This is a genomic window from Marcopretia estuarina LEGE 06307 (genome assembly GCF_056633115.1).
On sequence record NZ_JBSJOY010000002.1, the window covers coordinates 1 to 57,671 of the forward strand.

Consider the following 57,671-nt stretch of genomic DNA (forward strand, 5'->3'; position numbering starts at 1 on the left):
GCTCAGCAACGGCACGCGGCCGATGTCCCGCAGATACGAGCGCACCAGGTCGCCGTCCACGGGGGGCAGGGAACGGGGCAGAACCACGGGCCGGGGGTCGGCATCGGCCAGCGACTCGACGGGCCGGGACGGGGAGAGAGCGACAATCACGGCGTGGTGTTTTGACAGTGTGTAAAGCCTAACCTGAAGAAGTGTGAAGTCCCTCTCATCTCGGACTCTTCGGGGCGACATTCCCCTGAGCGCCACCCAGAGCAGCCAGGGTCTGAGCAGTGCCGGCCGCCAGCTTCTTACTGCCCTGGCGCTCGCTGGCCAGAGCCGCTCATCCACCCACAACGCAGACCCTGCCTGGGGAGTAGGCGCAGCCATCCAGCCAGCAGGCCCGCCAACCGGCCCCAAGGCGCTGCCTCTGGCAGCCGCCTACCGCCCAGCTAGAGCGGCATCCCGAGCGAGTCGAGCAGCCAGGTGGCGGTCCTGAGGTAGATGAACACCCCTGCCACATCGGTGGCGGTGGCGATGAAGGGCGCCGACATCAGGGCTGGATCGAGCCCCAGCCGATCGAACAGCAGCGGCAGCGCCGCGCCGGCCGTGGCCGCCAGGGTGGTGATGGCCACCAGGCTCAGGCCCGCCGCCACCGCCACCAGCCAGCTGCCTGACACATAGCGGGCCCAGGGCACCACCACCAGCACCATCAGCACCCCCAGCAAGGCGCCGGCCACGGCCTCGCGCCAGATCGCCGGCCAGGTACCGAGCGCCTGGATGCGCTGGGTGCTGAGGCCACGGATCACCACGGTGGAGCTCTGCGAACCCACGTTGCCGCCCGTGCCGATCAGCAGCGGGATGAAGGCCGTCAGCATCACCACCCGCTTCAGCACCGACTCCTGAGAGGCGATCACCGCCGCGGTGCCGGCATTGGCGATCAGCAGCACGAGCAGCCACACCACCCGGCGGCGGGCCACGGTGAACAGGTTGCTGCGGAAGTAGTCGTCCTCATCGCCCGCCTGAACGGCGCCGGCCGCGTAGAGGTCACGGGTGGCCTCCTGCTGGATCACATCGATCACGTCGTCGACCGTGACGATCCCCACCAGTCGCTCCTCACGGTCCACCACCGGCACCGCCAGGAAGTCGTAGCGCTGGATCACGCGGGCCACCTCCTCCTGATCCGTGGCGGTGGTGACGTTCACCACCTCCCGGGTCATCACATCGCCGATGCGGTCTTCCGGGTCGGCCATCACCAGATCCCGCAGCGAGAGGATGCCAGTGAGATGGCGCGAAGCGTCGGTCACATAGAGGCTGTACACGGTTTCAGTGTCCCGGGCCCGCCGCCGCACGATGTCGAGCGCCTGAGCGGCGCTGTGGAACTCCTTGAGGTCGATGAATTCGGTGGTCATCAACCGGCCGGCCGTTTCCGCCTCGTAGCCCAGCAGCTGGGCCGTGACCCGGCGCTCCGCCGGGCTCAGCTCCATCAGCAGGCGCCGCACCACCTTGGCGGGCAGTTCATCGAACAGCCGCACCCGGTCGTCCGGCGACATCTCCTCCACCAGCTCCAGCACCTCGCCGGAACGGAGCCGCTCCACCAGGCTTTGCTGCACATCGCCATCGAGGTATTCGTACACCTCGATCGCCTTGTCCTTGGGCAGCAGGCGGAAGGCCAGGGCCTGCAGCGTGCGCGGCAGGGTGCCGATCGCCTCGGCGCAATCCACCGGCTGAACCGGCTCCAGCAGCAGTTTCACGCCGCCGTAGTTGCTGGCCTTGAGCAGGGCTTCCAGCTGGCGGGACACCACCTCGGCCACCTGCAGGCCGCCGCCGAGCACGATCGTGGAGCCGCTGATGCTGCCCACTGCGCCACCGCCGTGCTCAGCGCCGCCGGACTGGCCTCGGCCGGCAGGATCCTGGCGGCCATGGCGGGCGCCGCCGCTGTCGAGCTCGCTCATCGGCCCCGAAGTGGCGGCACATCGAGTGTATGGGGAGGGTTCCTGCCACGGCCTCCCCGCAGCGGCGCTCAGCTTCTAGGGTCAGCCGGCAGCGACAACAACAACCATGAGCGTGAGCGTTTCCAATGTGGTGGTGCGCAGCGCCACAGGCGCGGAGACACCGCTGGCCGGCTATGCCGGCTCGGTGCTGCTGATCGTGAACGTGGCCAGCCGCTGCGGCTTCACCCGCCAGTACGCCGGCCTGCAGACGCTGCAGGACACCTACGGAGCACGCGGCTTCAAGGTGTTGGGCTTCCCCTGCAACGACTTCGGCGCCCAGGAACCGGGCACCCTGCCGGAGATCCAGCAGTTCTGCTCCACCACCTATGGCGCCAGCTTCGAGCTGTTCGACAAGGTGCAGGCCAAGGGCGCGAAGAGCGCTCCCTATGACGTGCTCACCCAGGCCGAACCGGCCGGGGATGTGGAGTGGAACTTCGAGAAGTTCCTGGTGGGCAAGGACGGAACGGTGCTGGCGCGCTTCAAGAGCGCCGTGGATCCCACCAGCGCGGAACTGACGGCAGCGATCGAAGCGGCCCTCGCCGCCTGAGCCGGCCGCGGGGGCCGAGCGGCCCCCCGGCCACTCACAGCCGGCGACGGCGCAGGGCGGCCATCAGCCGATGGCTGGCGGCGGCCCCTGCGGCCGCTGCCAGCAGACCCAGCACCAGGCTGGCCAGCAGCAGCCAGAGGCCCTCGCCGGCGCGATCGAGCTCGACCAGCCGCACCAGGTTCAGCATCCAGCTGCTGAAGGTGGTGAGGGCCCCGCAGAAGCCGATGCCGAGGCAGAGCACCAGCGGCGTGCGCCAGGGGATCGGACCCGCCAGCAGGCCGAGCACCAGGCAGCCGGTCAGGTTCACCAATAGCTGCGCCCAGGGGGCACCGCCCAGCACAGGGCCGAGACGCGTTTCCGCCTGCCAGCGCAGCAGGGCGCCAGGCACCGCCCCCGCAGCCACCAGCAGCAGCTCCACGAGCTCGAAACGCAACCGCCGCGCCTGAAGATCGCCCGGGTCAGGCACGGGCTACCGCCTGCCCCAGCAGCACGGCCAGCACGCCCAGCAGCACGGAGGCCGCCAGCAGCGCCAGTGTTTCGCGTCGCCTGCCGGCCTGCCAGGCCAGCAAGGCTTCCAGCATGAAGGTGGAGAACGTGCTGAAGCTGCCGAGAAAACCGGTGCCGATCAGCAGCAGCAGGGGGCTGCCAGTGCCGCTGGAGTGATCGAGCGCCACCACCAGCCCGAGCGCGAAGCTGGCGGACACGTTGACCGCGAGGGTGGCCCAGTGGCGATGAGGCAACAGCGGCTCAAAGTGGTTGACCAGCCGCAGCCGCAGCCAACTGCCGGGTACCGCACCGACGGCCACCAGCAGGGCCTCATTCACCCGACCAGCCAGCCGCGCCGGGCCGTTCCGGCGGCAGCCGCTGCCTCGACGTGCAACCAGCGTTCCCCCTCGGGCTCCTGCCATACGCGCAGCAGCCGCAGCGGCGCGCCCGCAGACACGGGCAGCAGGCAGGGCGCGCGGTGATGGGGAGAAGCGCGCAGCACGCCATCGCGCGAGCCCTCAGCAAGCAGCGGATCGCCGTTCTGGCGGCGGCGCAGCTCCGGCGTGCGCCAATCGGCGCCGCCGGCGGGGAGGGAGGCCGGAGCGATCAGGGCGAAGCCCAGCACCCAGATCCAACGCCAGGCCATCAGATGTCGAGCTGAGCGAAATCGAGCTCGGCGCTGTGGGTTTCGATGAATTCGCGGCGGGGCGCCACTTTGTCTCCCATCAGGATGGTGAAGATGCGATCCGCTTCAGCGGCATCTTCGATCTCCACCCGCTTCATCTTGCGGGTGGAGGGATCCATGGTGGTTTCCCACAGCTGCTTGGGCATCATTTCCCCCAGACCCTTGAAACGCTGGAGGGTGTAATTGGCCTTCTCACCAAAGCCATCAAGGGTTTTCCTGAGGTCTTTTTCGTCGTAGCAGTAGGTGTGGTTCTTGCCGCGCTCCACCTTGTAGAGAGGCGGGCAGGCGATGTAGATGTAGCCGCCTTCCAGCAACATCTTCTGGTAGCGATAGAAGAAGGTAAGCAGCAGCGTGCGGATGTGAGCGCCGTCAACATCCGCGTCGGTCATGATCACGATCCGGTGATAACGCAGCGAGGATTCATTGAATTCTTCTCCCTTGATGCCCAGCCCCAGGCCGGTGATCAGCGCCTGGATCTCGGTGTTCTTGTAGATCTTGGCGTCGTCGGTTTTCTCGATGTTGAGGATCTTGCCACGCAGGGGCAGGATCGCCTGGAAGCGGCGGTCGCGGCCCTGCTTGGCGGAGCCACCGGCGGAGTCGCCTTCCACGATATAGATCTCGGATTCGGAAGGATCGCGGGAGCTGCAATCGGCCAGCTTGCCGGGCAGCGTGGAACTCTCGAGCACCGATTTACGGCGCACCAGTTCACGGGCGCGGCGAGCCGCCTCAGCGGCGTTGAAGGCCTGGATCGCCTTCTCCAGGATCAGGTCGATCACCTGGGGGTGGAACTCAAGGAATTCGCTCAGCGATTCGCCCACCACGGTGTCCACGATGCCGCGCACCTCGGTGTTGCCGAGCTTGGTCTTGGTCTGACCTTCGAATTCCGGATCGGGCACCTTCACCGACAGCACGGCGGTGAGCCCCTCGCGGATGTTTTCGCCCGCCAGGTTGGAATCACCGTCCTTGCGCTTGCCACGCTTCCTGGCGAAGGTGTTGAGCGTGCGGGTGAGAACTGTTTTCAGACCCTCGATGTGCGTGCCGCCGTCGACGGTGCGGATGTTATTGGCGAAGCCGAGAATGCTGTCGGAGTAGGCGTCCACACACCACTGCAGCGCAGCCTCCACCTGCACGCCGTCCTTCTCAGCATTCACATAGATGATGTCGGGGTGAAGGGGATCCTTGCCGTCGTTCATGTAGGCGACGTACTCGCGGATACCGCCTTCGTAGTGATAGATCTCCTCGTGGGCGCTGCCGTCGGCGCCGAGGGCCTCGCTGCGTTCATCGCGGAAAACAATCCGCACACCGCCGTTGAGATAGGCCAGCTCCCGCAGCCTGCCGGACAACGTGGTGTAGTCGAAGTGGATGCCGCCGGAGAAGATCTCGATATCAGGCTTGAAGCGCACCGCCGTGCCAGTGCGGCCGCTGGTATCGGCTTCCGAGCGCAGGGTTCCGATCGGGGCGCCGCGCTCGAAGCGCTGGCGGTGCACCTGATCCTGCCGGTGCACGGTCACTTCCACCCACTCGCTGAGCGCGTTCACCACCGAAACGCCCACGCCGTGCAGACCGCCGGACACCTTGTAGCCGCCACTGCCGAACTTGCCGCCGGCGTGCAGAACGGTGAGCACGGTCTCCAGGGCCGACTTGCCGGTGCGCGGGTGCACGTCGGTGGGGATGCCGCGTCCGTTGTCGGTGACCTCTGCGGAGCCGTCCTCGCAAAGGCGCACCAGGATCTCGGTGCAGTGGCCGGCAAGGGCCTCGTCCACCGAGTTATCCACCACCTCATACACAAGGTGATGCAGACCCCGCGGCCCGGTGGTGCCGATGTACATGCCGGGGCGCTTACGCACCGGTTCCAGGCCTTCGAGCACCTGAATCTGTTCGGCGCCGTAGGCGTGCTGAACTTTGGAGGAGTCGCTCATTCCGAAAGGCTCAGGTGGCAAGTTGCGGCGTGCGCCGGTAGCCGGGTGAAGCGGTGCAGCAGCGGCACAGGGCGCTCAAAAGGCCAATCGAGGTGTTGATCTTACCACTGCTGCTTCAGAGGGGCGCCCAGGGGGCGCTCAGCGCCCGTTTGCGACAGGGATGCACCCCCCAGTCGCATCTCTGCTCCGTCCGTCCCGCGCCGGGACCGCCCGCAGGCCTTCGGCGCATCCCCTCGGGCCGTTCCTCAGCGAGGCTCAGGTCACCCCGCGCGCGCCCTGCGCAGACGCCCCCCGGATGGCCGCTTCGCTTCCCCTCGTGCTCGTGCTGCTCGGGCCCACCGCCAGCGGTAAGTCGGCCCTGGCCCTGGAGCTGGCCGGCCACTTCGACCTCACGGTGCTCTCGGTGGATTCCCGACAGCTTTATGCGGGCATGGACATCGGCACCGCCAAACCCACCGCCGCCGAACGGGCGCGCGTGCCCCACGGCCTGCTCGACCTGCGCCCGCCCGACCAGCCGCTGAACCTGCAGGAGTTCCGCCAGGCGGCCGAGGCCGCCATCGCCGCCGAACACCAGCGCCGCGGCGTGGCCTTTCTCGTGGGGGGCAGCGGGCTGTACCTGCAGGCCCTCACCCAGGGGCTGCAGCCACCGGCGGTTCCGCCACAGCCGGCCCTGCGCGCCCAACTGGCGGCGCTGGGGCCTGCCACCTGCCACCAGTTGCTGCGTCAGGCCGATCCGGAGGCGGCAGGGCGCATCGACCATGCCGACACCGTGCGCACCCAGCGGGCCCTGGAGGTGCTGTACGCCACCGGGCGGCCCCTGTCCAGCCAGCAAAGCCAACGACCACCCGCCTGGCGGGTGCTTGAACTGGGCCTTGACCCCAGCGACCTCAGGCAGCGGATCGCCCGCCGTACCCGTTCGCTCTATGCCGATGGCCTGGTGGAGGAAACGCAGCAGCTGGCCCGGCGCTTCGGCCCCAACCTGCCGCTGCTGCAGACGATCGGCTACGGCGAAGCCCTGCAGCTGCTGGCGGGCGAGCTGAGCGAGGCGGAGGCGATCAGCCGAACCGACCAGCGCACGCGGCAGTACGCCAAGAGACAGCGCACCTGGTTCCGGCGCCGGCATGACCCGCTGTGGCTGGATCCGGCCGCTGGCGCCACCGATCTGCTGAGGGCCGCCGTGGTGGCGGTCGAAGGGGTTCTAGGGTAAGTGTGAGTGCTCGACGGCTGTTCCCCGTGCCGGCCTCCGCTACGCCCCTCGCTTCTTTGAATGCCTCCTCGTCCTCGGTTTGATCGTCGTGCTCCCGTGCGGGAGCTCCCCAACATCAACGAACGCATCAGTTACCCCCAGTTACGGGTGGTCGATGCCGACGGCAGTCAGCTCGGCGTGATCACCAGGGAGGAAGCCCTCGAGGTCGCCAAGGACCGTGAGCTCGACCTTGTGCTGGTGAGCGAGAAGGCAGATCCGCCGGTGTGTCGGATCATGGACTATGGCAAGTTCAAGTTCGAGCAGGAAAAAAAGGCCAAGGAAGCCAAGAAGAAGTCGCATCAAACCGAAGTCAAGGAGGTGAAGATGCGCTACAAGATCGATTCGCACGATTACCAGGTGCGCATCGGTCAGGCCATCCGCTTCCTCAAGGACGGCGACAAGGTGAAGTGCACGGTGATCTTCCGCGGCCGGGAGATTCAGCACACGGCGCTGGCTGAGCAGTTGCTGTATCGGATGGCCAAAGACCTCGAGGAAAGCGCCGAGATCCAGCAGGACCCCAAGCGCGAGGGGCGCAACATGATCATGTTCCTCACGCCGCGCAAAACGCCGCTCACCAAGGAAAAAGATGCCGCTGCCCTGGCGGCCAAGGCGGTGCGCACCATTCCGTCACCGCAGCGCCAGACCAGCGCCGCCGCTGCAGGCGAGGCCGCCGAGGGCTGAGCGCGCACGCAGGCGCAGAGCGTTGCTCGCTGCTGCGGCCCGCCCATGCTCAGAGCGTGGTGGCGAACAGTTCGAGCATTCCCTGCCAGCCGGCGGCGGCAGCAGCGGGGTCATGGTCGGGCCTGGCCTCGCACATGAATCCGTGGCCCGCCTCCAGTTCGATCAGCCGGTGGCGCCCGCCCGCCGGATCGGCCTGGCGCAACGCAGCCCCGATCGCCGCCAGTTCAGCGGCCGGCATCAGCGGATCGCGCCGCCCGCAGAAACACCAGACCCTGCCAGTGACCTCCGGTAACACCTCCAGGGTGGGGGGGCCGCCCCCCGGCCTGCCGCTGGCCACCCCTGCCCCGTAAAAGTCTGCGGTGGCAGCGATCTGGGGCAGGCTGGCCGCCAGCAGAGCGGCGTGGCCGCCGAAACAGAAGCCCACGCAGCCCAGCAGGCCGGCCCCGGTGCGTTCCTGCAACCACTGGCAGGCCACGTCCAGATCAGCCAGCAGCTCGGCGCTGCTGGTGCGGTCCTTGTGGCTGCGTCCTTCGGCCAGATCATCGGCGCTGTAGCCCAGCTCCAGGGCCGGAGCGCTGCGGGCGAACAGGGGCACCGCCAGCGCCGCGTACCCCTCCAGAGCCAGCCGGTCGGCGACCGAACGCACCCAGGCGTTGATGCCGAAAACCTCCGGCAGCACAAGGATGGCGCCCCGTGCGGGCTGGGCGGGAGCAGCCCACCAGCAACGCAGCGGCACCGAAACCACACCGGTGCGCTGCGCCTGCTCGCCTGCCAGCGAACCTGCCGGCCTGTCAGCAGCCACCAGGCCAGGAGCAGCAGCAGCGGGGGCTGCTGGAAGGGTGATCCACTCGGCCACGGATGCTGTCGCAGGGGTCGGCCCACACGATGCCACTGCGGCGGTTGGGCCAGTGGCGGAGCAACCGGCACAGTCTCTTATGACAAACAGGGAATTGTCACCGGGGCCGAAGCTCCGTAGGGTGTCCCCAGACGTTCAGGTCCGGGCCGGCGTGCGATTTCACATCCAGCAGGAAAGCGACATCCCGGCGTCGACCCAGCTGTACAACCAGATCTGCTTCGCGATCGCGGCCCGTCATTACCCGCCGGGCCACCGCCTGCCGAGCACGCGGCAGCTGGCCATGCAGACAGGCCTGCACCGCAACACGATCAGCAAGGTCTACCGCCAGCTGGAGAACGACGGTGTCGTGGAGGCGATGGCGGGCTCCGGCATCTATGTGCGCGATCAGCAGAAGCCGCGCGAGCTGAAGGCACCGCCGGGCCTGCGCAACCGCCTGCGGCCCGACATCGACCGCGAGGTGCGCCAGTGCGTCGACGGACTGCTCAACGCCGGCTGCACGCTGCAGCAGGCAAGGGAGCTGCTCACCCGCGAAATCGACTGGCGGCTGCGCTGCGGCGCCCGCGTGCTGGTGAGCACACCGCGCGAGGACATCGGCGCCTCGCTGCTGATCGCCGAAGAACTGGTGCCCGTGCTGGAGGTGCCCGTCGAAGTGGTGCCGATGGAGGAGCTCGAGGCGGTGCTGGAGAGTTCGAGCAACGGCACGGTGGTCACCAGCCGCTACTTCCTCCAGCCCGTGGAGGAGTTGGCCCAGCGCTTCGGCGTGCGCGCCGTGGCGGTGGATCTCAACGACTTCCGCCACGAGCTGGATCTGCTCAAGGAGCTGCGGACGGGCAGTTGCGTGGGCCTGGTGAGCATCAGTCCCGGCATCCTGCGGGCCGCGGAGGTGATCCTGCACAGCATGCGCGGCAACGAGCTGCTGGTGATGACCGCCAACCCCGACGTGGGCAGCCGCCTGCTGGCCCTGCTGCGGGCCGCCAGCCACGTGCTCTGCGACCGGCCGAGCCTGCCGCTGGTGGAGCAGACCCTGCGCCAGAACCGCGCCCAGTTGATGCGGCTGCCCCAGGTGCACTGCGCCCAGAGCTACCTGGGGGCCTCCACCATCGATCTGCTGCGCAAGGAGATCGGCCTCACCGGCCAGCGCGATGGCTACGGCGATCCTGAAACCATGAAGGTGGGATGAGCAGCGTGAAGCCATCTCCGCCCGGCTCGATCGGGCGGTTGCTGCGTGCGATCGGTGCCGACCTGCGCATGATCAAAGAGCGCGACCCTGCCGCGCGCGGCACGGTGGAGATCCTGCTCTGCTATCCGGGCTTCCATGCCCTGGTGCTGCACCGTTTCAGCCACCGCCTGTGGCGGCTGGGCCTGCCGCTGGTGCCGCGGGTGCTCTCGCAGGTGGGGCGTAGCCTCACCGGCGTGGAGATCCACCCGGGCGCGCAGATCGGCCATGGGGTCTTCATCGACCACGGCATGGGCGTGGTGATCGGAGAAACGGCCGTGATCGGCGATCGCTGCCTGCTGTTTCAGGGGGTCACCCTCGGCGGCACGGGCAAGGAACACGGCAAGCGCCATCCCACGCTCGGCGAGAACGTGGTGGTGGGGGCAGGAGCGCAGGTGCTCGGCGCGATCGCGGTGGGATCGAACACCCGCATCGGCGCCGGATCGGTGGTGCTGCGGGATGTGGCGCCCGACAGCACGGTGGTGGGCGTTCCCGGCAGGGTGGTGCATCAATCGGGGGTGAGGATCGATCCTCTGGCGCACTCGCAGCTGCCGGATGCGGAAGCCAGGGTGATTCGCAACCTGATGGAGCGCATCGACACGCTCGAAGGTGAGGTGGCTCGCCTGCAGAACTGCCTGCGGGAAGTGGCCGCCGGCCGCCCCCTGCAGGACATCTGCGGCGGCAAGGCCCAGAACCTCAGGGACCGCGAGATCCTCGAGTTCCTGGGCGATGGCCCCGGCGATGGGCCGGGTAGCGGCCTGCTGACGGCGCCGGCTGACGGCGCCGACTGACGCATGAGCTGCTGCGGCGCAGGCTCTGACGCTCAGCCGGTGACCACCGTTTCGGCGGTTTCCATGCGGGGCTGAAACATGAACATGGAGTAGATCACGTTGCGGCGCATGGAGGTCATCATCTCCAGGAACATGTCGTAGCCCTCGTTCTTGTATTCGATCAAGGGATCCTTCTGCCCGTACCCGCGCAGACCCACCGATTCACGCAGGGCATCCATGGCCTGCAGATGTTCGCGCCAGAGGGTGTCGATCTGCTGGAGGATGAAGAACCGCTCCGCCTCCCGCATCAGCCCAGGCCTCACCTGCTCGATCTGGCTCTCCTTGAGGTCGTAGGCGTTGCGCAGCTGCTCGCGCAGGAATGCCTTGAGCTCTTCAGTGGAAAGGCCCTGGAGCTGCTCGGGCGTGAGATCGGCCAGCAGGTACACGAACTCCTGAACCTTGGCCACCAACCGGCCCAGATCCCATTCCTCGGGCGGCAGATCAGGGTTCACATAGGCATCCACAATGTCAGACATGGTGCGTTCGCCGTAGCCGATCACCTGCAGCTTGAGCTCCCGGCCTTCGAGCACGCGGCGCCGCTCGGCATACACCGCTCGGCGCTGGTTGTTCATCACTTCGTCGTACTCGAACACCTGCTTGCGGATGTCGTAGTAGTAGGTTTCCACCTTCTTCTGCGCCCCTTCCAGCGAGCGGGTGAGCATGCCCGATTCGATCGGCATGTCTTCTTCCACGCGGAAGGCATTCATCAATCCGGCCACACGTTCACCGCCGAAGATGCGCAGGAGGTTGTCTTCCAGCGAAAGGAAGAAGCGGGTGCTGCCGGGATCGCCCTGGCGTCCGGCCCGGCCGCGCAGCTGGTTATCGACCCGGCGCGATTCGTGCCGCTCGGTGCCGATCACGTGCAGACCACCGGCCTGCCGCACCCGCTCCTCCTCCTCCTTCACCACCACGTCGTACTCGGCGCGGACCCGGGCGATCAGGCTGCGCAGCGCCTGAATCTGGGGGTCGTCGGTGGGGGCCTTCTCCGCCGCCTGGGCGATCCGGTCTTCCAGCTGCAGCACGCTGAGGGCCCGGTCACCCCAGGCTTTCACCAGTTCACGGGCCAGCTCCACCAACGATTGCTCGGTGGCGGGGGTGAGGGCGCAGGGGAAAAGAGCGCCGATGGCACGGGCCTCGCTGGGCGCCGAGGCCGGCAGGGCGGCACCGGGAGCAAAACCGGCCCGGGAAGCCTCCCGGGGCAGGGGGATCGGCGGCCGATGGCCCTCCTCCGGCCGCACCAGCAGGGGCAGGAGCACTTCCCTGAGCTTCAGCCGTGCCATGTAATCGGTGTTGCCGCCGAGGATGATGTCGGTACCGCGGCCCGCCATGTTGGTGGCGATCGTGACGGCTCCGGCCCGGCCGGCCTGGGCCACGATCTCCGCCTCACGTTCAACGTTTTCGGGCTTGGCGTTCAGCAGGTTGTGGGGAATGCCCTGCTCGGCCAGCAAAGAGGAGAGCAGCTCCGACTTCTCCACGCTGGTGGTGCCCACCAGGATGGGGCGCCCGTCGTGGTGAATGGTGGCGGTTTCCAGAGCCACCGCCCGCCATTTGGCCACTTCGTTCTTGTACACCTGATCCACCAGATCGGTGCGGGAGCGCTGCCGATTGGTGGGCACCACGGTCACTTCGAGTTTGTAGGTTTTCTCGAATTCCACTTCTTCTGTCTTGGCGGTGCCGGTCATACCGGCCAGGCGTGGATAGAGCAGGAAGAAGTTCTGGTAGGTGATGCTGGCGAGTGTCTGAGTTTCCGGCTGGATCGGCAGATTCTCCTTGGCCTCGATCGCCTGATGCTGCCCATCGCTCCAGCGGCGACCGGGCATCACCCTGCCGGTGAACTCATCCACGATCACTGCGTCTTCGCCGCGCACGATGTAGTTGACATCTTTGATGAACAGCTCCTTAGCCTTGAGCGCATTGGTGATGTAGTGGGCCCAGGGATCGGCGGGGTCGAACAGGTCTTCCACTCCCAGCAACTGCTCAGCCTTGGCATACCCCTCATCGGTGAGGGTCACATTGCGCTGCTTCTCATCCACCTCGTAATCCCCTTCGGGATCCACACCATCTTTCGAGCTGCCTTCAGCACGGATGAGCTCATTGGCAATATCAGCAGCGCGGCGGTATTTCTCCTGGGGGCGCTCCACCTGCCCTGAGATGATCAGGGGTGTGCGCGCTTCATCCACCAGGATGGAATCAACCTCGTCAATCACGCAATAGTTGAATTCACGCTGCACCACTTCTTCGATATCATTCGCCATGTTGTCGCGAAGATAATCAAAGCCCAGCTCACTGTTGGTGGCATAGGTGATATCGCAGCCGTAGTTGCGACGCCGCTCGCTGGGCGGCATGTCCTGCTGGATCAGCCCCACGGACAGCCCCAGGAAGCGGTGCACCTGCCCCATCCACTCGGCATCACGACGCGCCAGGTAGTCGTTCACCGTGACCACGTGCACACCCTTGCCGGTGAGCGCATTGAGATAGGAGGGCAAGGTGGCCACAAGGGTCTTGCCTTCACCCGTCTTCATCTCGGCGATCTGCCCCTCGTGCAGCACCATGCCGCCGATCAGCTGCACATCGAAGTGGCGCATCCCGAGCACCCGCTTGCCCGCTTCGCGCACCACGGCGAAGGCTTCAGGCAGGAGCTCATCGAGAAGCTGGCGCTGACGGGCCGGGGTTTCCGCCTTTGCCAGGCGCTCACGGAAGTCGACGGTCTTGCGCCGCAGGTCGTCATCGTCGAGAGGGGCCACCTCCTCTTCAAACAGATTGATGTCGGAAACGAGCGGTTGGTAGCGCTTCAGCTTCCGGGCATTGGGATCTCCCAGGAGGAGCTTGAGCATGGAAACGGACCATTCGTATTGCGTCACCCTACCACCGCAAAATCATGGTCGGGAGCGGAGAAGCCAGCTGCTGCAAGGGTTTTCGGCACCCGCGCCAGCGGGAATCCACCCCTGCTGGTCGTGTGAACAGCCTTGGCGCGCCGAGGCTGGCGCCTTCAGCTGGGCAGCGGGCGTCGCTGATGCCCGTCAGGCCAGAGCAGGCCAGAGGCTCACCCAAACCGAAGGGCGAGAGGGCGGGGCCTCCAGCGAGAAACGAACGTTGCTGGGAAGCCGTCAGGGATGGCCGGGTCGGCATCGATCGACCGGCGTCAGCCCCCCACACCAAAACGTGGGGACAAGCCGGTCTGGCAAGGTGCTCGCGTCATCTCCTTGACGGTGGCAAAGTGCCTGCTGCGCGAGCATCGACAGGCTGCTGAAGCGGCTTAGAGCGTCAACGCTGTCTTCACGGCAGTGAGGCGGAGGGTCTGGGGGGAATCAACAGACATAGGGATAGGTGTGCGTGTGCTGGGGGTGATGGGGAGGGTCCAATCTCCCAACAGAAGGGATTCACTGCAAAGCAAACGCCTGCATCGGATGGCTGCAGGACGCTTCGGCAGGTGCGCAACAGGGTGGACCGTGGGTTAATCGCCCCTTTGCTCATGGCGTAACCGTTCAAGCTCTTCACGTGCTTGCTGCAGGGAATGCCAATGCTGCTCAGCTTGCAACCTGTAGGGCAGGTGGTTACGCTCACCCCACTGGCATTCAGGCCGCAGTTCAGCAATCTGGGCGAGAAGGCTGCCCTTGGCAGTGAGCAGCGGCAGGATCTCCCGAAGCGAATTCAGCCAAGCGGGCTCGCTCGTGCCAAAACTCAATAGGCCCAGGCCATGGCCATGGAGAAGGCCTAAACCATGGGTATCGGAACGTTCCAGCAGCTCGTTCCATAGCCTCCAAACACCAAATCCACGCTCCCTCACATTGATATCGTGAAACAGCACCACGGCTTCGGGCCTCAATAACGGTCGCCAGGTTTCGAGATCGTGCTGGACGGCGTCATACGTGTGCAGACCATCGACATGCAGAAGATCAATGGCTCCGGATGGAAAGTGAGTAGCGGCTTCATCAAAGCTGGACCGAACCAGCCGCGAACGACAACGATGGTTGCGATCCTGCTCGCTCTGAACGCGTTGATAGACCTCCTCTCCATACCCGCCCGCATGCTCGTCTCCCTGCCAGGTGTCAACGGCGTAGACAAAGGTTTGGGGTGAAAACGCCTGTGCCGCCTCACAGAATGCGAAAAAAGAAACTCCAAAGTGCGTACCAAGCTCAACCACGGTCTGCGGTTGGAGGTGCTCCACAAGCCAATGGGCAATGGGCACATGTTCCCACCACGCCGAGGGGGCCAGATAGCGGGGCAAAAGGCCAAGATTTCGTTCCATCAGCATGTTCATTGGCGGTGGCAGGCTCCCAGCTCCTGGCTGGATGGACTGTCTTGATGGGGCAAACAGCCAAACTCGATCTCCTGCATCGGCAGACCTGCAATGCCGGCGTACATGGCACTCGATTCGCTGTGGAGGATCAAGGCATCATGCTGCCACTGCAGCTGACGATGGTCGTCCTGTGTTCCTGCAGCCAGGGAAACGGCAATGGCATAGTCACCAGGAGCCAGCACAGGCAGGGTAAATCGAAAGCGTGCAAAGTAAGTAGCTCCGGCCGGAACTGTGAAGGTCGGGTCTGGATGGGATAAACACGTGTTGTCTCCGAGTACCGCCATCCCACGAGAATCTTTGAAGATGAATCCCACAATGGGCTGGCGGATCGCTGCGTGGGCACGGGCTGTGATCGAGAGATCGACAAGCTCTCCGCCCATGGCCGTGCGAAGCGGCAGGCCACTCGCCGCATCAACCAGGTGCACGCTCTCCAGACTGGCCTCTGCGGTTCCAAACGAGCTTGAGAGCAACAGGGCCTGATCAAAAGGCGTGATCTCAATCAAATTCCCAAGCCCTGCATTGAGCCGTAGCTCCTGTCGGTAGTCGCGCCAACGGGTGTAGTACTCCTCCGCAGGCTCAACAGGTGGCTTGGTGGTCTTGTCTGGAGCCGTAACTGAACGGCCAGTCGATGCGTCCTGGGCGATGTAAAGGTCCTCAAGGTAGAAGTCGCTCACTGTGGACGCTTCTCCGGCGAACTTGATGCGACCCGCCTCAAGAAGAATGGCTCGATTGCAGAGGCTACGCAAAGCCTGTGTGTCATGGCTCACGAAGAGCAGACACTTCTCCTCTCGCTGGCGATTCAGAAAGCGAAAACACTTCTGATTGAAGAAGGCATCTCCCACGCTGAGAGCTTCATCCACCACAAGGATGTCTGCATCCACATGAGCAACGACGGCGAACGCCAGCCGCACAGACATGCCACTGGAATAGGTTTTAACCGGCTGATGAACGAAGTTGCCAATGTCAGCAAAAGCGAGTATGTCGTCGAGCTTCTCTGCGGTTTCTTCTCGACTAAGCCCAAACAGGGAAGCATTGAGATAGATGTTTTCTATTCCTGTGAACTCAGGGTTGAAGCCACTACCAAGCTCCAGCAAGGCAGCAACCCTACCCCGCGTTTGCACCTGCCCTTCGCTCGGCGTAAGGGTGCCACAAAGAATTTGCAACAAGGTGCTCTTGCCACTGCCGTTGCGCCCGATCACACCAAGTGTTTCGCCGCGGCGCACCTCAAAGCTGACATTCCGCAAGGCCCAGAACTCGCGAAAGTATTGGCGACGGCCACGCCAAAGGGCCTGCTTCAAACGTTGGGTGGGATCGTCGTAAATGTGGAAGCACTTTCCCAAGTCTTCCACGTGGATCATCAGATCATCCGACTCAATAGTCACGTTGGGAGAGGTAGCAGGGACGCCGGAGAAAGATTATAGTTCATGGGGTGGTGCTTCTTACATCACATCAGCGAAGGCCCCTTGAGCCTTTTGAAACAAACGTAGCCCCAGCTCAGCGATCACAACCCCAAGCAGAAGGCCAACAACGACATAGCCAAGCTCAGGAGCCTCCCCCTGAATAGCCACGCGACGCGTCTGCTCAATGACTTGTGCCAGGGGGTTGAGCTGCAACAGAGGCTGCCAACGTGGTGGCATCGCGGACATCGGGAAGAAGACCGGGCTCAGAAACATCAGCATGCTGACCACCACTTGCACAACTTGGCCGATATCCCGCAAAAAGACCCCCAGAGAAGACAGCAGCCAGGTGATCCCAAGGCAACCAAGGAGGAGGGGAATCCAAATCACCGGCAGCCAAAGGATGGAAGCTGGAATGGCCTGAAACGCAACCAGTTCGAAAACAAGAAGAATGATGAGGCTTGCGAGTGCATGGAAGGCGGCACTGCCAAGAGCAACAGAGGCCAGGATCTCCAACGGAAAAACAACCTTTTTCACATAGTTTGGATGCGACAAGACCAGGCCGGGCGCCCGATTCGCACATTCAGCAAAGAGGTTGAATACAATCAGACCAGCGAATAGATTGACGGCAAAAGCAAGAGACCCCTGATTTTGCAAGGTGCCCCAACGGGACTGGAACACTTGCGAAAAAACAAACGTATAAACGACCAACATCAACAGGGGCTGAAGAAAGCTCCAAGTCCAACCCAGTAGCGAACCCCGGTAGCGCCCCAACACCTCCCGCTCTGTCAGCCGCCACCAGAGCTCACGATTCTTGAGAAGCACGGCGGGAAACTGCAACCTCCACCTACGTGATGGGCTGAGCGGATGGCGGCCTGGGCTATGGCCAAGTGCACGGCGAGTTACAATCATTGCGTGCTGATGGGGCAGAGAAATCAGGATGGCCGGCAGTCCATTGTAGAGGCTTGTCACTCCTCAAGGAGCAACGATCAATCTGTGGCCTCTGAGCATCCGGAACAACCGAGGGAGGCTATGAAATGGCTGGCGAGATCATCGAAAAGTCCTCAATGAAGAAATGCCTTCGAATGGATGCTCAAAGCGCTTGAATGAATCAAAGAGTGCACCTAGAACTCGCGATCCTGGAACGCCACCAATGTGGAGATCTTAGCTCCAGTGAGATAAGAAAACAGAGCCACGGAAAGGGATACCGAGGCCAGGAAAGTCAACTGACTGATGGCACGGTCAGAGAGCGAAGCGTTTTGGTAGGCATGCAAGACAATCATCATGAGCGCCACACCGAGAACCAGCATGGCCACCGAGGACTTCATGAGGCGATCGATTCCGGATCGACCATGAAGCAAGCGATCAATCAACCGGCCGCCACGCCCGATGTGGTTGCCGTAGCGTTGCGCGAAGAAGAAGCGGGTAACCACATAATCAGAAATCAGCGCACAAGCAGAATAGAATAGGAAACCAGCAACCAGGAGCGAGGTTGTGCCGGTGAAGATTGAAAGCTGAGTTGCATAGGAAGAGTACAACAGCAGCGAGGCCACCAGACACACAGATCCAAACCCTAAGAAGGCATAGCGCGGACTGAAAGAAAACATGAACTTGAGATGCCTCCACCCATCTCGCCACGTACGCAGATGGGGGCGACGACCCGGTGGATTGGGGCGAAGGTCCGTAGGGATTTCAACCAAGTGCAGGTCACGAAGGCTGGCCTTGATGACCATCTCAGAGGCATATTCCATGCCAGTGTTGCAAAGGGAAAGCGCCAGGATCGAGCTTCTGCGGAAAGCCCGCAATCCACAGTGAAAGTCACCGACATCAATGCCAAACAACATCCTTCCCAACAGGCTGAGCACTGGGTTGCCCAGATAGCGATGCAAGAACGGCATCGCCCCTGGCGAAATCGTGCCGCTGAAGCGATTGCCCATCACCAGATCAGCCCCGGCTTGCAGCGGTGCGAGGAAGAGCGGCGCCTGATCGAAGCGATAGGTGGAATCTGCATCCCCCATCAACACAAAGCAGCCCCGTGCCGCCTTAATGCCAGCAGAGAGAGCCGCGCCGTAGCCACGAATGGGAACGGGCACCAAGCGTGCACCCTCCTGCTGCGCGATCTGCACTGAGCCATCTGAGCTGCCATTGTCAGCCACCACGATCTCAAAGTTGAGGCCCGTTGCTTCCCCACCACGATGGCAATCACGAATCGTGGCGGCCAGAGGAGGCGCCTCATTCAGGTAGGGAATCACAAAACTAAGCTGAGGGTCGCATCAACTTGCAAATCCAATGCACCACTTCTGAATTCCCATCCTATTGGGCTGATCCGTCCGGCGGCGTTCGGCTGAAGTGAAGAAACTCAACGCAATGAAACGGAACAGAGGCTGAGATCCTCCACTCCTTTGCTCGTTTGATAGAAAGAGCAGGTTCCCGCCTGGAAACTAGCAGCAGTGATCTCAGGGGCGTCCACCAAGAACGCACGAAGCCGCTCCTCTGGCCGATCAGCACCACCTTGAAACATCAAGACCAGAAACGAGTCGAAACCGCTCTCCAGCAGCTGCCGTTGAATCCGCTGGTGAACCATGGGCAGCTTCGAGTGATCCGCTGAGACCGGGGCGATCACCGGGTTCCAGTGCAACAGTGGATTGTTGCTGGCAAGGGTGTGCGACTTGATCCAACCGATGGGTCGATCGAGCAGGACAACGGGGATACCAGCAGGGAACTTAAGCCGACTATCACGCAGGGGCACCAGCGCCGATGGGGAGGTTGAGCGAATCAGAGTCCAGTGCTGCTGGAACCCTGAGCGCCCCCAGCTTGGCGTTATCTGGCTCGCCAGGCTGAGCGCCAGCAAGGCAGCGAGAAGGAGCGAGGGGTTGAAGAGCCGTGGCGGTATGGGCAGGGGGGAAAGCAGTTGCCGGCAGGCCATGGCGATCACCAAGCCCATCAGCAGTTGCAACGGGATGGCATAGCGGCCGATGCCACTGAGAAAGAGCCAGAACACATAGGAGGCCGCAAGACCCAGCACCAAGGCGCGTGGCCTCCGACCCAATCGTTGCCGCAGGGCAGGGAGAACGAGCAGAGCCAGGCTGCTCAGAGCCCAGAGCAAGGTCCGCAGATCCCTGATGCCGACCTCCGAACGACGCGTCTGCAGGTTCTTACCCGGATTGAGCGGCGGAAAGAAGCTGTCGGTGAAATCAAACAGGGGAGCGAGCAGAAAGGCGGCTGGTGAATCAGGCTGAAAACGACGTTCGTGGGGGGGACGTCTTCGTGAAGCGGCGAGCGGAAATAGTGATTGAACAGCGGGAAGAACGGACTCCCCGTATGTCGGCTGGAATGAAACAGCTGCGGAGAGGCGAACAACATGAAGCTGATCAGAAAAGGCATCAGCCAGGTCACCAAGGCCAACCGCAACCGGGAGGGCAGTGCCGGCCATCCCTGCGAGGCGGGCGAGCCCAGTACCAGCACAGACACCAACAGCGGCAAGGTGATCAGAAAGGTGAGCTTCATCCCTACGGCCGCGCCTGCCATGCCGGCGGAAAAGGCCACCAGCACACGATTCCGCCCTGGTGCAACAGATCCCCTCTCCGCCAGCAAGGCCAGCGCAAGGCTGCTGACGCTGAGCAGCGACAGGGTAAGGTCAACCATCGTGTTGCCCGCCTCGGACAGCACCATCGGGGCACTTCCCCCCAGCAGTGCCGGCAGAAATGACAGGAGGCGATCGTGGGCGAACAACAGCAACCCGATCGCATAGATCACCAGCAGAGCAAAGCCCTGGACCAATGAGAACAGCAGCGTCGGCAAGAGTGGTCCAACCGCATGGCTACCTGCAAACATCCATGCCACTGGCAGGCTGGCCAGGGGGTTCAGCAAGGTCTGAGTGCCACCGGGAAGAAGATCGGCTCCGTAATCACCGGCGAGAAAAGCCAGTGTTGCGCAGAGGTGCTAGTTGCGAGTGTCGTAATTGATATCCTGGCCATGCATCCAGCTGTAGACAGGAAACACTGCCATCAGCAAGGTGGCCAGAAGCCAATCCAAACGGGTCAACTTCGAAAGAAGCACCAAAAGCCTGAGTTGGTTCGCAAACACCATCAGGAAAGATCCCAGCCCACTGGATGGCGGTGGAGGCGAAGATGGAACACTGTCGTCAGTTCCACCAGGAGCCAGGCCTGTTGATCACCGTGATTCGCCACCGTGCAGGTGCTCCCAGCCTGCGTCTGGGACTTGGACCAGGGCTGCGGCCGGTGGATGCGATTGGCCAGCTGCAGAAGCTGCTAAATTGCAACAGCTTTTGGGCCACGGCACGAAGCCGGGTTCAGCTGCGAACGATGCTCAAAGGTAGCTCCGTTGTGGTGAGTGCCTGGAGCGGACAGCAGCTTGTGGGGTTTGGCCGGGCCAACAGTGATGGCGTTTTTCGTGCCGTGCTTTGGGATGTGGTTGTTGCTGAGCAAAGCCAGGGGCAAGGATTGGGGCGCCAACTGGTGGAAGCGTTGCTGGCGGCACCAGCCTTGGCACAAGTGGAGCGCACCTATCTGATGACGACGAACTGCGAAGGTTTCTACCGGAAGCTGGGATTCAACGCCGTTCAGCACCAACGGCTGATGAGGCGTGAGGCCAGCGGGGAATGAGCAACTCCTCCCTGCGGGTGCGGGTGGCCATCCCCCACTACTTCCGTGAGCGCAGTGGCGGCACAGGCTATGGATCCGGCAAGCCAGGGGCCCGCTTTGAACGCTGCCTGGCGCTCGGCCGATGCCTGGCCGCCCTGCTGGCACTGGAGCGGAGCACGGAGGATCTGGTGCTCAACATCGGCCAACGTGTGCTGGAGGGCGCGGGGCCATTGCAGTTCGGCAGCGAGCGCCGGCTGGCCTCGATCAGCCTCGACTTGCATCTGTTCACCAGTGAGGGCCATCAACTGGAGGAAGCGATTCGGCCGTACGCCGATCGGCTGACCCTCCACACCGTGTCACTGGAGGATCCGCGCCAACTGCCCCTGGCCGCCCGCGACTTCCTGATCCAGGCTGACCCCGTGCTGGATCTGGCTCTTTACCTGGAAGACGATCTGGTGATCGGCGATCCCCTCTTCTTCGACAAGCAGGCCTGGTTCCTTGCCGGCTGTGAACACAAGGCGGTGCTGATGCCGCACCGCTACGAACGGATTCCAGGCCAGGCGGGCCAAAGGCTGCTGGTGGATGGCCCCTTACGCAGCGATTTCATCGGCCGGTTCACCACGCCCCAGGCCGCCGTTGGCCGCGGGCGGTTCTGGGATGGGCAGGAGATCGTGTTTGATCGAACGGCCAATCCACATTCTGGCCTCTTCTGCCTGAGCAACAGCCAAGTGATGCAGCTGCGGGGTCAATCCTTGCCCAAGCAGGGGTTTGTCGGTCCGCTGGAAACCGCCGCCACGCTCACCGCCCTGCGGTTTTTCGCCGTGCTGAAGCCAGCGCTGGCACACAGGCAGTTCCATTGGGTGGAGCATGGCCACCCCTCGTTTCAGGCGTACGCCAAGCAGTGGCCGCGCGCCTGAGCAACACGCCAAGGCCTGGAAGCACGGTGATAAGGTGACATTGCATTTTGGATTCAGCCATGCCGGTTCGAAATATTATCTTCAAAGGGCGCCAATTCGTGATCGAAGATCTTCCCGAAGAAGCCAGGCAGGTGTTCGGCCTGCTCCAGGCTGCAGGAGAGCAGATCACCCGCGGCCAGGCAAGTGTGGCTGTGGCGGAAACAGCCCGGCAGGTATTAACAGCAAAACTGGATCAGTTGCTTCATGATGTGCCTTCCAGCGAAGTCACTCAGCCATAGCGGTGGAGATGTGCAGGCTCTCTAAGTGGACAAGCCTGCACAACCATAGACATTCAGCCTCTCCGATCCGTCGCGAGACTACCTGCCGCCTTGGTACTGTCTGCGACCCTGGTTGTGCACCCGGTGGAATGGGGCTGTGGCCATGCACATGCCGCAGCCCTCACCCGATCGCTGGTGCCTCAACAGCTCTGAGCGCCACAGCACCGCAAGACCTGGCGGCAGATGGCACTTCAGACATGCCCATGGAACGCATCTTGAATGAGAGCGTGGTGACGGGCCAAACAATCAGCGCGATCGTAGTGGCTGATAACCGTTCGGCGTGCCGCAAGCCGCAGTGAAGTATAGGCCCCTGGATCACTCACAACGGCATGCATCTGATTGGCAAGTGCATCGGGGTTGAAATAATCGACAAGCAGGCCATTCTCACCGTGGCGGATCACCTCCCGCACCGGTGCGGTATCTGAGCCCACCACGACGCAACCGGCCGCCATGCTCTCAAGCAACGACCAGGAGAGCACAAACGGAATCGTGAAATACACGTGGCAACTAGAGATTGCCAACAGCCGCAGAAAGTCTGTATAGGCCAGGCGGCCAGGGAAATAGATGCGATCCAGATTGATCTGTCCTTCAAGCTCAGCCAGCAGCTGCTCTTTGTGGGGAACATCAGGACGGGCACCATATCCGCCTTCGGATGTACCCACGATGATGATGTGAGCCTGCGGGCACAACTCCTGAAACCTGGGCAGAGCGCGCATGAAACGGTGAAAGCCGCGGGCAGGCTCAAGCGATCGGCTCACGAATGTGACAACGGGATCGGCTGCACTAAGCCTGCGGCCGCGCACCTCAAGATAGAGATCCTTCTGTGGCTTGGCATGGCGAGTATCGATGCCATCGTGAATGATGCGAATCCGTGAGCGAAGCTCCTGCGGATAGGTGCTGCGTTGAAAGCGGGTGGGGCTGACACCTACGGTGACCTGCTGCAGTGACAGCAGGTTGCTGGCATTCTTGCCTCGCAGCTTTTGCAGAATCAGGGAATCGCTGGAGCAATACTCTGGATCAAAGCCGAGATCAAAGCCATCAGTGTTGTAGTAGTACTCACAGTAACCAATCAACTTCGCAGTGGGCCATACATCCAGCAGAAAGAGATCCTCACCCCAGCCTGTATGCGTGCAGATCACATCAGGGATGAATCCCTCATCACGTAGCTGTTGTGCGGCTGCAGCACAGCTGCGCGCGCGAATCATCTTGCTTTCAAAGTCCACCGCCAGAGGATCAGTATCACGGCCGCTGGAGCGATCAAAGCCGTAATGGCGATAGGGGTAGGTCTTAGGAAAGGCGGAAAGGGGCCGAACATTGCCAAGCGCCAGAACCGTGTGGCCTTTCGCCTGGCAATAGGGCAGCAGATGTTTGTACTGGCCGGGAAAATTCTGATGAACGAACAGGATGTTCATGCAGGTGGAACTCAGGCGTCAACGGATGAAACAGAAAAAAAGCGGGGCCGAAGCCCCGCTTGAATGAGAAGCAGAAGACCAGACTCAGACCAGTTCAGCGCCGGTGAACAGGCTGTTGTCGAACACACCCAGCTGGCGCAGTTCGCTCGCTTCCACAGTGTAAGCCTGGGGATTGGCGAAGTCGAAGGACGACTCGGTGTACAGATACAGAGCCGTATCCGTTTGACCCTGCTGGACGATCAGTGCTTGGTTAGTGACCGCATCCACAAAGGTGAAGAGGCCGACGAGATCACCAAGAGCAAGACCGTTACCAATCACACCCACGCCATTGATGCTTTCAGCAACAGCGTTGGCATCGAACAACTGTGCATCGGTGAGGCTGCGGGCCGGACCGGTGAGGTTGAGGACGTTGCGACCGGAGAGGTTGTTGCCTGCATTACCCGTGGAGCTCAGGCCACCCAGGACGAGCTGGGCATTGGTCGCCGGTGCGGTGGAGAGCAGCCCGCCGATGTCGGTGAGCAAGCCACCGGTGATATCGATGGAGTCTTGAGCGGAGACATAGCCGGTGATGAAGTCACCGCCGGTTCCTGTCCCACCCGTGCCACCATCATTGCCTGTGTTGTAGACAATTGTGGTCGAAGGTGCACCTAAAACGGTGCCTTCCGCAAGAGTGATGGTATCGGAGCCGCCGTTACCAGCGATCACAAATTGTCCACCGAATGCGGTCGATTCATGGAATAGGTCGTTACCAGCGCCGAAGCTGAAGGTATCAATCCCCGCAAGGCCCCCTGCATTATCAAAGTCTGAGGCATAGACTTCAACATCTTGACCTTGAACGAAAGATGTAGCGTTGAAAGTAAAGCTATCTGTGGTGCCTGAGTTAATTACATCCCATGCAAGATTAAAGCGCAATGGGGTTCCAGAAACCGCGAGAGAATTGGAAACATTCAGGGTTGCACCCTGGAAACCAGCAATATTGAAGACCTCAACATTCTGGAACTCAGTAAGGCTAATAGTCGTGACGGAATTGTCAGCGAGTGCGAACGACACGGTGTCGATCCCATCACCACCGTTAATTCTGTCCCCAGCACTCCAGCCGTTCACATCCGTCGTTACCGGGAAGGTGAATGTGGCGAATTGGGAAGGAGTTGAAGCGGGCCTAGTCCAAGTGTCGGTGGTCACAGCAACCCCAAGCACGATCAGATCATTGCCTGCTTCAGCATTAACGGAATCATCACCCAGACCCACCCCAATGCTGTCTGCGCCCGCACCAGATAGAACACTGTCGTTCTCGAGTTGAAGACCATCGGCGGTGCTGATGCGGTCAGCACCATTACCGGTCACGACCGTGTCAGCACCGGTTCCAGCAAACACGGTGTTGGTGCCATCTCCGGCGTTGATGCGGTCGTTGTTAGCGCCACCGAGGATGGAGTCGTTGCCGTCGTCCGTGATCACAACGTCGTTACCAGTTCCAGCGTCAATGGTGTTGTCGCCAGTGCCGCCATCGATGGTGTCATTGCCAGCTTCACCCAGCACGGAGTCGTTTCCTATGCCAACACTGATGGAGTCGGAACCACCTCGTCCGTTCACGGTGTCTTCACCGAGGCCGGTCACGATCGAATCAGCACCCCCGCCACCGAGAACACTGTCGTTGCCACCGGCCGTTACAACCGTGCCCGCCACGAGAAGGTCGACAGTGTTGTTGCCGCCGCCTGCATCGATGAACAGGGAACGCTCAATGTTGACGAGGAAGTCGTCACCACCGGCGGTGAAGATCGTCTCAAGCCCAAGAGCAAAGAAAGGACCAATTCCACTGAAGCGAACCGGTTGGTTAACGGCGGCAGGATTGAATCTGAAAACCTCGATGTTGCTAATGTTGGTGAGGCTGAGCTGAAGTGCCAGCGAGGCGAACGGGTTGCTAACAGCAAAATCAAGGATAAGGGTGTCTACACCGCCGAAGCCGTTGGCGAAGTCGCCGACTTGCACGTCCGAGAGCTGGAATGCCTCGAACGTGTCGGTGCCAGCAGTGCCGAGAAGGTTGTCGGCGTTGGGAGTGTAGAAAAGTGCCGTGTTGATGGTGACGAAACCAGGTGGCACACCCACAACGGAAACGTTCAGATCGGCGCTTTGCTCAACGATGATGCGCCCGGCAAGCAGCGGATCAGCACCGGTGAGATCGATGTTCAGCGCGGAAACGGAACCTGCCAGCAGGGCACTGGCGCGGATGATCAGCACATCATTGCCATCGCCAACGAGGCTGTTGAACTGCTCGACACTGAGGTTGCGCAAATCAAACGTGAAGGTCTGAGGACCATTCACTGATGAGCCAAGGTTGATGACCTCAACGCCCGTCACATTGATGAGGTCGACGGCGGTGACATCTGCCGAGTCAAGAATCAGCAGCTCATCAGACCTGAGATTATCATCAGCATCATTCAGTGCTTCACCGAAGGCGAACACAGACTCGGGGCTGATCAGCTCATCGCGGACGATGATGGTTTCCAAGTCAGTAGTATTTTGACCGGAATAACGGATCGAGGTGAGATTGCCAACAAGATCCACTGGGCTGAGGAAGCTCAGATCCAGGGTCACGTCGCCGGCATTATCACCAGAGGTGAAAATCGAGAAAATGCGTGAACCACTGCTGAGGTCGTCTGAGGTGCGAACAAGCTCGTCGCTGAGGGTGATTGAGTAAGAGAATGGATCATTGGAAGGGCCAATGAGATCAAGGGCCTCAATCTGGCTAACCCTCAGGGTTTCCGAACGGAGCAGGGTTCCGGCATTGGCGAGAGTAATGGTGTCGATCCCAGCTCCGCCGTTGATCGAATCGGCAAAGGTAAGGGAATCGGTGTCGATCACCAACTCATCATTGCCCAGGCCGAGCAGAACAGTGTTGGCGAAGGTGTCGTCTTGGATCACATCCTGGATAACCTGACCAACAACGACGACGTCATCATCTTCGCCAGCATCAACGAGGTTGGCACCGCTGCCGGTGAACACTTCGTCAGAGCCGGCGCCGGAGCTGATGGTGTCATCGTCGGTTCCAATTACATTGCCTGCGATGATGACATCACCAACGATGAAGTCGTTGCCGCTACCGGTGGTGATGGAGTCGTCGCCGAGACCACCAGTCACATCGTTGTTGCCGTCACCAGCGCTCACAACGTCGTCGTCGGCGCCAGCGTCAATCGTGTCGGCGCCAAAACCTGAGGTGATGGTGTCGTTACCCCCGTTGGTGCTGACACTGTTGGCGCCATCGCCAGCGTCGACAAGATCAATTCCTCCACCGGACACGATTGTGTCGTCGCCAACGCCAGCGGAAACAGTGTTTTGACCGTTTCCGGCCAGAACGGAGTTATCACCTTCACCAACCAAGAGTCCGTCATCGCCGTCCACGGTGGAGATGGTGTCGTCTCCGTCTTGGGTGACAACAAAGAAATCGGTGGGGAAATCTGGTGACTGGGTGCCAAGGCTAAGGAAGTTATCCCCAATCGCTCCAAACACGCTCACTTCCGGGACGAAGTCGTTGATGACATCGCCGAGGATCGAGGTATAGCTAAGGGTCAGATCACCATCCAAAGCACTCGCATCGATGAGGCTGATGCGCCGGTTGTCATTGCCGGCAAGGCCGAGATCCGTGGTGATAGCGAGGGAAGCATCACCGTCGATGCTCAAGGTGGTGAGAGCGTCACCAACGCTGAGCTGGTTGAGCACATTGGTGATCGACCCAAGCGAGGTGAGCGCAAGGGTTTCAATGCTGGCGTCTTGGGAGAGAGGCCCTTGGGTGAAATCAAGGCCGAGGGGTGTACCGGTGGTAGCGTCGACCGGTGTTTCGTCGAGGACGACACTGACCGAATCGCTGGAGCTGGCTAGAGCGTTAACGTCAAAGTTGTAGACGATCAGGCCGAAGCTGTCTGTGATTTCAGTGGTAAAACCAACCGCCGATTGGATGTCCTGAAGGTTGAGCTGTCCAAGTCCTGACTGATTGATATTGATCTTGGTGAGCCCATCGGTTGCACCGCTAGAGCCATCGAGGCCGAAGGCACGGCTGAGATCAACCACGCCAGTATTGAAAAGACCTTCTTCAGAAGGATTCAGCTCCAGGGTCTGGATGCCAAGGCTGGTGAAGTTGCCGATGCTGAAGCTTTGATCGGTACCAATCAGCAGCTTGGATTCTGTGCCGGCGCGGCCAGTCAGCTGATCGTTCTGTCCGAGGGTTAGGTCGGTGCCGATGAAGGTGAACTCGGGCGCCGTTGTGGCCGTAACCACATCGGTTGCTGTGGTGAGAACCGTTTCGCGGGCGACGGGAGGCGTAGGAGTGGTGTCAATGATCACCACGGAGTCGCTACCAGGCGGCTTGGAGAAGACGATCTGGTTGGGGAAATCAATCTGAAGGATTTCCGTCTCGCTGAGAATCGCGTCTGGCGCGATGGTGACCTGGATAACGCCAACGCCGGTGGCGCTGATCAACACATTGCCCACCAGGGCGCCGCCAACCACGTCAGCGGCCTGAACACCGCTGAGCTCATAGGCAATGGTTTGGCCGGCCAGATCCGGGACCGTTTGAATCAAGAAGATGACCGTGCCGCCTTCGCTGACGGTGCTGAGGTTCGAGCTCAGCAGCGCAACGGTGCCCACAGGGGGCAGGCCATTGATGGAGATTTGAGTATCTGCCGAAGAAGGAATGGTGGCCGTGCTAGTGACGGGCACCAGGAAGTCGACGCCGAAGGTAGCCGCGAGCGGACCAGCGTATTCAAGAGTTGCCGTGACATCCGCTGCCACAAGGCCGGTCCAGGTTTGGGAGGCCGCCTGCTTCGATTCCAAAGCCACACGGTCTGGCGAACCAGAAGGCTGCGCCAGTGCGCCTAGGGCAATGAACAGGCCCACGTCCTGGATCGAAATCTCACCGTTGTTGACCTTGGCCGTCCAGAACTGAAGGCCGGCTGCATCGGCCTGACGCCCAAAGGCATTGACGTAGAACGAATTGATGATTTGTTCTGTTGTCTTGCCGGCGGTCGTCTGGGCAAACTCAACGTCTGAAGCAAAGAAATCCGCGACTTGATCGAGGGGCAGGGCAGCCTGAGGGCCCGTGGTCCAGTAGGCGAGGCCGGCCGGATCCGCTGGCCTGCCGAAATAAGTGATGTAAAGAAGTTGAGTTTCGAGGGCAGTTGCCATTCGTGGAGTTCTCCAGGCGTGGGGAAAAGGGGACGGTCTCCGCAGCTGGGCTGCGGCTGCGGCTGCCGAGAAACCTTAAGGGTCTTGGCAGTTCTGTCAAGGCTGTTGCCGCAGTGGCAGACCCAGCAGATCCGCCCAATCATACCCGAGCATTACGAGTTGAGACCAGCTTTTGCCGGTGTGATATGCCGCTTCGCTGACAGATCTTGGACTGGACGTACAAAGCTAGCAAACGACGACTGGGTTCGGAATACTGCAGCACCCCATGCGGCCTGCGCGAAGCCCACAACCCACCCTTCCTGCTATCTGCTAAGGAGCCGCTTGGATCGCCACTGCGGAGCATGGCTGCTGAGACAGGTCGTGACTCGTGAGCCGTTGCGGCTCGTGAGCTGTGTTGGTAAGCAGTTGAATGACGGCGAGATCCAAAAGGCGCAGGAGTCAATCGATGGACCCTATTGACAGCTCCCCATTCACGCCGACGGTTTCATGCCTGGTGGTGTCCCGCAACGCCTCACTGCTGAACCGGTTGGTTCGCAGCCTTGGGGAAGCACGCCGATTCTGGAAAGACACCGATGAAGTTCTCTGTTCGTGGAACGGAAATCCGGAGGATGAAGCCCTGCTTCAGGCTGATGCCCACCCGCCACTGAGAATCACTGCCCGCTCACCCTATCATTTCGCCACCAATGTGAACGCCCTGGCCGCTCAAGCCCGCGGTGACCTATTGGTATTGCTGAACGACGACGTCATTCTCGATCGTGGCAGCCTGGATCGGGCCATTCAGATCCTGCAAAGCCGGCCCGAGGTTGGTGTGGTGGGGGGGCGGTTGCGCACCAGCCCTGGTCGCCTGGGTCATGCCGGCATCCTCTTTGCGAACCAGGGTGTGCCGTACAACCGCTTTCGACCCGATCGCCTCGGCCCCCTGATCAACCCGGATGCGCTGGCCGTGCGGGAGTCGGGGCCCATGCCCGCCGTCACAGGTGCTCTTATGGTACTGCGTCGCGAAGATTTCCAGGCCATCCGGCTGCGCGAGAGCTTCAGCGTGTGCGGGGAGGATGTGGCTCTTTGTCTTGATCTTTACGACAAACTTGAGAAGTGGGCTTATTACGCTAGCGATGTAACGGCAATCCATGACGAGAAAAGCACGCGCGGGGAGACCCTTGATCACTACGACCTGCATCAAGTGGCGGAGCTGGTGAGGGAAAGGCTCCGCAAGAACCCCGCCTTACGCGCACAACAGGCCTATTGGGCAGTCCAGGAAGCTGATGAACTCGAGGGGATCGTGCATCGGCTCCGCGAAGACAACCGGCAAAGGGAAGAGCAGTGGAGCGAGAAAGAGAAGGAGTGGGCGCTGGAACTGGCCGAAAAAGAGAAGAACTGCTTGGCCGTTCTGGAAGCCAGCCGGGAAAACATGCGCGAACTTGAAATCGCTCAACAGAACGCTGCTGATCAAAAACTAAGCGACAATAGAAAGCTAGGAGAGATGCAGGGAAAACTCAATCGGGCCCTGCTTGATCAAGAAACCATCAAACACAGCCGTTCCTGGCGGCTGACCGCTCCCTATCGTCGCCTTGGACGCCTCCTTCAGCGTTGGCGTCGTAGCTCCTGAAGCCAGGCCTCAGCGCCCGGCAGGAGACACTCAGGCGAGCTTGCCGTGCCAACCGGCTCCGAGAAAGGGGTGGGGTGATGGGCTGGGCGCAGCAGCCGCTTGATCCGCTCCTTCACCGTGCTGAGTCGCCGGCGCCAGCGTTGCCGCCGGCGGGGTCTTGGCGCAGGAGGCTCAGGACTCATCGTTGCATCGGGGCTTGCCAACGAAGGCGCGCCCAGGCATGGCGCTAGATCAGCTCCCGGCTGCAGACCAATCGCCTCAACGAGCTGATCGGCACTCTGGCTCCAGGACTGGGGGGTGAACGGCGCGGATCGGTGGCCAGGTGCTGCGGCCGCGTCGCCAGAGATGTCCTCCAGAAAACGAGCGATGGACTCGCTGAGGGCTTGCCGGCCGGCCTTGCTGGGGAAAAAGCTGGCATGGCCGCCCGTGACCTCGTGGAACACCGGCAGATCCCGCAACAACAGGGGCAAGCCAAACGAGGCAGCTTCAATCAGCGGAATACCGAAGCCCTCCCCAAAGGAAGCCCCGATCAACCCTGTGGAACGTTGATAGAGGCACTGCAACAGCGAATCTGACGCCGCATCAAACCAAAACAGCTGTTGGTGGAGCAGGGGATGCCGCCGGATCGCCGCCACCGTGGCCGGCAGGGTTCTGCGGTCTGGATCCGGCAGGTCTGTCCAGCCTTCTCGGCCCACAATCACCAAGTTGAAGGTTGCCCCGTTCTGCCAGAGAGCCGTGGCCGCTTCCAACACCTCGAGGTACGCCTTGCGTGGTTCGACCGTCCCCACCATGAGCAGGGTGGGCCAAGGGCCCAGGGCTTCCACCGCTGTGATCTCCTCCTGGGTTGGCACGGTGGCGGTGCCACGTTGAAAATCTGCTCCGTGGTGAAACCAGCCAAGCCGGAAGGGACTCTCGTGCGCTGCCAGCTGCCGCTCCAGCCGCCAACCCTTGAGCTCCTCCATCACGCTCCTGGAGACACACACGGCCCCATCTGCCTGCAGAACCACATCAAGCCAGGCGCGATGCCGTTCCGACGCACCCGGCGGGAAGCATTCCGGCAGAAAACAAGGCAGGAGGTCATGAACGACAAAGTGCACCTCCACGCCTTGCGCACGCAAGAAGGCGTAGTAAGCCCGTTGGCTCACAACCACGTGGTGGCTGAGGTCGATGCCCAGGAACACATCGCCGGGGTACCAGGCGACAGGCCCATCCTCCAATTGATCGACCGCCGCTTGCACCAGAATGGTGGTGAAGTGGCGCGCGTAGCGATAACCCAGGCCGTCCGAACAAGCCACAACAGGTTCGACCCGGAAACCAACCGGTGGACGCGCCAACAACTGCTGACAGATCGAACGCACCACACGCTGCACGCCGCTGCCCAGATCCTGCTCTGCCAAGGCCGAGACATCCAGGAGCAACTGGCGTTGCCGCGGCTCGGGAGGAAACAGCAAGCCGAGCGTATTGGCAGCCTTGACGATCTGCTGGGGATCTTCAGGCAGCTGCCGGCGAAATGGGGTGAGCAGCTGCTGGCGGCGCCGCGATTGCTCACCAGCGTGGTGCAGGGCCTCCGCATAGCGAGCGGCGCAGTGGTCGGGGCGATGGCGCTCGGCGATTTCGCGGCGTCCACGCTCCACGAGCCGCCGTCGCCGTTCTGGATCGCGCGCCAGCGACTCCAGGGCACGGGCCAACTCTGCCGTGTCGCAAGCCTCTGACAGGCGGAGCGCACAGCCTTCGGGGATCTCCCGAAGGCTGCCGTGTTCGTTGACGATCAGGGGGACCCCGCCAGCGAGGCAATCAAGAACCGTCCCGGAAGTCTCGCCCCGCGAAGAGCTGCGCAGCTGAACGGCAAGGTCGGCGGCCGCCAGGTAGGCGAGGTAGTCGGCTGTATCAATCCAGCCGGTGATACGGACCTCCGCCAGGAGGCCACCGTCCGCCCGTGCCCGCCGAATGGCCCGGCGCATACGGTTCAGCAGCCGTTGATCACTCCCAGCCGAGCCAGCGAACACAAGGGCACAACGGGGGTCGCTCGCCAGGGACGACGCCAGGAACGCCTCCAGCAAGAGCAGGCTGCGCTTGGCCACCCCAAGGAATCCAAAGGTGCAGATGACGAGGCTGTCCTCGGCGAAATCGAGGCGAGCACGCTGATCAGAGCGATCGGTGGGCTCAGGGAGAACCTCCTGCTTGAGATGGGGAATAAGGGTCCAGAACTCACCAGCGGTGGGGCCGTAGAAGGATTCCGCCAATCGCAGTGCCTCGCGGCTGTGAACGATCACGCCATCGGCCTGCTGAAGCAGCGGCAGGTTGCAGGGGTAGGCCCAGATGACGTGATCATCGCCGCATCGCTGCGACGCTTCGTAGGCGAGGCAGGCCTGATAGCCGTGGGAGGCGTAGAGCCTCTGCAGGCAACTTCCTCCGAGCCATTCATCTGACTCTGGGCTGCACACCACATGGCCAAGAAAGAAGTCGTGCAGGACAACCACACCAGGGAAGGCCCCCAGCAACCGCATGATCTCCAGGTGAGCCGACGAATTCCCTAAGTGATACAGAACATGATCGTAGTGATGGGCGCGACTGGCGAACTGCAAAGGCGTGAGCACAGACAGCACCCCTTCTGGAGGTGGTCCATCCCACGGCGACTCGGTGACAACATCAATCGAGAAGTGCCTGGCCAGGTGGGGGAGCAGAGCGAGGCTATTAGGTGCTGATTCCGCTCCTCTGGGGGGGCATCGGGCTGATATAGGCCAGCCGTGTGCCCGGGGAGCGTGGAGGCAGAGAGGGGGTGCCATCCGGCGCACAGACACGCGTTCGAGGCCACGCGGGTGGATGGAGTGAGGGGACACACACCTCGTCGAAGCCATACAAGGCCTGAAGCGCCTCCAGGCAGGGCTGGCCAAGCTCGGGAACGAGGCAGAAATGGCGCGGGCGCTGACCAAGCCAGGCCAGCAACACCCCGGCAGCGGGGGACTCCCCCCATTGCGGATCCCCGCAGATCAGTACCGGACGCTCTGCAGCGAAAAGGCCAGGAGGCGCACTGGAAAGGCAGCGGCGCAGCAAGGCAGGATCTGCAGCGGCACTCTGACGCTGTAACTGACGCAGATCAATCAGCAGGGCAGGAAGGCGGCCTAGGGCTAGCCATCCTCCCACAGCGGTGCCTGGCCCATGCCGGCAGACACCCATGGGAAGATAGCGTCACGTCTACCCTGCGGACCCTTTGTCCCTGTCCACGGTCTTTCCCCATGACCCCATGAGCGCCGTTTCACAGCCCGAGCACGCTCAAGCTGCCGAGGAAGTGCCGGCAGGGATCCCAGGCGTGGCTGCACCAACACTGCGCTCCCTGGCCCACTGCAACTTGCTGCGCCCCTTCGTTTACCACATGGTTCTTGAAGAAACGCTGGACAAGGGTGCACTTGAGCAGGAGTTGAGCAAAACCCTGCTTTCGAACTTTCGCAAAGCCAATGGCCTGCAAGATCAAGCCAGCGAAGCCCAGTTTCTGAGCAAAATGGGATGGACGCAACAGGATTACCTGTGGCAAGTTCAATTGCCACACCGCATTGCCGTCCATTGCGGCCAACACTTTATCGCCAAAGCCGAAGCACGATTCCTGGACAAAAAGAACCAGCTTGACCAAGTCATCTATAGCCTGATCAGAGTGAAGGATGGCTCTCTTGCCCGCGAGCTTTACCTCAGAATTGAAGAGGGAGAAGCCACGTTTGCAGAGCTGGCTGAGATCTACAGCGAGGGGCCTGAAAAAACATCGCGCGGACTGATTGGCCCCCTGCCTCTCAATCAGGCCCATCCCCAACTCGCGCAACGCTTGAGAAGCGCCACGGTCGGCGAACTGATCGCTCCGTTCTCAGTCGAGCAGCTCTGGTTGTTGGTACGGCTCGAAAGGCATCAACCCGCTAGCCTTGATGAGGCGATGCGGCAGCGGATGGCCCAGGAGCTATTCGATGAATGGATCCAGGAGGAGGTCACCCTTAGGATCAAGCAAATGTGCCCAGCCCCGCTGAACCCTCTCGTATGACCACCACCACCTACCAAAAGCTTTGGGAGCTTGAGGTGTTCAGTTCCCTTGGAGCTGAGGGGAAACAACTGGTGGAGGATACGTCCCGCCTGTTGCAGTACCGCGTCGGGCAGTCGATGGCGGTCGCCAACACCATTCCCAGTGAAGTTCTGATCATCCTTGAGGGAAGCGCCCGGCTCACTGCCCATCAAGGCACAGGCTGGCGAACTGTCGAGCGCCTGGAACCCGGTGAGGTTGTAGGGCTCACGTCACTGCTGAGCGCCGCCCCCTGCGAGGAGGTTCATGCCTCCAGCGAAGTGATGGCCCTGGCCATCCCCGACAATACAATTCTGAAGTTGCACTCCAGAGACAAGATCTTTAAGGATTGGTGCTCGACGCACCTCTGGACTGCAGAGCTTGTACGCCTCGTTCAACTCCTTCAAAGCCAATCCGCAGCTGCTCCTATCAGCATCCGTGAGAGCGTGGCGCTGCTGCGATCCGAGGCCACAGTCCGCACTGTTCCGCTCACGACGCAACAGGTTGACTCTGACCATGTCTGGTATGTGGCAAGCGCCAACCTGCCTGGATGGGACATCGGGGCCGTTGTCGCCTCTGGCGCGAGTCTGCCAGCCCCCGTTGGTCCGTTGCCGGCAAGGTTGATTGGATTGCCAGCCGGGATCATTGAAAGTCTTGGCAGAAGCCCGGCCGCTCCCGCTGCCAGCGGCAAAGAGAACGGGAGCCTCATCACCGCAGTGGATGGTGCCGGTCCCACAGTCCTGGCTGCACCTGAATCGCCTTTACCCACGGCCGAGAATCTGGGAAGGAGTGATGAACGGCAACCCTTCAAAGTCATCAGGGGGGAGGGCCCCATTGATGAAACCCTGGCTTGCTTTCAGATGCTGAGCAGGCAGATGACCCTGCCTTTTCGGAAGGATGCCATCGAGAAAGTTTTACGGCAGCAGCTGCAACGCGGTCAGGCGCCGAACATGCAGTTGGTCGGAAGCCTCGCTTCAATGATGGGCATGCATGTGGTGGGGGCAAAAGTCAGCAGTAGCGCCTGTACCCGCCTGCAGACTCCCTCCCTGGTCGAATGGGACGGCACTTTTGCTCTCCTGCAAGCCAGTAACGCCCGCGGAATCGTGCTGGCCTCTCCGCGTAAGGGCTTGATCCGGCTTAGCCCTCAGGAAGTGGATGAAGCCTTCCCAGATGGAATCAACCTTCTTCTTGTCGATCGCACCAGCGTCACACCAGAGCAGAAGTTCGGGGTGTCGTGGTTCCTGCCGGCGCTGAAGCGTCACCGGGGTGTGCTCACTCAGGTGCTCGTCTCCTCCTTCGTGGTGCAGCTGTTCACGTTGGCCAATCCCCTGATCATTCAGGTGATCATTGACAAGGTGATCAGCCAGCGCAGCCTCGACACACTGCAGGTTCTCGGCATTGCATTGGTCGTTGTCACCTTGTTGGAAGGTGTGCTGGAGAGTCTTCGCACCTTTATTTTCACTGAAACAACCAATCGCATCGATACGCGGCTGGGCGCAGAGGTCATTGATCATCTACTGCGCCTTCCTCTTGGCTATTTCGATAAGCGCCCGGTCGGAGAGCTGGGCAGTCGGATTGCGGAGCTGGAGAAGATCCGCATGTTCCTGACAGGCCAGGCTCTCACCACGATCCTTGATGCCGCCTTTTCGGTGATCTACATCATCGTGATGTCGATCTATTCATGGGTGCTGACCCTGATCGCCTTGGCGGTGGTGCCGATTCAAGTGGCTCTGACCGTGCTGGGAGCTCCGCTGTTTCGGCGTCAGTACCGCGATGCCGCCGAAGAAAACGCAAAAACCCAATCCCACTTGGTGGAGGTCCTTACCGGAATTCAAACCGTCAAAGCCCAGAATGTGGAGATGGTCAGCCGGTGGAAGTGGCAAGACCTGTACTCAGGCTACATCAGCAAGTCCTTCGAAAAGACAATTACAGGGACGGCATTAAGCCAGACAAGCCAAGTCCTTCAGAAGCTTTCTCAACTCATGGTGCTATGGGTTGGCGCCACGATGGTGCTGAAGGGCGAACTAACCCTGGGCCAGCTGATTGCTTTCCGCATCCTCAGTGGATACGTCACACAGCCATTGTTGCGTTTGGGCTCAATTTGGCAGAACATACAGGAATTGAGAGTTTCCTTTGAGCGTCTAGCCGATGTTGTTGACACCCCGGAAGAATCCAATGAAGCAGATAAGCAGAAGATCCCGCTACCTCCCGTGCATGGCAGCGTTCGCTTTGAAGATGTAACCTTCCGCTTCAACTTGTCATTGCCGCCAGTTCTTCACAACGTCAACCTGACAATTCCATCAGGCACGTTTGTTGGAGTTGTCGGCCAAAGCGGAAGCGGCAAGAGCACATTGATGAAGCTGCTGGCAAGGCTGTATAGCCCTGAATCAGGTCGCATCCTGATTGATGACTACGATATCGACAAAGTTGAACTCTATTCTCTGCGTCGTCAGATTGGCATCGTACCTCAGGAGCCACTCTTATTCAGCGGTACGATCAACGAAAACATTGCACTTGGCAATCCCAATGCCACGAGTGACGACATCGTCGCAGCAGCAAAGATAGCCTGCGCTCATGACTTCATCATGAGCCTTTCAGCAGGCTACAGCACAAACATCGGCGAGAGAGGCGCTGGCTTATCAGGCGGGCAGAAACAGCGCATTGCCATTGCCCGAACTCTTATCACCAACCCCAAGTTGCTTGTGATGGATGAGGCAACCAGTGCACTTGACTACGATACGGAACGTCGCCTTTGCGACAACTTGGTTGAAAGCATTCAAGGAAGCACGGTGTTCTTCATTACGCACCGTCTAAGCACGATCCGCCGTGCCAAGCTGATCGTAATGATGGACCAAGGAAACGTTGTCGAACAGGGCACCCATGAAGAACTTGTTCAACTGAAAGGTCGCTACTACGCTCTCTACCGCCAACAAGAAGGCAGCTGATCCTAGCTCAAAACGAACGATGTTCTCTTCTTCGCAACTTCAGTGAAACTGACCAATCCCCTCCGCAAGCTCCAAAACAACATCGAGCAAAGCATTCACACAGAATCAGAAAATGCTTCTGTGCTGGAGCAGTCACCATTTTGGGCGACGGCAACAACCTGGGGACTGATTGGCACTGCTGCCTTCGGTGTGGGTTGGATAGCCTTGGCGCAGACGGAAGAGATTGTGGTAGCCCCGGGAAAGCTAGAACCAATCGGTGTCGTTCAGGACATCCGTCTTCCGGTGGGCGGCGTCGTTGCGAAAGTTCTGGTTAAGGATGGCCAGAAAGTCAACGCTGGTGAGACTCTGCTTCAATTAGACAGCGAAGCAACAGAGGATCGCCGCCGGAGCCTCATGCGGGGCATCCTGCTGAAAAAGGAACAGCTGGAGCTCAAAGAAAAGGAGCTTGCAAAATATCTGGACCTAAACTCAACTGAACAGCAATCACTGCAGCGGAACCTTGAGCTAGAAACAGAGGTGCTCAAGCGCCTGGAAACCTTGACCAAAGAGGGCGGCATTGGCGAGCTACAATATCTCAATCAGCGCAATAAGGTTGCAGAGATTGACGGAAACTTGAATCAGACGCGTGTTGACAGAATGCGACAGAAAGCAATCCTAGACCAGAGCATTCAGCAGTTGAGAGGAGAGGTAAACGAGCTTAACTCCAGCCTTTCCGACGTAAGGATTAACATTCGATATCAGAATGTCAAGTCACCAGTCAACGGGATTATCTTCGGGCTCAAACCAACTGGACCTGGCTTTGCCGCCCAAACAAGCGAGCCAGTGATGCAGATTGTTCCCTTCGATAAACTTGAAGCCAGTGTAGAAGTTGCCAGTCAAGACATCGGCTTCGTCAGCGTTGGCAAGCCAGTGGATATCAGCATTGATTCCTTTCCAGCCACTGATTTCGGCGTGATCAGCGGTGTCGTAAGACAGATTGGCTCCGATGCGATCCCCCCCGATCAGCTGAAACCAACCTATCGGTTCCCCGTAAAGATCAAGTTGAACACCCAACAACTGAAGATTGAATCTGGTCAGGCACTGCCTTTGCAGGTTGGTATGTCCTTGCAGGCAAACATCAAACTCCGCAAAGTCAGCTATCTGCAGCTCCTCCTGAATACATTCAGAGACAAAGCCGACTCACTTCGTCAGATTTAGCTTCCAGTACCCCTTAGGGTTCATCAACAATCGTGGCACTCAAGACTGTTGTGCTCCATACGCGTAAACAGAGGAAACCGAACCAACAAACTACACGAAAAACCCCTAAACCTTGCAAGCAAGATTCAGGGGGTTTACCGTAGGAAGCGGGTGACGCGATTCGAACGCGCGACATTCACCTTGGCAAGGTGACGCTCTACCACTGAGCTACACCCGCAGCCATTTGACTGGCACTCATTCATTATGCACCACGGCCTGCCCGCCAGTCAACGCTGCTGGAGCAGTGGCGAGAGTCTATGGTGCAATGGCTCTTGGGCCACTGCTGGCAAGGGCTGGAGTGGGTAAGCGAGGCCGAGCAGAGTAAAGCGCCCGCCAACAAGAGGCGCAGACCAAACTCAACAGTCCGTAACCGAAGAGGCAGGCGATGGGAGGCCATCCGGCAAGCTTGAATCTCATCTTTGACACCTTGATCTTTGGCCAGGCGGCCCGCTCACCTCTGGCACGGGGTGGCATCTATCGTTATGCCAGCCAGTTGCTGCGGGCACTCCACGATCAAGCCAACATCACACTGAGAACCTATTGCCCAGAGCCACTTCTTGCCTCTCTCGCTGAAGTCGAACTGAAGCGACTTGATCTCGGTGCCAATCCATTGGCCCTTGCCCTGACGACGTCGATGTTGACGAGGAGCCTCCCGCCCCTGCTGATCCGACTGGCAAAGCCATTCCATCGCAGCTACGCACGCCTTCCAGGCGCACGCGCCGCTAGCCAGCAGAGGTTCGACACTCTGCTGAAGAGCTGTGACAAAGAGGTCACCCTGTTCCACACGCCTTTTCAAGCCGTACCTTCTGCCATCCGCCGTCATGATGCGCTGCCAGTGGTCGTGACGGTCCACGACATGATTCCAATGATCATGCCAGAGTTATTCACGAGGGAAACCGTCCGCCATTTTCACGGGCTTGTCGATGGATTATGCAAGAGCGATCAGGTGATTTGCGTATCAGAATCCACGAAGCGGGACTTTCTGCACTTCACCCGCACCGTGCCCGCGGAGCATGTTCATGTCACTCCACTGGCCGCCTCCCCAGAGCTGCAACCGGTAACGGATCCTCATCTCCTGAGCTGTGCCCGTGAGCGTTTTGGACTGAAGCCCCAAGACCGCGTCATTCTTAGCTTATGTACACTTGAACCTCGAAAGAACCTCGCGACACTACTGACTGCATTCGAGGCGTTGCAGCGGCACAGCTCGCTGAGCTCCATCAAGCTACTGCTGGCAGGATCAGTCGGATGGAAGTCGGCACCCCTGTTGGACAGACTTAGGGAGAGCTCCGCCAGTTCGAACATTCATCTGCTTGGACATGTCACTGAAGAGGAGCTGCCGGTGCTGTATTCGCTTGCTGAGGTGTTTGTCTACCCATCGCTATACGAGGGATTTGGATTGCCGCCCCTGGAAGCGATGAGCTGCGGAACACCGGTGATCGTTGGAAACACGTCATCGATCCCGGAGGTGACGGGTGAGGCCGGCTTGACCATTGATCCACAAAGTCCGGCAGAACTGACTGCTGCCCTTGAGCGCTTGCTGGCATCAGAAAGCCTGCGGCGCCAATTGGCTCAGCAGTGCGAGGTCCAAGCCAAGCAGTTCAGCTGGGCTCGTACCGCTCACCTGACCCGTGGGGTGTATGACATCGCCCTTGCGAGCAGAAGATGATCGCCTTCGCCTACAGGCCGATGGGATTCCGTGAGATCGGCGGCATTCATGTGGTGGCCACCGAAGTGGCTCGGCGTCTGCGAGACTCCCAGTTCGCCTCTACCGGATTGTGGACCCTACACAGGACGTTGAAGTCCTTGCCCCATGAAGGGAAATGTGGCGTCTTGCCTGGCACTCAGCCTATCGAGAGGGTCAGGCCTGGAGAACGCTTGCTCCTGTTTGGCTGCGACAGCGCCTGGGCCTATCTGCTTGCCATCCATACCCGCTGCTTCAATCCATCCGTCCGTATCGCCTGGCTCCCCAGCTTTCACGACCCTGACTTTGTCAAGCACCGCTGGCGGGCTCGCCTGGCCCAGGTAGTGCTGAAAATGATGCAGAGGATCGGAATCAACGTGTATGTGCAGACGATCCATGAGCAGAAACTGCTTCAGGGAGGACGCTGTTTGCTTTCAAGTCATGCTCTGCCCCTTGCGGTGCTGCAGCGGCTGAAGGTTGAACAGGCGCACTCGTGCCCGGACGCCAGGCAGAGGCCCTTTGACTTGCTCTTTCTCGGACGCCCCACCGAACAGAAAGGTTGGACCAGATTCCTTGCTGTGGTGCATGACACAGGGCTTCGAAGTGCGGCCATCGTTCCAACCCCCCCACCCAGCAGTGACATCTCACGCTCACCCACGTTGACTGTGGTTGTTTCACCAACGACGAACGAAATTCCTGCCCTGTTGCGCCAAGCCAAACTGGTGTTGATTCCTTCCGATTATGAATCGCTTGGTCTTGCGCAGATAGAGGCTGTGGCCAGCGGCTGCGTGGTACCAATCCTGGGGCGATGGCCACTGTGGGATCAGTTTTCACTGCTGCACTGGGACACCTGCAACCGCGACGAACTGGTGACCTCCTGTCTTCGCCTCAGCCGACAACCCTCCTTGCTGAGTCGTCTATCACGAATGCAGCGAAGCTACCTGCTTCAACATCCGATGATGGACACCCCCTTCTTACCTGATTTTTAACGCTGTGTCGCCACGGGTCTCCATTGTGCTGCCCTTCCGGAACCAGGGGGCGCTCCTATCCCAGGCCTGCAAGTCTCTGCAGGCTCAAACGGTCGACGCATGGGAGTGTATTCTCGTCAACGATGGGTCAGATAGCGAAGCACAAGAAATTGCTGAGGCTGTTGCCACACGGGATGGACGCTTCAAACTCATTAGTCTTCCACACAACGACCACTTTCCCGGACCCTGGCTCGCGCGCAATGTCGGCTTGGCCAGTGCAACAAGCGAACTGATTGCGTTTCTCGATGCCGATGATCTCTGGCATCCACGCAAACTTGAGCGCCAGCTTGTCCTTCACTCCGTTCACGGAATCGAATTGTCGGTCACCGGATATCACCGCTTTGAGGCAAGCAGCATGAAGTTAGTCGAAACGCGCAGGCCTCCGCTTAACCTCGATCTCAAAGCACTGCTACGGGGCAATCTTGTGCCGTTCTCGTCCGTGATCATCCAGCGTGATTGTCTCACGCAACCGTTCCATCCTGAACGCCACGAGGATTACGGCCTATGGCTCCGGCTGTTCGCCAACGACCCACCACCGCGCTATGGATGCCTCATGGAGCCATTGATGGCCTACCGGTTGCATAGCTCATCCCTGTCATCCCAACGTGGACGCAGCATCTTCGCTGTGGAGAAACTATTCAGGCACACATTCAGTGCCCCCAGCCGAAGACTCATGGCCCTAACAGCCTGGGCGCTGGAGCGTGCGTGGAGACAAACGGTGGCTGGAGTTCACCGGATCCTGTGGCAGGATGCCAAGCTTCCATCGCCCTTCATCGACTATCTGGCGAGCGGGAGTCAGCTGTACATCGACGAACATCGCAGCCCCTCATAGCTATCGAAAAGCAACACCAGTTGCTGTGCCTGCTGAATCAAGGATTAGGCACCCAAGAGTGCTGGCAAGGCCTGGACATTCACAGAGGCAGCCAATCCATTGGCACCCAGGATGCTCACCAGAGATCATCCATCTTCTCTCGTTCAACCCACCTTCGGCTGAGCAGCGAAAGCTCACCGTAGCGATCAGCCTCTCGCGCATGAAGGGAACCGTGATGTTCATCACAGGCACGAACCGCGAGCACCACGAGTGAATAACAGGATCGATCCTCTCGCAATCTGCGAACTGGCCTGATTAAAGCGAATTGGCCGTATCTCCCTCAAGCCACTTGATAATACACAAGTGAATTGGACCCGTTTGCTGACTCCACCTGTTGAAAGACCGGCAATGTTTCTTGCGCATAGGCTGGGGTTTCTACTCGGCGATTACCGGGGTCCGCAACAACATCCTGGGTAAGGACAGCAACCAAGGCCCAGCTATCTCCACCGTTCGCGCTCTCGCTGACCGCAACAACTCTTTCGCCATCGATATTGATATCATAGGCGATCTTGATCGTGCCATCATCCATCAAGCTGATCTGCATGTAGTTGCCGCTGGGCTGATCTGTGATCACAACAGGCTCATCCCATGAGTCCGTATCATTATTGTATCGCAAGTAAACAACTCGGCTCTCACCATTGTTAGTGGCAACATGGATGTTGCCATCCTCATCGGTCAACGAGCTGAAATGGGTGGCATTGGGATCATTCTGGCTATCTCCCTTGATCAAGATTGTCTCACTGACGCCAAGGCTGCCACCAGAGGACGCGCTTTCCGCAAACTCGGTCCAATTGAGGGTGTCTCCATTGGTATATAAGACCCCAAAGCCGTCATCCAATGCAATGATGTCACCCGACATCCTGCCGTCATTCGTTGTATTAGGGATTCCTTGATCGAGGACAGTCCATGTTGCTCCTTGATCATTGCTCTGAGCGACCCTTAGGCTGGCCTGTCCTGTTGACCTGTCGGTTGCCGTAAACGCTACTACGATCGTGCCATCCTCCGTGACTGCGATGGACGGCCGCTCAATCCTGAGGGACGCAGGACTGGGTGGGATTACCGTCGATTCAATTGTCCAAGATACACTCTGCTCCGAATAACTCAGGATGGCAAGAGCGATCCTGCCGCCTTCAATTGTATAGACCGAATATAACTTGCCATCAACGATTGCGCCATCTGCACGGGAAGAACCAGTGGAGTTCTCCAGCGTGACAGTTGCCATCCATGTTGAGCCATTGTCTATGCTGGAATAAAGTGAAAGCCGGCCATTAGTGTTGGCCATCACATGAACAGCGCCATCTTCAGTGACCCATGAATGATCCTGAAAGCGCGAGGAGATCATGCCCTCATTCCCGTTCGTGATCATAGTGGGAATACCGGTGATGACATCCGGGGCACTAGGGGCACTTGGGACAAACAGGATGGTGCCATTCACAGAGAAAGCGGCAGGATCGGCCGGCGAGTTGTTCGCTATGATCTCATCCAAGTCTTCGCCAACCAGTGTGATTGTCCCTGCATTGCCAGGGTTGGTGAAGCTATACGCTGTGGCGAAGATCTGGCCAGAGGAATTAGCATTAACAACATTATTGCCCTGCAGATCGGCGAAGATTGAGCCACCGGTTGTCTCCCTTCCATTCACAACTGCTCGAGCCCTCAAAAGAATGCCATCGCCCTCAGACTGGAGGATCGTGTTCGCATAAAGTGCGATGTTAATGCTCGAGTTTTCATAAGACAAGATCTTGATTCCTTCTGCAGACTGACTGCTCTGAATGGGATTACCCGCAAGTGTTGAGATTGTGTTATTCGACACCATGGCTTCGCCTACGTCTCCATTGACTCCGGCAATCAAGTAGATTCCATCCGCGTCATTGCCAAGCGTGGTGACTTCATTGCCTTCAATATTTACGCCCTGGATAGCACTATTCCTGAGCACGTTAACATAAATTGCGTCAGACTCTAGGTTGAATTGATTATTCGAGCCGCTGCCAACGTCTCCCGTTGTCAGAATCGTGTTGCTATTCACGGTTGCCTGCCTGATCGTTGCCCCATCCAAGCTGCTCAGGTAAACACCTTCGGAGAGAGGTCCCGACGTTGAAATGTCATTCTGGTTCACTTGCACAGTTCCAATCGAGCCAGATCCAGAGGCCAGCACGCGAATACCATGGGACAAGAAGGCTCCATTCGTGCTGATCGTGTTCCCAATGAGATCTAGACGATCAAGGTAACCGTTGGAAACGACCACTTCAATGCCAGCTGTTTGTGCACCACTGGCTGTGATTGTATTATCGAGAATTTGGAGATCGTTGGTGGGAGACGTAGTGGCACGGCTTTCCGTCACAAGGATGCCACGATTCCCATCGCCAATCGCGGAGATCTTGTTCCCAGAGATGGTATGGGTATTGGCACCTTGAACCAAGATACCCGAACCACCATTGCCACTGAATTTGTTAGAGAAAGTGTTGTCAACCAGTTGCCCTGTGAGGGGATCCGTCAGAGCACCAATCGTGTTGTGACTTGAATTGGCTGTGATTCGGATCCCATTCCCCGAGTTGCCCTGGCCAGTGACACCATCGAGCATCAAGCCAAAGAAGTTATTCTGAACAGTGATCCCATTCGCATCAAGCCTGAGGCCATCACCACCGGCATCATTTAGTGACAACCCTCGAAGGCTTGATTCCGCGGCTCGGCTGCCGCGGAAGACTAATCCTGCTCGACCATTGAAATCAATGGCGATGCCGGGCGCGCTCATGTCATTAAACAATCCACTGATCGCCACCCGGTCAGTAACTACGGGCAAACTACTAAACAGACTGATTGTTCCTCCAGCAAGAGAGGGATCAAAGCCAATCGAATCGAACCCGATAGAACTATTGGCACTGGTGATTGCCCACCTCAGGGTCCCAATCCCTTGATTGGCCAGGCTAGTTACAAGAAAGTCCATTGCAGCACGCAAACCAGACGATATACCTGGAAGCTATTGAAGGAAATCTTAAACTTCAGCAGTCTGGACGAATATCGTTATAGTCCTTAACAATAAGTCGGCCTGGGCGACGCCAGAACCGAAGCAAAATAGCTCACAGGTTCTTTTGCCTGAGCTGCGAGGATTGGCTCGCTCAGTGGAGTTCCCTCCCCTCAGAGTCCATGCCAACGTCTACCGAAGTTGATCAAAAACTGATCAACATTTGGAGAAAATCTCTGATGCCCGTGTGCGTCACAGTCGGTCGACGGCGGCCACGGTCATAGGGCCGCTGGGCACGATCTCGTCCCATTCCCGGAACGGCTGGTTGGAGGTCCCCAGCAAGGAGGTCACCAGCTCGCTACAGCGCCGGTAGCTCGTTGCTGGCCTTGGCCTTGTGCAGGTCCTGCAGCAGAGCCGTGGCCGGGCAGAAGCGGCAGGCCTGGTCGTGCTCGATCATCGCCATCGTGATGGCCATGGACAGGTGGGCCCAAACAGCAGCAGGCGTTGGCGGCAACGACGGGATGAGGGGTAGGGGTCTTCGCGATGGCCGCCGACATTCGCTGCAATCGCTTGGCTGCAGCTCTACGGGCAACACACTCCTTGGCGGGGGCTTCGGAAGGGCGATTCATCGAGGTCATCGAGGCAGAGGCTTACCCATCAGCTGAACTCCTCTGGTTTGATCTGCCCATCCCAGGCGCCATGGTTCGGAAGAACAATGAGCGGCATCGCACAACCACATTGAAGCCATGAAAAGTGCTTCTCACGTCATACGCAGATGCTGGGCTTGCCAAAGAGGACGCTATTGATCAACTGGTCGAAGCCAGGCCTGGCGGAGTATCTCGCATGATATTGTTGAACATAGGATGGGCCATTTGGGCCGAGAAGCCGAAGCTTGCTGAGATCATTTTCAATGATCGCCTTAACTTTTAAATGATCTGTTCCGTCGTAGCATGAAGGATAAAGTATGCCAAACTCTCCATTCGAAATCGGCTCCCTAAAGCCAACAATATCGGGAGCAATGATGGGGACCGACAGAGACGCACATTCCAAAGCCACCAAGGGCATGCCCTCATACTCCGAAAAGAAAACAACGACATCACAAAGGGACAAGAAGCCGCCAGCGTCTTTAACATTCCCTACATAACTGAGGTTGCCATACTGTGAAGCGGCTTTTTCAACGGTGCTGCGCAATTCACCATCTCCTCCTAGGAGATAGGAGACGCCGCTGTTAGCTTGAGTGGATTCGACAAGCCTCAGAAACTCATCGGGCCGCTTCTGTCTGTCTAAACGGCCGAGAAAACCAACAATCACATTGGTATCTGGGATTCCTAGCGCCTTGCGGCTATAGCGAGCAGAAGCCTGTTGCGATTGCAGACGCATAGACTTTACCTGGTTGTGCACGACAAGGACTTTGCTTTCATCCACGCCATAGCGGACGCAAATCAAGTCCTTATATGTCTCACTGATGACGATTCGAGTGTCAATGAAATCTTTGTAATAGTTGCTGAGGTCAAACCAGCTCAGGGTGCCAGTGGCTCCGGTGCAATGGAGCAAGTCGACAACACGGGTTGAGGGGAAGTACTTTTTGATCAGCGGCGTAAGGCAATAAAGATGCGGATTGCTCATAATCATTATTGCCGCAGGCTTGTGAATGCAAATCAATGCCCAGAGTGCCTTGATTCTGCCGATTGGCGATGTGCTCAGTTCTTCCAGGATGCCAGCACACAGTGACACAGAAGAAAACTGCTCTCTGAAGTAGCTATTCTCACCATGCCCACGAACGACAATATTCAATAACTCTCGACCTTGAATCTCCTTCAGATATTCACAAAGATCCAACAAGACCTGCTCTGCCCCGCCAGCACGCCACCAATAATGGCCAACCAGAACGCTACTGGAAGCAGGGCTGAGCGCAGAGAGTTTAGAATAGATGTCATCAAAGCTACTGCTAGCATAATTGACGCTCTCTGATAATCCGCAATACTGCTCACATGGATTGGGGAGGAACCTTAGAGAGACTAGTTCAGAGATCAACTTCTTAGGCCGAGCAATCGCATAGAACAGATAGCGCGTTTTAACCCTTGCCACGGGTGTATCAATTTTGAAGGCTTGCCTCAGCAGCATCGCTAGCGCTTGCCTTGAGTAATACCTAGGATCAAGTGGAGACGTCGTAGTCTCTGATCCAGATCGCGCTTTCATATAATTCAGCTTGGCCCCTGCCATGAACGGCAGACGACAAACAAACGTGCGCCAATGAACATAACGGCTAGCGAGTGCGAGCTCAGGAGACCTCGTCATCATACTTTTGACGTTCTTACGGTAGTAAAAGACGATGGATCTATTGGGCTCTCCATACCAGCCCTTTACAAGCAGGCTCATATATGTGGCCCAGTCTTCATACCACTTAATGCCACCGGCAACTGTCTTATCTCTTTGGCCCTTGATTGACTCCCATGCTCTCTTTCTAAACATGGAGGCTGTTGCACAATAATTATAGACGAATAGCCTTCTTATGCCAAAGTCTTCAGCAGGCGAGAAGTTTTGCTCAAATCCGAATCCCACTACGTTTGGATATGTCCAACCAATCTTCTCGCTTGACATCATTGTTGCCAAGCCTTTGAGAAGATAGTCGGAAGAGACAAGATCGTCGGAATCAAGAAACACCAGAAAGTCACCCTTGGCGATCTTTGCGCCGAAGTTGCGAACCTGAACCAATCCAGTATTAACGGCAAGGCGCTTAACCGTCACATGATTGGCACAACCAGAGGCTTGGCCCTCAATCACATCAAGCAAGTGCCGGGTATCCTGGCTAGTGGAATGGTCATCGATAATGATAATTTCATAGCTACTGGGGTCAAGAGTTTGCTTGCATGCGCTCAGAAATGCCGCCGCAAGCTGATCTGGCTTGGTATTGTATACAGGTATCACTACAGATGCAAGCATAAATAAATGATCGCCGATGTCTAATATAGTAGCACGCTAATCACTTTCCTGCCAAGACTTTCACCTACAGATTCTGGAAGCTATGACGATTCATAGGGAATTCAGGCCCGCTAACAAAGCTGGCATTCACTCATTGGTGACAAGAAGCCCTGCACTCGTTGGTTACACGTAGAAGAGAGCCCCTCAAAGGAGCCATGCGCTGCAGCCTCAGACCCATAGAGGAAGGCGATACCGAACCCACTTCAAGGCTCCCACTGCTATCAAAACCCCAATGGTGTTAATGGCAAGGGAGAGCAACTCATCTCCAAGCTGGATCTGACCATCAATCAAGCTGTCCCTCACCGGTGCAAGCGCTTGGTAGAAGGGATTGAAGTCAGCGAGAACGCTGAGCTCCCCGAGGCCTTCCCGCTTGTAGAGGATTGGAGAAACAAGAAAAAGAAGCTGGAGAAGAATCGGCATCAACTGAGCAAAATCCTTGAAGCGGGCTCCCAACACGGCCATCAAAACGATGATCCAAAATGTGAATAGGAATAGATTGAGCAATGGTAGCCAGATGTAGTGAACAGCATTCAGGAGAAGGCCTGGATCAATGAATGCGAAGGCGAGGAGAACAACCACAAAGGCCTGGGCGAACGTCTGGAGCTGGAAAGCCCATTCCTCCAGGCAATAGAAGATGCTCGGCATCGCATTGTTCACGAGTTGGTCACGGCGCAGCAGGAATAGAGTGCTGCCTGCAAGCGACGCCATGCTGACGAGCCCCCAGATAGTGACACCAAATCCGAGATAGATAATGTAACGGAGAGGGTCGGCAACCTTCAGAACAGTGCCGTACACAACTCCTAAAACACCAACACTTAATAGATTGCTCAGGCCCATCCAAAAGCTACCCAGCGTGGTGCGGCTGAACCGAGCCAAGGTGCGCAACCAGGCGCTGTACCACCATGCACGCGCCGTGCGGCACGCATAACCCAGTCCATGGCCCATGGCAGGCTTTGCATCGCGCAGACTCATATCCCTCGATGAAAGCTCCTGCATCGCTCAGCCCACCCCCTTGGTGTAGGCCTTGATCGCATCCTCTAGGGAGCCATCAAACTCAAGGTGCCCGTGCATGAGAACCACCCCCCTGGTGCAGAATTGAGCGAGCAGGTCATTGGAGTGGGAGGCCAGAATCAGTGTTCCCGCTTCCCCTAAGAAGCGTGTGAGCTGGTGCCGGGCTCGGGAGAGGAACCACTGATCACCAGCCCCTAGCCCCTCGTCTAGCGCCAAGGCTTCATGCCTGAAGGCGGTAAGCAGCCCGAATTGCAACCGGGTGCGCATGCCTTCGCTATAGGTGCGAATCGGTAGATGGATGAAATCAGCCAATTCTGTAAAGGCTGTGAGTTCCTCCAGAAAAGCGTCAAATCCCTTGATTGTGTTGCAATTGAAGAGATAGTGGGCGCGTGCAGCGTGCCTGCCGGTGAGATCGGTGTCCACCCAAAAGTTCTTATTGATCAGTGGAACCACCCGACCATAACGGCGGATACTGCCACTGCTTGGCTTGTAGATGTCACAGAGCAACCGCAAAAGGGTGGATTTACCGGCACCGTTATGGCCCAGCAATGCAACTCGCTCTCCTTTATTGACTGTGAAGCTGAGGTTATTGAGAGCGCGCACCGAGACCCCTCCTCGTTTGCCGCGGTTCAGCAGGCCGCCAGTGAGCCCACCGACAAGCGCTGCTTTGAGCGAACGACCGCCAACGCCCTCCACCGGAATGTCGAGGCAAACCCTGTCAAGCTCCACCAGCGGCTGATCACCAGGACTGGAGGCCAAGCCTCTCCTTGAAGAGAGCGTCACGCTATCGGTCAACGTAGAGTTGTGCTAGGTAGCACTTGCATCAGGCTGCCCATTTCCAGGGCCTGCAACGCATAGCTCCAGCCCAGGTTGCTCTTGATGCCGGCCCGCTCCAGCGCCTGCTGGAGGGTGTCGGTGGTGAGCACGCCGAAGATCACCGGCACGCCCGTATCGCGGGCCACGGCCGCCACGCCCTTGCTCACTTCGGAGCAGACGTAGTCGAAGTGGGGCGTGTCGCCGCGGATCACGGCCCCGAGTGTGATCACCACCTGATAGCGGCCCGAGGCCGCCAGACGCTGCGCCACGAGGGGAATCTCGAAGCTGCCGGGCACCCACGCCACATCCAGCTGCTCGCTGCTGGGGGTGACGTCGATGCCGTGGCGAGACAGCGCATCCAGGCAGGCACTGAGCAGCTTGCCCGTGACCAGGTCATTGAACCGGCCCACCACGATGCCGATATGGAGGCCGCTGACCTCGGTGAACCGTCCTTCGAAAACCGCCAAGGGCCTCAGACCACGAAGTAACTGATTCCCCAGTTGAGCAGAACGAGGGCCACCCAGGCGGCCCCACCCAGCAAGATCAGGCGGTTGGAGCGGCCGCTGTCTTCGGTGCTCGCGTAGAGCACTGGCACCGCCACGATCAGGGCGAACGACATCACCACCAGGGCCAGAACGGTGAGGGTGTTGAGGAGCTGCATGGGACCTGCGGGGCCTGGGGAGGGCAGTGCGACGATCTTCCCACGTGGGATTTCCCTCACCTGCGGGCGGCCGCGGGATCCTTCACATCTTGTGGGGAGCAGCTGGCCCGGGGCCCCTACCATCGCTGCAGCCAGGAGCCGCCCGTGGGCGCCGACGCCGATCGCCAGCTCTCGTTGGTGCCTGAGGAGGCGCTGCAGGGCAGTCTGTTCGGCGCCGCCGAGCCCGCAGCCGCACCAGGCGAAGGAGACCGCAGCAGCCCGGGCGATCTCGACCTGGAAGATGGCGCCCTCGCCGCCGCCGCCGCCGCCCGGCCCCGGGCCCACTCGCGCCGCAGCCTCTCCACCGATCCCGACACCGACGAAGCCCCTGCCAGCGCCGCCGGCGAAGCCAGCCCGCAGGACGTGTTGGCGGAGGACCAGCCCCGCTGGCATCACCACAGCCTGGTGGCGGCGGAAGCCCTGCCGCCGATGCTGCGGCATTACGCCGAGCTCAAGCGCGCCCACCCCGAGCGGGTGCTGCTCTACCGCCTCGGCGACTTCTTCGAGTGCTTCTTCGAGGACGCGATTCAGCTGTCCCGCCTGCTGGAGCTCACGCTCACGGGCAAGGACGCCGGCAAGGCGATCGGTCGGGTGCCGATGGCCGGCATCCCCCACCACGCCGCCGAGCGCTACTGCAGTGAGCTGGTGCGCCGCGGTCTGAGCGTCGCTCTGTGCGACCAGCTGGAGACCACTGCCGCCAAGGGGGCGCTGCTGAAGCGCGACATCACCCGCGTGCTGACCCCCGGCACCGTGCTGGAGGAGGGGATGCTGGCCGCCCGGCGAAACAACTGGCTCGCGGCGGTGGTGCTGGAGCAGGGCGACTGGGGGCTGGTGGTGGCCGATGTGAGCACCGGCGAGTTCCGCCTCAGCCAACGGCAGGGGAGCGATGCCCTGCACCAGGAACTGCTGCAACTGGAGGCGGCCGAGCTGATCTGGCCCGATCCAGACGCCGCGGCGTACCCGGACGGCACCGCCGCCAAGCCGGCCTGGTGCCCACCGGCCCTGCACCTCACCCGGCTGGCACGCACGCCCTTCAGCCTGCCGGAAGCGCGACGCACACTGCTGCAGCGCTTTCGGCTTGCCACCACCGACGGTCTCGGGCTGGCGGAGGCGCCCCTGGCGCTGCGGGCGGCGGGAGGGTTGCTGCGCTACCTCGACGACAACCAGGCCGGCGCCCGGAGCACCGCCGCCGGCGTGGTGCCCCTCGATCCACCCAGCCTCCGCTTCGCCGGCGATCAGCTGGTGCTCGATGCCCAAACGCGGCGCAACCTGGAGATCACCCGCACCCAGCGCGACGGTCAGTTCCACGGCTCGCTGCTGTGGGCCCTCGATCGGACCATGACCGCCATGGGCGGCCGGGCCCTGCGTCGCTGGCTGGAGGCGCCGCTGATGGACCGCGCCGCCATCCACGCCCGTCAGGAGGGCGTGAGTGAGCTGGTGGAGCAGCGCGGGCTGCGGCTGGCCCTGCGCCGTCTGCTGCGACCGATGGGCGATCTGGAGCGGCTGGCGGGGCGGGCCGGTGCGGGCACCGCCTCGGCCCGGGATCTGGTGGCCCTCGCCGATGGCCTCGAGCGGCTGCCGCGGCTGGCGGCGTTGCTGGCGGCGGCGCGCAGCGAGCCCCTGGCGGCCCTGCGCGAACCGCCGCCCGAACTGGCGGTGCTGGTGGAGCAGCTGCGTCACACCCTGCAGGACACCCCGCCACTGAGCCTCACGGAAGGGGGGCTGATCCACGACGGCGTCGACGCGCGACTCGATGGGCTGCGCAACCGGCTCGACGACCAGCAGGCCTGGCTGGTGGAGCAGGAGAAAGCGGAGCGGCAACGCAGCGGCATCCCCTCGCTGCGGGTGCAGTTTCACCGCACCTTCGGCTATTTCCTCTCGGTGAGCCGGGCCCGGGCCACACGGGTGCCCGAGCACTGGATCCGGCGCCAGACCCTCGCCAACGAGGAGCGCTTCGTGACGCCCGAACTCAAGGCACGCGAGGGCCGCATCCTGCAGCTCCAGGCTCGCGCCGCCCAGCGGGAGTACGAACTGTTCAGCGAGCTGCGCGCCGCCGTCGGCGCCCTGGCCGCGCCGATCCGCAGCGCCGCCCGGCGCGTGGCCCGCCTCGATGCGATCGCCTCGCTGGCTGAGGTGGCCGCCACCTGCGGCTACTGCCGCCCCGAGCTCACCGCCGACCGCAGCCTCTGGATCGAGGCCGGCCGCCATCCCGTTGTGGAACAGCTGCTGGTGGAGGAGCCCTTCACCGCCAATGGCATCCACCTGGGCGAGGCGGACCAGCCCGATCTGGTGGTGCTCACCGGGCCGAACGCCAGTGGCAAAAGCTGCTACCTGCGCCAGACGGGCCTGCTGCAGCTGATGGCCCAGATCGGCAGCTGGATTCCCGCCAGCCGCGCCCGGCTCGGCCTCTGCGACCGCATCTTCACCCGGGTCGGCGCCGTGGATGACCTCGCCACCGGCCAGTCCACGTTCATGGTGGAGATGGCCGAAACGGCCAACATCCTGCACCACGCCACCGATCGCTCTCTGGTGCTGCTCGATGAGATCGGGCGCGGCACTGCCACCTTCGACGGCCTCTCGATCGCCTGGGCGGTGGCGGAGCACCTGGCCGACGGCCTGCGGGCGCGGGCGGTGTTCGCCACCCACTACCACGAGCTCAACGAGCTGGCCGAGCTGCTCCCGAACGTGGCGAACTTCCAGGTGCTGGTGGAGGAAACCGGCGATCAGCTGGTGTTCCTGCATCAGGTGCGTCCCGGCGGCGCCAGCCGCAGTTACGGCATCGAGGCGGCCCGCCTGGCCGGGGTGCCCCAGCAGGTGGTGCGCCGCGCCCGCCAGGTGCTCGGACGGATCGAGGCCAACAGCCACGTGGTGGTGGGGCTGCAGGTGGCGGCCTAGGGAAGGCCTCAGGCGCGGTCCAGCCAGGCGCGCCGCAGCAGGGCGTTCACCGCCGCCGCCGCCAGACCCGCCCCCCCCTTGCTGCCCTCCAGCCGGATCTGGGGCAGGCCGCTGGCGGCCAGGTGGCGCTTGCTCTCGGCCACCCCCACAAAGCCCACCGGCATGCCGATCACCAGGGCGGGGGGCACCACGCCCGCGACCGGCTCGGGGGCGGCCACCAGCTCCAGCAACCGTTCGAGCGCGGTCGGGGCACTGCCGATCAGCACCACCGCCCCCGGCAGGGCCGCCAGGGCCGGAGCCATCCCCGCAGCGGTGCGGGTGCTGCCTTCCGGGGCCAGCGCCGGCGCCCAGGCCAGCACGCTGTGCACCGGGTTGCCGAAGCTGCGGCGGGCCATCGGCGTGACCGCCGCCGCCGCCATCGCGGTATCGGTGAGGATCGGCGCCCCGGCCGCCAGGGCCGCCAGGCCGGCGACGCAGGCGCCCGGGCTGAAGCGCAGCTCCGGCGCAATGGCCAGATCGCCACTGCTGTGCACCAGGCGCTCGAGCACCTCCTGTTGCACGGGGTCAAGACCGGTGGGCCCCAGCCAGCCCCGGATCCGCCGCACGCTTTCGGTGAAGATCGGATGGTCCACGGCCTGCCCCGATGCCGATCCATCTCTACTGGGGCGACGACGAGGCCAGCCGTCAGCGGGCGGTGGAGGAGCTGATCACCGCGTCAGTGGATCCGGTCTGGCAGAGCATCAACCTCAGCCGGCTTGATGGCAACGACACGGCCCAGGCCGGCCAGGCCCTGATCGAGGCGCGCACCGGCCCGTTCGGCGGCGGTGACCGGGTGGTGGTGCTGCAGCGCAGCCCCTTCTGCCACACCTGTCCGGCGGAGCTGGCCACGCAGCTGGAGGCCAGCCTGGAGCTGATCCCCGCCACCAGCCACCTGGTGCTGGTAAGCGAAGGCAAACCGGACGCACGCCTGCGCACCACCAAAGCCCTCAAGGCGATCGCCAAGGAACGCAGCTTCGTGCTGCCGGCGGTGTGGGATGGAGAGGGCCAGCTGGAACTGGTGCGCAGCACTGCCCGCTCCCTGGGCCTGACGGCCACGCCGGCGGCGATCGAAGCGCTGGCGGGTGCGATCGGCAGCGACAGCGCCCGCCTGGCCAGCGAGCTGGAGAAGCTCGCCGTGTTCTGCGGTGAGCGCCCGATCGACGGCGCGGCGGTGGCGGCGCTGGTGGCGGGCCACAGCACCAGCAGCCTGGCGGTGGGGGAAGCGCTGCTGCGCGGGGACGCCGGCGAGGCCATCGCCCTGGTGGACGAGCTGGTGCGGGCGGGCGAACCGGCGCTGCGGATCGTGGCCACACTCGCCGGCCAGCTGCGCGGCTGGGTGTGGGTGAGCCTGCTGGACGCCCAGGGCGAACAGGACGTTGCCGTGATCGCCAAGGCGGCCGGCATCGGCAACCCCAGGCGCATCTACGTGCTGCGCAAGCAGTTGCGCGGACGGTCGGCGGAGCGGCTGCTGCGGTTGCTGGGGCAGCTGCTGGAGGTGGAGGCGGCGCTCAAACGGGGCACCGAAGCCGGCGACGCCTTCCGCGATGGGTTCCTGTCAGCCCCCCTCCGATAATCAGCACCGATCCACCGTTCGCGCGCGCACCGGGATGGCCCTGCTGGTTCAGAAGTTCGGGGGCACCTCCGTCGGCAGCGTGGAACGCCTGCAGGCCGTGGCGCGTCGCATCGCCGCCAGCCGCGAGGAGGGCCACGATCTGGTGATCGTGGTGTCGGCCATGGGCCACACCACCGACGAACTCACCGGCCTGGCCCGGGCGATCACCACCACCCCTCCCCAGCGGGAGATGGACATGCTGCTGGCCACCGGTGAGCAGGTGTCGATCGCCCTGCTGGCGATGGCGCTGCAGGCGATCGGCGTGCCGGCCGTGTCGATGACCGGCGCCCAGGTGGGGATCGTCACCGAGTCGTCCTACGGGCGCGCGCGGATCCTGGAGGTGCGCACCGACCGCATCGAGCGGTTGCTGGAGGAGGGCCAGGTGGTGGTGGTGGCCGGCTTCCAGGGCACCAGCAGCGGCAGCGCCGGTACGCCGGAGATCACCACCCTGGGCCGCGGCGGCTCCGACACCTCGGCCGTGGCGCTGGCGGCGGCGCTGGCGGCGTCGGTGTGCGAGATCTACACCGATGTGCCGGGCGTGCTCACCACCGACCCCCGCAAGGTGGCGGATGCCCAGCTGATGGAGCAGGTGAGCTGCGACGAGATGCTGGAGCTGGCCAGCCTCGGCGCCTCGGTGTTGCACCCACGGGCGGTGGAGATCGCCCGCAACTACGGCGTGCCGCTGGTGGTGCGCTCCAGTTGGAGCGAGGCCCCCGGCACCCGGCTCACCAGTGGCCCGCCGCGCCCGATCGGCAGCGGTGGGCTGGAACTGGGCCGTCCCGTCGATGGCGCCGATCTCGAGGAGCACCAGGCGGTGCTGGCCCTCACCCGCGTGCCCGACCGACCCGGTGTGGCAGCCCTGCTGTTCGAGGCCCTCTCGGCCGCCGGCCTGAACGTGGATCTGATCGTGCAATCGACCCATGACGGCACCACCAACGACATCGCCTTCACCGTGGCGGAGGATCAGCTGGAGGCCTCACTCACGGTGTGCCGCGCTCTGCTCGGCGATCTCCAGGCCGACGACACGGCCCTGAGCAGCGAGGCGGGCCTGGCCAAGCTGAGCATCTCCGGAGCCGGGATCATGGGGCGGCCGGGCATTGCCGCGCGCCTGTTCGACACCCTGGCGCGCTACGGGATCAACCTGCGCATGATCGCCACCAGCGAGGTGAAGGTGAGTTGCCTGGTGGACGGCAGCCAGGGCCACCGGGCCCTGCGGGCCGCCGCCGAAGTGTTCGAGCTGCAGGAGCACCAGCTGCGCCAAAACCCGCTGCCCTGCAGGGTCAACGATCCCGCTGTGCGGGGCGTGGCCCTCGACCGGGATCAGGCCCAGGTGGCCGTGCGGCAGGTGCCCGATCGGCCCGGCACTGCCGCCGCCGTCTGCCGCAGCCTGGCGGATGCGGGCATCAGCCTCGACACGATCGTGCAGTCGGAGCGCACCCGCGGGGAAGGGCCCACCCGCAGCCGCGACATGAGCTTCACGCTGCGACGGGAGGATCTGGCGCGGGCCCGCCAGGCACTGCAACCGCTGCTGCTGCAGTGGCCGGAAGCGAGCTTCGAGCAGGGCAGCGCCATCGCCAGGGTCAGCGCTGTGGGCGCCGGCATGCCCTGCACACCCGGCACGGCGGGCCGCATGTTCCGGGCCCTGGCGGCAGCGGGCATCAACATCGAGATGATCGCCACCAGCGAGATCCGCACCAGCTGTGTGGTGGCCGAAGACGACGGGGTGAAGGCCCTGCAGGCCGTGCACGCCTGCTTCGCGCTGGGCGGCGAGGCCAGCCATCAGGCGCAAGGCAGCGAGGCTCCCGCCAGCCACGACGCCGCCCTCCCCGCAGACGCCTAGGTGCACTGGCTCTCCACCCGTCGATGGCTGGCCCTGGCGGCGGGGCTGGATGCCGCCGGCCTCGTCGTGCTGGCGTTGCTGATCGGCCGGGCGCGCCAGGCGCCGAGCGATCCGAGCGCCGGCCTGCTGCTGATCCTGGTCTTGCTCTACTGGACCTTCGGCTGGCTGTTCGGTTCGTACACCGTGCTGCGCCGCGCCGACATGCGCCGCATGCGCCTGGCCCTGCGGCTCGGGGTCACGAGCGCGGTGTCGCTCAGTGCCGCCGCCCTGCTGGGCTGGTTGGTGCGGGCAGGCCCGGCTGTGGCCGTGCTGCACCGCGGCAGCCTCATCCCGCTGTTCGTGTTGCTGGCCCTGTGGAGCGCCTTGGTGCGGCTGGCGATCCGGCAGGTCTCCAGCCACCCCGGCAACGACCACTGGCGGGTGCTGGCGCTGCCGGAGGAAATCGCTTCGATCGAGCGGGAGTGGGGGCACCAGGCGGGGAGACCGGCACTGGCCATCCAGGATGCGCGCGCCCAGGCGTCGCCGGTGGACGGCCATCCCATGGACCGTGAAAAGCTGCCGGGCGGGCTGGATGGCATCGCCCTCAGCCCGGGTGTGCAGGCCGACCCCGCCCTGATGCGGCAGGCGGAGCAGCTGGCCTGGCTGGGCGGACCACTCACCACCCTGGCCGAGATGGCCGAGCAGGAGCTGCAACGCATCCCGCCGCAGTGGGTGGGCCACCAGTGGCTGCTGTTCTCCGGGCGGATCGAAGGGCGTCAGCCCACGGTGGAGAGGCAGCTCAAGCGCTTCGCCGATGTGGCCATCAGCCTGCTGCTGCTGCTGCTGGCTGCGCCGCTGCTGCTGCCGGCTGCAG

43 protein-coding genes and 1 tRNA gene (1 of these 44 running past the window's edge) are annotated in these 57,671 nt (G+C 61.1%); 19 read left to right on the top strand and 25 right to left on the bottom strand.

Features of this window, described 5'->3' with window-relative positions:
* Positions 1 to 111: sigma-70 factor domain-containing protein (locus tag ACWJI3_RS04370; protein WP_480203357.1), on the bottom strand; the 111-nt coding region annotated here is incomplete at its 3' end.
* Between the two features lie 317 nt (positions 112 to 428).
* Positions 429 to 1,931, bottom strand: coding sequence for a magnesium transporter (mgtE, locus tag ACWJI3_RS04375; RefSeq protein WP_094511096.1), 1,503 nt, complete (start codon positions 1,929 to 1,931; stop codon positions 429 to 431).
* Between the two features lie 106 nt (positions 1,932 to 2,037).
* Between mgtE and ACWJI3_RS04380 the strand changes: the two genes are divergently transcribed.
* Entirely contained in the window at positions 2,038 to 2,517 is a 480-nt protein-coding gene (locus ACWJI3_RS04380) for a glutathione peroxidase (protein WP_480203001.1), read from the top strand.
* 34 nt (positions 2,518 to 2,551) lie between these two features.
* On the opposite strand, the gene ACWJI3_RS04385 is transcribed toward ACWJI3_RS04380, so the two are convergent.
* The 4 genes from ACWJI3_RS04385 to gyrB are packed head-to-tail and all read right to left on the bottom strand — an operon-like array spanning position 2,552 to position 5,607.
* Positions 2,552 to 2,983 (bottom strand): FluC/FEX family fluoride channel, encoded by a 432-nt coding sequence (locus tag ACWJI3_RS04385; protein WP_480203002.1) that lies wholly within the window; start codon positions 2,981 to 2,983, stop codon positions 2,552 to 2,554.
* Positions 2,976 to 3,353 (bottom strand): FluC/FEX family fluoride channel, encoded by a 378-nt coding sequence (locus ACWJI3_RS04390; RefSeq protein WP_480203358.1) that lies wholly within the window; start codon positions 3,351 to 3,353, stop codon positions 2,976 to 2,978. The genes ACWJI3_RS04385 and ACWJI3_RS04390 overlap by 8 nt, the downstream gene beginning before the upstream one ends.
* Entirely contained in the window at positions 3,338 to 3,649 is a 312-nt protein-coding gene (locus ACWJI3_RS04395; protein ID WP_255100537.1) for an SH3 domain-containing protein, read from the bottom strand. Before ACWJI3_RS04395 ends, ACWJI3_RS04390 begins: the two co-directional genes overlap by 16 nt.
* Entirely contained in the window at positions 3,649 to 5,607 is a 1,959-nt protein-coding gene (gene gyrB, locus ACWJI3_RS04400) for a DNA topoisomerase (ATP-hydrolyzing) subunit B (protein WP_094511100.1), read from the bottom strand. Before gyrB ends, ACWJI3_RS04395 begins: the two co-directional genes overlap by 1 nt.
* Before the next feature lie 295 nt (positions 5,608 to 5,902).
* On the opposite strand from gyrB, the gene miaA reads away from it, so the two are divergent.
* Both miaA and infC read left to right on the top strand, forming a co-directional pair.
* On the top strand, positions 5,903 to 6,814 hold the full coding sequence (gene miaA, locus ACWJI3_RS04405) for a tRNA (adenosine(37)-N6)-dimethylallyltransferase MiaA (protein WP_480203003.1): 912 nt from the start codon (positions 5,903 to 5,905) through the stop codon (positions 6,812 to 6,814).
* 60 nt (positions 6,815 to 6,874) lie between these two features.
* A complete protein-coding gene (gene infC, locus ACWJI3_RS04410) occupies positions 6,875 to 7,534 on the top strand; it encodes a translation initiation factor IF-3 (protein ID WP_094511102.1) in 660 nt (219 codons plus the stop codon).
* Between the two features lie 49 nt (positions 7,535 to 7,583).
* Here the strand turns inward: infC and ACWJI3_RS04415 are convergent, their stop codons facing one another.
* Positions 7,584 to 8,390 (bottom strand): dienelactone hydrolase family protein, encoded by an 807-nt coding sequence (locus ACWJI3_RS04415; RefSeq protein ID WP_480203004.1) that lies wholly within the window; start codon positions 8,388 to 8,390, stop codon positions 7,584 to 7,586.
* A gap of 151 nt (positions 8,391 to 8,541) precedes the next feature.
* Between ACWJI3_RS04415 and ACWJI3_RS04420 the strand changes: the two genes are divergently transcribed.
* Together ACWJI3_RS04420 and cysE are read left to right on the top strand one after the other, a co-directional pair.
* On the top strand, positions 8,542 to 9,570 hold the full coding sequence (locus ACWJI3_RS04420; protein ID WP_094511103.1) for a GntR family transcriptional regulator: 1,029 nt from the start codon (positions 8,542 to 8,544) through the stop codon (positions 9,568 to 9,570).
* A 38-nt stretch (positions 9,571 to 9,608) separates the two neighbouring features.
* On the top strand, positions 9,609 to 10,397 hold the full coding sequence (gene cysE, locus ACWJI3_RS04425) for a serine O-acetyltransferase (protein ID WP_480203359.1): 789 nt from the start codon (positions 9,609 to 9,611) through the stop codon (positions 10,395 to 10,397).
* 32 nt (positions 10,398 to 10,429) lie between these two features.
* On the opposite strand, the gene secA is transcribed toward cysE, so the two are convergent.
* From secA to ACWJI3_RS04460, 7 genes are all read right to left on the bottom strand, one after another.
* A complete protein-coding gene (gene secA / locus ACWJI3_RS04430) occupies positions 10,430 to 13,270 on the bottom strand; it encodes a preprotein translocase subunit SecA (RefSeq protein ID WP_255100534.1) in 2,841 nt (946 codons plus the stop codon).
* A 620-nt stretch (positions 13,271 to 13,890) separates the two neighbouring features.
* On the bottom strand, positions 13,891 to 14,697 hold the full coding sequence (locus tag ACWJI3_RS04435) for a class I SAM-dependent methyltransferase (RefSeq protein ID WP_480203005.1): 807 nt from the start codon (positions 14,695 to 14,697) through the stop codon (positions 13,891 to 13,893).
* Positions 14,694 to 16,118, bottom strand: a complete 1,425-nt coding sequence (locus ACWJI3_RS04440) for an ABC transporter ATP-binding protein (protein ID WP_480203006.1) — start codon at positions 16,116 to 16,118, stop codon at positions 14,694 to 14,696. Before ACWJI3_RS04440 ends, ACWJI3_RS04435 begins: the two co-directional genes overlap by 4 nt.
* 57 nt (positions 16,119 to 16,175) lie before the next feature.
* On the bottom strand, positions 16,176 to 16,973 hold the full coding sequence (locus tag ACWJI3_RS04445; RefSeq protein ID WP_480203007.1) for an ABC transporter permease: 798 nt from the start codon (positions 16,971 to 16,973) through the stop codon (positions 16,176 to 16,178).
* Positions 16,974 to 17,257: 284 nt separating this feature from the next.
* A complete protein-coding gene (locus ACWJI3_RS04450) occupies positions 17,258 to 18,385 on the bottom strand; it encodes a glycosyltransferase family 2 protein (RefSeq protein WP_480203008.1) in 1,128 nt (375 codons plus the stop codon).
* Between the two features lie 107 nt (positions 18,386 to 18,492).
* Complete coding sequence (locus ACWJI3_RS04455) at positions 18,493 to 19,161, bottom strand: hypothetical protein (RefSeq protein WP_480203009.1); 669 nt, start codon at positions 19,159 to 19,161, stop codon at positions 18,493 to 18,495.
* Between the two features lie 62 nt (positions 19,162 to 19,223).
* Positions 19,224 to 20,003, bottom strand: a complete 780-nt coding sequence (locus ACWJI3_RS04460) for a hypothetical protein (RefSeq protein WP_480203010.1) — start codon at positions 20,001 to 20,003, stop codon at positions 19,224 to 19,226.
* Between the two features lie 242 nt (positions 20,004 to 20,245).
* On the opposite strand from ACWJI3_RS04460, the gene ACWJI3_RS04465 reads away from it, so the two are divergent.
* The 3 genes from ACWJI3_RS04465 to ACWJI3_RS04475 are packed head-to-tail and all read left to right on the top strand — an operon-like array spanning position 20,246 to position 21,932.
* Complete coding sequence (locus tag ACWJI3_RS04465) at positions 20,246 to 20,758, top strand: GNAT family N-acetyltransferase (RefSeq protein ID WP_255100525.1); 513 nt, start codon at positions 20,246 to 20,248, stop codon at positions 20,756 to 20,758.
* A complete protein-coding gene (locus ACWJI3_RS04470; protein WP_480203011.1) occupies positions 20,755 to 21,654 on the top strand; it encodes a hypothetical protein in 900 nt (299 codons plus the stop codon). The genes ACWJI3_RS04465 and ACWJI3_RS04470 overlap by 4 nt, the downstream gene beginning before the upstream one ends.
* 59 nt (positions 21,655 to 21,713) lie before the next feature.
* On the top strand, positions 21,714 to 21,932 hold the full coding sequence (locus tag ACWJI3_RS04475; protein ID WP_144036945.1) for a DUF6447 family protein: 219 nt from the start codon (positions 21,714 to 21,716) through the stop codon (positions 21,930 to 21,932).
* Between the two features lie 230 nt (positions 21,933 to 22,162).
* On the opposite strand, the gene ACWJI3_RS04480 is transcribed toward ACWJI3_RS04475, so the two are convergent.
* Together ACWJI3_RS04480 and ACWJI3_RS04485 are read right to left on the bottom strand one after the other, a co-directional pair.
* On the bottom strand, positions 22,163 to 23,383 hold the full coding sequence (locus ACWJI3_RS04480) for a glycosyltransferase (RefSeq protein WP_480203012.1): 1,221 nt from the start codon (positions 23,381 to 23,383) through the stop codon (positions 22,163 to 22,165).
* Between the two features lie 84 nt (positions 23,384 to 23,467).
* On the bottom strand, positions 23,468 to 28,558 hold the full coding sequence (locus ACWJI3_RS04485) for a beta strand repeat-containing protein (protein ID WP_480203013.1): 5,091 nt from the start codon (positions 28,556 to 28,558) through the stop codon (positions 23,468 to 23,470).
* A gap of 445 nt (positions 28,559 to 29,003) precedes the next feature.
* Here ACWJI3_RS04485 and ACWJI3_RS04490 point away from each other — a divergent pair, with 445 nt between their 5' ends.
* Entirely contained in the window at positions 29,004 to 30,164 is a 1,161-nt protein-coding gene (locus ACWJI3_RS04490; RefSeq protein WP_480203014.1) for a glycosyltransferase, read from the top strand.
* Here ACWJI3_RS04490 and ACWJI3_RS04495 read toward each other — a convergent pair.
* Positions 30,140 to 32,671, bottom strand: a complete 2,532-nt coding sequence (locus ACWJI3_RS04495; protein WP_480203015.1) for a glycosyltransferase — start codon at positions 32,669 to 32,671, stop codon at positions 30,140 to 30,142. The two genes, ACWJI3_RS04490 and ACWJI3_RS04495, sit on opposite strands and share 25 nt — an antisense overlap.
* Before the next feature lie 737 nt (positions 32,672 to 33,408).
* Between ACWJI3_RS04495 and ACWJI3_RS04500 the strand changes: the two genes are divergently transcribed.
* Genes ACWJI3_RS04500 through ACWJI3_RS04510 form a run of 3 tightly spaced genes read left to right on the top strand, consistent with a single transcriptional unit; the run spans position 33,409 to position 38,345 of the window.
* A complete protein-coding gene (locus ACWJI3_RS04500; RefSeq protein ID WP_480203016.1) occupies positions 33,409 to 34,188 on the top strand; it encodes a peptidylprolyl isomerase in 780 nt (259 codons plus the stop codon).
* Entirely contained in the window at positions 34,185 to 37,148 is a 2,964-nt protein-coding gene (locus tag ACWJI3_RS04505) for an ABC transporter transmembrane domain-containing protein (RefSeq protein WP_480203017.1), read from the top strand. Before ACWJI3_RS04500 ends, ACWJI3_RS04505 begins: the two co-directional genes overlap by 4 nt.
* Positions 37,149 to 37,190: 42 nt before the next feature.
* The gene (locus ACWJI3_RS04510; protein WP_480203018.1) at positions 37,191 to 38,345 is read left to right on the top strand and encodes an HlyD family secretion protein; all 1,155 of its coding nucleotides are present in this window, start codon (positions 37,191 to 37,193) and stop codon (positions 38,343 to 38,345) included.
* 145 nt (positions 38,346 to 38,490) lie between these two features.
* On the opposite strand, the gene ACWJI3_RS04515 is transcribed toward ACWJI3_RS04510, so the two are convergent.
* Positions 38,491 to 38,562, bottom strand: a tRNA-Gly gene (locus ACWJI3_RS04515).
* A gap of 228 nt (positions 38,563 to 38,790) precedes the next feature.
* On the opposite strand from ACWJI3_RS04515, the gene ACWJI3_RS04520 reads away from it, so the two are divergent.
* From ACWJI3_RS04520 to ACWJI3_RS04530, 3 genes are read left to right on the top strand one after another with little or no spacing between them, the layout of a single operon-like run.
* Positions 38,791 to 40,050: a glycosyltransferase family 4 protein gene (locus ACWJI3_RS04520; protein WP_480203019.1), complete on the top strand. Its 1,260-nt coding sequence runs from the start codon at positions 38,791 to 38,793 to the stop codon at positions 40,048 to 40,050.
* Positions 40,047 to 41,054 (top strand): glycosyltransferase family protein, encoded by a 1,008-nt coding sequence (locus ACWJI3_RS04525; protein ID WP_480203020.1) that lies wholly within the window; start codon positions 40,047 to 40,049, stop codon positions 41,052 to 41,054. The genes ACWJI3_RS04520 and ACWJI3_RS04525 overlap by 4 nt, the downstream gene beginning before the upstream one ends.
* A 4-nt stretch (positions 41,055 to 41,058) precedes the next feature.
* Entirely contained in the window at positions 41,059 to 41,925 is an 867-nt protein-coding gene (locus ACWJI3_RS04530; RefSeq protein ID WP_480203021.1) for a glycosyltransferase family 2 protein, read from the top strand.
* 319 nt (positions 41,926 to 42,244) lie between these two features.
* Here ACWJI3_RS04530 and ACWJI3_RS04535 read toward each other — a convergent pair whose 3' ends face one another.
* The 6 genes from ACWJI3_RS04535 to psbZ form a co-directional block, all read right to left on the bottom strand.
* Complete coding sequence (locus tag ACWJI3_RS04535) at positions 42,245 to 44,905, bottom strand: hypothetical protein (RefSeq protein ID WP_480203022.1); 2,661 nt, start codon at positions 44,903 to 44,905, stop codon at positions 42,245 to 42,247.
* Positions 44,906 to 45,688: 783 nt separating this feature from the next.
* Entirely contained in the window at positions 45,689 to 47,866 is a 2,178-nt protein-coding gene (locus ACWJI3_RS04540) for a glycosyltransferase (RefSeq protein WP_480203023.1), read from the bottom strand.
* Positions 47,867 to 48,073: 207 nt separating this feature from the next.
* Positions 48,074 to 48,901 (bottom strand): ABC transporter permease, encoded by an 828-nt coding sequence (locus ACWJI3_RS04545; RefSeq protein ID WP_480203024.1) that lies wholly within the window; start codon positions 48,899 to 48,901, stop codon positions 48,074 to 48,076.
* 3 nt (positions 48,902 to 48,904) lie between these two features.
* The gene (locus tag ACWJI3_RS04550) at positions 48,905 to 49,711 is read right to left on the bottom strand and encodes an ABC transporter ATP-binding protein (protein WP_480203025.1); all 807 of its coding nucleotides are present in this window, start codon (positions 49,709 to 49,711) and stop codon (positions 48,905 to 48,907) included.
* Complete coding sequence (ribH, locus tag ACWJI3_RS04555; RefSeq protein ID WP_480203026.1) at positions 49,708 to 50,199, bottom strand: 6,7-dimethyl-8-ribityllumazine synthase; 492 nt, start codon at positions 50,197 to 50,199, stop codon at positions 49,708 to 49,710. The genes ACWJI3_RS04550 and ribH overlap by 4 nt, the downstream gene beginning before the upstream one ends.
* A 5-nt stretch (positions 50,200 to 50,204) precedes the next feature.
* The gene (gene psbZ / locus ACWJI3_RS04560; protein WP_094511131.1) at positions 50,205 to 50,393 is read right to left on the bottom strand and encodes a photosystem II reaction center protein PsbZ; all 189 of its coding nucleotides are present in this window, start codon (positions 50,391 to 50,393) and stop codon (positions 50,205 to 50,207) included.
* A 144-nt stretch (positions 50,394 to 50,537) separates the two neighbouring features.
* Between psbZ and mutS the strand changes: the two genes are divergently transcribed.
* On the top strand, positions 50,538 to 53,327 hold the full coding sequence (gene mutS / locus ACWJI3_RS04565) for a DNA mismatch repair protein MutS (protein WP_480203027.1): 2,790 nt from the start codon (positions 50,538 to 50,540) through the stop codon (positions 53,325 to 53,327).
* A gap of 8 nt (positions 53,328 to 53,335) precedes the next feature.
* On the opposite strand, the gene ACWJI3_RS04570 is transcribed toward mutS, so the two are convergent.
* Positions 53,336 to 53,959 (bottom strand): precorrin-8X methylmutase, encoded by a 624-nt coding sequence (locus ACWJI3_RS04570; protein WP_094511132.1) that lies wholly within the window; start codon positions 53,957 to 53,959, stop codon positions 53,336 to 53,338.
* 11 nt (positions 53,960 to 53,970) lie between these two features.
* Here ACWJI3_RS04570 and holA point away from each other — a divergent pair, with 11 nt between their 5' ends.
* The 3 genes in view from holA to ACWJI3_RS04585 are tightly spaced (at most 34 nt apart) and all read left to right on the top strand, a layout consistent with a single transcriptional unit that may run on beyond the window.
* The gene (holA, locus tag ACWJI3_RS04575) at positions 53,971 to 54,939 is read left to right on the top strand and encodes a DNA polymerase III subunit delta (RefSeq protein ID WP_480203028.1); all 969 of its coding nucleotides are present in this window, start codon (positions 53,971 to 53,973) and stop codon (positions 54,937 to 54,939) included.
* Between the two features lie 34 nt (positions 54,940 to 54,973).
* Positions 54,974 to 56,818 (top strand): aspartate kinase, encoded by a 1,845-nt coding sequence (locus tag ACWJI3_RS04580; RefSeq protein WP_480203029.1) that lies wholly within the window; start codon positions 54,974 to 54,976, stop codon positions 56,816 to 56,818.
* Positions 56,819 to 57,671 carry the 5' portion of an exopolysaccharide biosynthesis polyprenyl glycosylphosphotransferase gene (locus ACWJI3_RS04585; protein ID WP_480203030.1) on the top strand. Its footprint extends 494 nt past the window's final position, so 853 of the gene's 1,347 nt are visible here — the first part of the coding sequence; the start codon lies at positions 56,819 to 56,821; its stop codon lies beyond the right edge, outside the window. It begins immediately after the preceding gene.

Coding starts and splice junctions, on each gene's coding strand:
- mgtE (WP_094511096.1), bottom strand. CDS start 1,931: ATGAGCGAGCTCGACAGCGGCGGCGCCCGCCATGGCCGCCAGGATCCT.
- ACWJI3_RS04380 (WP_480203001.1), top strand. CDS start 2,038: ATGAGCGTGAGCGTTTCCAATGTGGTGGTGCGCAGCGCCACAGGCGCG.
- ACWJI3_RS04395 (WP_255100537.1), bottom strand. CDS start 3,649: ATGGCCTGGCGTTGGATCTGGGTGCTGGGCTTCGCCCTGATCGCTCCG.
- gyrB (WP_094511100.1), bottom strand. CDS start 5,607: ATGAGCGACTCCTCCAAAGTTCAGCACGCCTACGGCGCCGAACAGATT.
- miaA (WP_480203003.1), top strand. CDS start 5,903: ATGGCCGCTTCGCTTCCCCTCGTGCTCGTGCTGCTCGGGCCCACCGCC.
- infC (WP_094511102.1), top strand. CDS start 6,875: ATGCCTCCTCGTCCTCGGTTTGATCGTCGTGCTCCCGTGCGGGAGCTC.
- secA (WP_255100534.1), bottom strand. CDS start 13,270: ATGCTCAAGCTCCTCCTGGGAGATCCCAATGCCCGGAAGCTGAAGCGC.
- ACWJI3_RS04435 (WP_480203005.1), bottom strand. CDS start 14,697: ATGAACATGCTGATGGAACGAAATCTTGGCCTTTTGCCCCGCTATCTG.
- ACWJI3_RS04465 (WP_255100525.1), top strand. CDS start 20,246: ATGGCGGTGGAGGCGAAGATGGAACACTGTCGTCAGTTCCACCAGGAG.
- ACWJI3_RS04470 (WP_480203011.1), top strand. CDS start 20,755: ATGAGCAACTCCTCCCTGCGGGTGCGGGTGGCCATCCCCCACTACTTC.
- ACWJI3_RS04475 (WP_144036945.1), top strand. CDS start 21,714: ATGCCGGTTCGAAATATTATCTTCAAAGGGCGCCAATTCGTGATCGAA.
- ACWJI3_RS04480 (WP_480203012.1), bottom strand. CDS start 23,383: ATGAACATCCTGTTCGTTCATCAGAATTTTCCCGGCCAGTACAAACAT.
- ACWJI3_RS04485 (WP_480203013.1), bottom strand. CDS start 28,558: ATGGCAACTGCCCTCGAAACTCAACTTCTTTACATCACTTATTTCGGC.
- ACWJI3_RS04490 (WP_480203014.1), top strand. CDS start 29,004: ATGGACCCTATTGACAGCTCCCCATTCACGCCGACGGTTTCATGCCTG.
- ACWJI3_RS04495 (WP_480203015.1), bottom strand. CDS start 32,671: ATGCGGTTGCTGGGGGCCTTCCCTGGTGTGGTTGTCCTGCACGACTTC.
- ACWJI3_RS04500 (WP_480203016.1), top strand. CDS start 33,409: ATGAGCGCCGTTTCACAGCCCGAGCACGCTCAAGCTGCCGAGGAAGTG.
- ACWJI3_RS04505 (WP_480203017.1), top strand. CDS start 34,185: ATGACCACCACCACCTACCAAAAGCTTTGGGAGCTTGAGGTGTTCAGT.
- ACWJI3_RS04525 (WP_480203020.1), top strand. CDS start 40,047: ATGATCGCCTTCGCCTACAGGCCGATGGGATTCCGTGAGATCGGCGGC.
- ACWJI3_RS04535 (WP_480203022.1), bottom strand. CDS start 44,905: ATGGACTTTCTTGTAACTAGCCTGGCCAATCAAGGGATTGGGACCCTG.
- ACWJI3_RS04540 (WP_480203023.1), bottom strand. CDS start 47,866: ATGCTTGCATCTGTAGTGATACCTGTATACAATACCAAGCCAGATCAG.
- ACWJI3_RS04545 (WP_480203024.1), bottom strand. CDS start 48,901: ATGCAGGAGCTTTCATCGAGGGATATGAGTCTGCGCGATGCAAAGCCT.
- psbZ (WP_094511131.1), bottom strand. CDS start 50,393: ATGCAGCTCCTCAACACCCTCACCGTTCTGGCCCTGGTGGTGATGTCG.
- holA (WP_480203028.1), top strand. CDS start 53,971: ATGCCGATCCATCTCTACTGGGGCGACGACGAGGCCAGCCGTCAGCGG.
- ACWJI3_RS04580 (WP_480203029.1), top strand. CDS start 54,974: ATGGCCCTGCTGGTTCAGAAGTTCGGGGGCACCTCCGTCGGCAGCGTG.